The 55,870-nt window shown below is 68.1% G+C and carries 57 protein-coding genes, 1 tRNA gene, 2 pseudogenes and 1 riboswitch (1 of these 61 cut by a window edge); of the genes and pseudogenes, 39 read left to right on the top strand and 21 right to left on the bottom strand.

All coding sequences use genetic code 11. From position 1 onward, the window contains the following. Window positions 1-33: the beginning of an alpha/beta hydrolase gene (locus tag ACLML9_RS04465; RefSeq protein WP_411944263.1), read on the bottom strand. It extends 903 nt beyond the left edge of the window; 33 of the gene's 936 nt are visible here — the first part of the coding sequence; the start codon lies at window positions 31-33; the stop codon falls past the left edge of the window. Window positions 34-292: 259 nt separating this feature from the next. On the opposite strand from ACLML9_RS04465, the gene ACLML9_RS04460 reads away from it, so the two are divergent. The 7 genes from ACLML9_RS04460 to ACLML9_RS04430 all read left to right on the top strand — a co-directional run bounded on the left by ACLML9_RS04460 (window position 293) and on the right by ACLML9_RS04430 (window position 6,974). Then, window positions 293-1,792, top strand: coding sequence for an APC family permease (locus ACLML9_RS04460; protein WP_411944262.1), 1,500 nt, complete (start codon window positions 293-295; stop codon window positions 1,790-1,792). A gap of 106 nt (window positions 1,793-1,898) precedes the next feature. Continuing rightward, window positions 1,899-2,933, top strand: a complete 1,035-nt coding sequence (locus ACLML9_RS04455; RefSeq protein ID WP_411944261.1) for an alcohol dehydrogenase catalytic domain-containing protein — start codon at window positions 1,899-1,901, stop codon at window positions 2,931-2,933. Window positions 2,934-3,017: 84 nt separating this feature from the next. Continuing rightward, the gene (locus ACLML9_RS04450; RefSeq protein WP_411944260.1) at window positions 3,018-3,851 is read left to right on the top strand and encodes a phytanoyl-CoA dioxygenase family protein; all 834 of its coding nucleotides are present in this window, start codon (window positions 3,018-3,020) and stop codon (window positions 3,849-3,851) included. 29 nt (window positions 3,852-3,880) lie between these two features. Continuing rightward, window positions 3,881-4,282: a RidA family protein gene (locus tag ACLML9_RS04445; protein ID WP_411944259.1), complete on the top strand. Its 402-nt coding sequence runs from the start codon at window positions 3,881-3,883 to the stop codon at window positions 4,280-4,282. Between the two features lie 9 nt (window positions 4,283-4,291). Beyond that, window positions 4,292-5,275 (top strand): hypothetical protein, encoded by a 984-nt coding sequence (locus ACLML9_RS04440; RefSeq protein WP_411944258.1) that lies wholly within the window; start codon window positions 4,292-4,294, stop codon window positions 5,273-5,275. Window positions 5,276-5,322: 47 nt separating this feature from the next. Further along, complete coding sequence (locus ACLML9_RS04435; RefSeq protein WP_411944257.1) at window positions 5,323-6,645, top strand: NAD(P)/FAD-dependent oxidoreductase; 1,323 nt, start codon at window positions 5,323-5,325, stop codon at window positions 6,643-6,645. A gap of 221 nt (window positions 6,646-6,866) precedes the next feature. Next, window positions 6,867-6,974: a Scr1 family TA system antitoxin-like transcriptional regulator gene (locus tag ACLML9_RS04430; protein WP_411944271.1), complete on the top strand. Its 108-nt coding sequence runs from the start codon at window positions 6,867-6,869 to the stop codon at window positions 6,972-6,974. A gap of 147 nt (window positions 6,975-7,121) precedes the next feature. Here ACLML9_RS04430 and ACLML9_RS04425 read toward each other — a convergent pair. Beyond that, a pseudogene (locus tag ACLML9_RS04425) lies at window positions 7,122-7,238 on the bottom strand (SDR family oxidoreductase); the annotation flags it as partial. Next, a pseudogene (locus tag ACLML9_RS04420) lies at window positions 7,237-7,580 on the bottom strand (Tn3 family transposase); the annotation flags it as partial. The pseudogenes ACLML9_RS04425 and ACLML9_RS04420, both read right to left, overlap by 2 nt. Before the next feature lie 271 nt (window positions 7,581-7,851). On the opposite strand from ACLML9_RS04420, the gene ACLML9_RS04415 reads away from it, so the two are divergent. From ACLML9_RS04415 to ACLML9_RS04400, 4 genes are all read left to right on the top strand, one after another. Further along, a complete protein-coding gene (locus tag ACLML9_RS04415) occupies window positions 7,852-8,814 on the top strand; it encodes a ferritin-like domain-containing protein (RefSeq protein WP_411944256.1) in 963 nt (320 codons plus the stop codon). Between the two features lie 188 nt (window positions 8,815-9,002). Beyond that, on the top strand, window positions 9,003-9,377 hold the full coding sequence (locus tag ACLML9_RS04410) for a hypothetical protein (protein ID WP_411944255.1): 375 nt from the start codon (window positions 9,003-9,005) through the stop codon (window positions 9,375-9,377). Window positions 9,378-10,294: 917 nt separating this feature from the next. After that, window positions 10,295-10,435 (top strand): hypothetical protein, encoded by a 141-nt coding sequence (locus ACLML9_RS04405; RefSeq protein ID WP_411944254.1) that lies wholly within the window; start codon window positions 10,295-10,297, stop codon window positions 10,433-10,435. 95 nt (window positions 10,436-10,530) lie between these two features. Continuing rightward, a complete protein-coding gene (locus ACLML9_RS04400; protein WP_411944253.1) occupies window positions 10,531-11,397 on the top strand; it encodes a class II glutamine amidotransferase in 867 nt (288 codons plus the stop codon). A gap of 2,014 nt (window positions 11,398-13,411) precedes the next feature. Here the strand turns inward: ACLML9_RS04400 and ACLML9_RS04395 are convergent. Beyond that, a tRNA-Pro gene (locus tag ACLML9_RS04395) sits at window positions 13,412-13,485 on the bottom strand. Between the two features lie 710 nt (window positions 13,486-14,195). Beyond that, window positions 14,196-14,348: riboswitch (cobalamin riboswitch) on the top strand. Between the two features lie 225 nt (window positions 14,349-14,573). Between ACLML9_RS04395 and ACLML9_RS04390 the strand changes: the two genes are divergently transcribed. Beyond that, on the top strand, window positions 14,574-15,767 hold the full coding sequence (locus ACLML9_RS04390) for an IS110 family transposase (protein ID WP_411944252.1): 1,194 nt from the start codon (window positions 14,574-14,576) through the stop codon (window positions 15,765-15,767). Here the strand turns inward: ACLML9_RS04390 and ACLML9_RS04385 are convergent. Beyond that, on the bottom strand, window positions 15,721-17,109 hold the full coding sequence (locus ACLML9_RS04385; protein ID WP_411944251.1) for an MFS transporter: 1,389 nt from the start codon (window positions 17,107-17,109) through the stop codon (window positions 15,721-15,723). The genes ACLML9_RS04390 and ACLML9_RS04385 overlap by 47 nt on opposite strands. 87 nt (window positions 17,110-17,196) lie before the next feature. Between ACLML9_RS04385 and ACLML9_RS04380 the strand changes: the two genes are divergently transcribed. Further along, window positions 17,197-17,646: a winged helix-turn-helix transcriptional regulator gene (locus ACLML9_RS04380; RefSeq protein ID WP_411944250.1), complete on the top strand. Its 450-nt coding sequence runs from the start codon at window positions 17,197-17,199 to the stop codon at window positions 17,644-17,646. A 105-nt stretch (window positions 17,647-17,751) separates the two neighbouring features. On the opposite strand, the gene ACLML9_RS04375 is transcribed toward ACLML9_RS04380, so the two are convergent. Next, the gene (locus ACLML9_RS04375; RefSeq protein WP_411944249.1) at window positions 17,752-18,351 is read right to left on the bottom strand and encodes a TetR/AcrR family transcriptional regulator; all 600 of its coding nucleotides are present in this window, start codon (window positions 18,349-18,351) and stop codon (window positions 17,752-17,754) included. Window positions 18,352-18,414: 63 nt separating this feature from the next. Between ACLML9_RS04375 and ACLML9_RS04370 the strand changes: the two genes are divergently transcribed. Continuing rightward, window positions 18,415-18,663 (top strand): VOC family protein, encoded by a 249-nt coding sequence (locus tag ACLML9_RS04370; protein WP_411944248.1) that lies wholly within the window; start codon window positions 18,415-18,417, stop codon window positions 18,661-18,663. A gap of 44 nt (window positions 18,664-18,707) precedes the next feature. After that, complete coding sequence (locus ACLML9_RS04365) at window positions 18,708-18,872, top strand: hypothetical protein (protein ID WP_411944247.1); 165 nt, start codon at window positions 18,708-18,710, stop codon at window positions 18,870-18,872. Between the two features lie 94 nt (window positions 18,873-18,966). Here the strand turns inward: ACLML9_RS04365 and ACLML9_RS04360 are convergent, their stop codons facing one another. Then, on the bottom strand, window positions 18,967-19,095 hold the full coding sequence (locus tag ACLML9_RS04360; RefSeq protein ID WP_411944246.1) for a hypothetical protein: 129 nt from the start codon (window positions 19,093-19,095) through the stop codon (window positions 18,967-18,969). A 51-nt stretch (window positions 19,096-19,146) separates the two neighbouring features. On the opposite strand from ACLML9_RS04360, the gene ACLML9_RS04355 reads away from it, so the two are divergent. Further along, a complete protein-coding gene (locus ACLML9_RS04355) occupies window positions 19,147-19,800 on the top strand; it encodes a hypothetical protein (RefSeq protein ID WP_411944245.1) in 654 nt (217 codons plus the stop codon). Between the two features lie 14 nt (window positions 19,801-19,814). On the opposite strand, the gene ACLML9_RS04350 is transcribed toward ACLML9_RS04355, so the two are convergent. Further along, a complete protein-coding gene (locus tag ACLML9_RS04350; RefSeq protein ID WP_411944244.1) occupies window positions 19,815-20,381 on the bottom strand; it encodes a Uma2 family endonuclease in 567 nt (188 codons plus the stop codon). 231 nt (window positions 20,382-20,612) lie between these two features. On the opposite strand from ACLML9_RS04350, the gene cutA reads away from it, so the two are divergent. Then, entirely contained in the window at window positions 20,613-20,939 is a 327-nt protein-coding gene (cutA, locus tag ACLML9_RS04345; protein WP_411944243.1) for a divalent-cation tolerance protein CutA, read from the top strand. Between the two features lie 46 nt (window positions 20,940-20,985). On the opposite strand, the gene ACLML9_RS04340 is transcribed toward cutA, so the two are convergent. From ACLML9_RS04340 to ACLML9_RS04330, 3 genes are all read right to left on the bottom strand, one after another. Further along, the gene (locus ACLML9_RS04340; protein ID WP_411944242.1) at window positions 20,986-21,273 is read right to left on the bottom strand and encodes a GNAT family N-acetyltransferase; all 288 of its coding nucleotides are present in this window, start codon (window positions 21,271-21,273) and stop codon (window positions 20,986-20,988) included. A 41-nt stretch (window positions 21,274-21,314) separates the two neighbouring features. Next, a complete protein-coding gene (locus ACLML9_RS04335) occupies window positions 21,315-22,673 on the bottom strand; it encodes an FAD-binding oxidoreductase (RefSeq protein ID WP_411944241.1) in 1,359 nt (452 codons plus the stop codon). Window positions 22,674-22,736: 63 nt separating this feature from the next. Continuing rightward, complete coding sequence (locus tag ACLML9_RS04330) at window positions 22,737-23,756, bottom strand: NAD(P)/FAD-dependent oxidoreductase (RefSeq protein ID WP_411944240.1); 1,020 nt, start codon at window positions 23,754-23,756, stop codon at window positions 22,737-22,739. Between the two features lie 179 nt (window positions 23,757-23,935). On the opposite strand from ACLML9_RS04330, the gene ACLML9_RS04325 reads away from it, so the two are divergent. Further along, the gene (locus tag ACLML9_RS04325) at window positions 23,936-24,409 is read left to right on the top strand and encodes a GtrA family protein (RefSeq protein ID WP_411944239.1); all 474 of its coding nucleotides are present in this window, start codon (window positions 23,936-23,938) and stop codon (window positions 24,407-24,409) included. A gap of 7 nt (window positions 24,410-24,416) precedes the next feature. On the opposite strand, the gene ACLML9_RS04320 is transcribed toward ACLML9_RS04325, so the two are convergent. The 3 genes from ACLML9_RS04320 to ACLML9_RS04310 all read right to left on the bottom strand — a co-directional run bounded on the left by ACLML9_RS04320 (window position 24,417) and on the right by ACLML9_RS04310 (window position 26,500). Next, complete coding sequence (locus ACLML9_RS04320; RefSeq protein ID WP_411944238.1) at window positions 24,417-25,058, bottom strand: Type 1 glutamine amidotransferase-like domain-containing protein; 642 nt, start codon at window positions 25,056-25,058, stop codon at window positions 24,417-24,419. 1 nt (window position 25,059) lies between these two features. Further along, window positions 25,060-25,896: a maleylpyruvate isomerase family mycothiol-dependent enzyme gene (locus ACLML9_RS04315; protein WP_411944237.1), complete on the bottom strand. Its 837-nt coding sequence runs from the start codon at window positions 25,894-25,896 to the stop codon at window positions 25,060-25,062. A 148-nt stretch (window positions 25,897-26,044) separates the two neighbouring features. Next, window positions 26,045-26,500 carry an HIT family protein gene (locus tag ACLML9_RS04310; RefSeq protein ID WP_411944236.1) on the bottom strand — a complete coding sequence of 152 codons (456 nt, stop codon included), beginning with the start codon at window positions 26,498-26,500 and terminating at the stop codon, window positions 26,045-26,047. A gap of 297 nt (window positions 26,501-26,797) precedes the next feature. On the opposite strand from ACLML9_RS04310, the gene ACLML9_RS04305 reads away from it, so the two are divergent. The 6 genes from ACLML9_RS04305 (at window position 26,798) to ACLML9_RS04280 (ending at window position 32,488) form a co-directional block, all read left to right on the top strand. Further along, window positions 26,798-27,913 carry a Re/Si-specific NAD(P)(+) transhydrogenase subunit alpha gene (locus ACLML9_RS04305; RefSeq protein ID WP_411944235.1) on the top strand — a complete coding sequence of 372 codons (1,116 nt, stop codon included), beginning with the start codon at window positions 26,798-26,800 and terminating at the stop codon, window positions 27,911-27,913. Continuing rightward, complete coding sequence (locus tag ACLML9_RS04300) at window positions 27,913-28,233, top strand: NAD(P) transhydrogenase subunit alpha (RefSeq protein ID WP_030522455.1); 321 nt, start codon at window positions 27,913-27,915, stop codon at window positions 28,231-28,233. The genes ACLML9_RS04305 and ACLML9_RS04300 overlap by 1 nt, the downstream gene beginning before the upstream one ends. A gap of 3 nt (window positions 28,234-28,236) precedes the next feature. After that, a complete protein-coding gene (locus ACLML9_RS04295) occupies window positions 28,237-29,655 on the top strand; it encodes an NAD(P)(+) transhydrogenase (Re/Si-specific) subunit beta (protein ID WP_411944234.1) in 1,419 nt (472 codons plus the stop codon). A gap of 182 nt (window positions 29,656-29,837) precedes the next feature. Then, window positions 29,838-30,977, top strand: a complete 1,140-nt coding sequence (locus tag ACLML9_RS04290) for a DUF5925 domain-containing protein (RefSeq protein ID WP_411944233.1) — start codon at window positions 29,838-29,840, stop codon at window positions 30,975-30,977. A 112-nt stretch (window positions 30,978-31,089) separates the two neighbouring features. Then, window positions 31,090-32,037, top strand: coding sequence for an AraC family transcriptional regulator (locus ACLML9_RS04285; RefSeq protein ID WP_411944232.1), 948 nt, complete (start codon window positions 31,090-31,092; stop codon window positions 32,035-32,037). Window positions 32,038-32,056: 19 nt separating this feature from the next. Further along, on the top strand, window positions 32,057-32,488 hold the full coding sequence (locus tag ACLML9_RS04280; protein WP_411944231.1) for an acyl-CoA thioesterase: 432 nt from the start codon (window positions 32,057-32,059) through the stop codon (window positions 32,486-32,488). A gap of 108 nt (window positions 32,489-32,596) precedes the next feature. Here ACLML9_RS04280 and ACLML9_RS04275 read toward each other — a convergent pair whose 3' ends face one another. The 3 genes from ACLML9_RS04275 to ACLML9_RS04265 all read right to left on the bottom strand — a co-directional run bounded on the left by ACLML9_RS04275 (window position 32,597) and on the right by ACLML9_RS04265 (window position 34,587). Continuing rightward, window positions 32,597-33,019 carry a TetR/AcrR family transcriptional regulator gene (locus ACLML9_RS04275; protein ID WP_411944230.1) on the bottom strand — a complete coding sequence of 141 codons (423 nt, stop codon included), beginning with the start codon at window positions 33,017-33,019 and terminating at the stop codon, window positions 32,597-32,599. 154 nt (window positions 33,020-33,173) lie between these two features. After that, complete coding sequence (locus tag ACLML9_RS04270; protein WP_411944229.1) at window positions 33,174-34,019, bottom strand: SDR family oxidoreductase; 846 nt, start codon at window positions 34,017-34,019, stop codon at window positions 33,174-33,176. 46 nt (window positions 34,020-34,065) lie between these two features. Continuing rightward, complete coding sequence (locus ACLML9_RS04265; RefSeq protein WP_411944228.1) at window positions 34,066-34,587, bottom strand: Lrp/AsnC family transcriptional regulator; 522 nt, start codon at window positions 34,585-34,587, stop codon at window positions 34,066-34,068. A gap of 144 nt (window positions 34,588-34,731) precedes the next feature. Between ACLML9_RS04265 and pdhA the strand changes: the two genes are divergently transcribed. The 4 genes from pdhA (at window position 34,732) to ACLML9_RS04245 (ending at window position 39,236) form a co-directional block, all read left to right on the top strand. Continuing rightward, a complete protein-coding gene (pdhA, locus tag ACLML9_RS04260; protein ID WP_411944227.1) occupies window positions 34,732-35,862 on the top strand; it encodes a pyruvate dehydrogenase (acetyl-transferring) E1 component subunit alpha in 1,131 nt (376 codons plus the stop codon). Further along, a complete protein-coding gene (locus tag ACLML9_RS04255; protein ID WP_356959041.1) occupies window positions 35,859-36,833 on the top strand; it encodes an alpha-ketoacid dehydrogenase subunit beta in 975 nt (324 codons plus the stop codon). The genes pdhA and ACLML9_RS04255 overlap by 4 nt, the downstream gene beginning before the upstream one ends. A 93-nt stretch (window positions 36,834-36,926) precedes the next feature. Beyond that, window positions 36,927-38,318 carry a dihydrolipoamide acetyltransferase family protein gene (locus ACLML9_RS04250; RefSeq protein ID WP_411944270.1) on the top strand — a complete coding sequence of 464 codons (1,392 nt, stop codon included), beginning with the start codon at window positions 36,927-36,929 and terminating at the stop codon, window positions 38,316-38,318. Window positions 38,319-38,420: 102 nt separating this feature from the next. Beyond that, a complete protein-coding gene (locus tag ACLML9_RS04245; RefSeq protein ID WP_411944226.1) occupies window positions 38,421-39,236 on the top strand; it encodes a sulfurtransferase in 816 nt (271 codons plus the stop codon). A 9-nt stretch (window positions 39,237-39,245) separates the two neighbouring features. Here ACLML9_RS04245 and ACLML9_RS04240 read toward each other — a convergent pair whose 3' ends face one another. Next, complete coding sequence (locus ACLML9_RS04240; protein WP_411944269.1) at window positions 39,246-39,956, bottom strand: HNH endonuclease family protein; 711 nt, start codon at window positions 39,954-39,956, stop codon at window positions 39,246-39,248. Window positions 39,957-40,006: 50 nt separating this feature from the next. Further along, window positions 40,007-40,369: a hypothetical protein gene (locus ACLML9_RS04235; protein ID WP_411944225.1), complete on the bottom strand. Its 363-nt coding sequence runs from the start codon at window positions 40,367-40,369 to the stop codon at window positions 40,007-40,009. 319 nt (window positions 40,370-40,688) lie between these two features. Between ACLML9_RS04235 and ACLML9_RS04230 the strand changes: the two genes are divergently transcribed. The 3 genes from ACLML9_RS04230 to ACLML9_RS04220 all read left to right on the top strand — a co-directional run bounded on the left by ACLML9_RS04230 (window position 40,689) and on the right by ACLML9_RS04220 (window position 45,202). Further along, window positions 40,689-43,496 (top strand): DEAD/DEAH box helicase, encoded by a 2,808-nt coding sequence (locus tag ACLML9_RS04230; protein WP_411944224.1) that lies wholly within the window; start codon window positions 40,689-40,691, stop codon window positions 43,494-43,496. Beyond that, window positions 43,496-44,275 carry an SWIM zinc finger family protein gene (locus ACLML9_RS04225; RefSeq protein WP_411944223.1) on the top strand — a complete coding sequence of 260 codons (780 nt, stop codon included), beginning with the start codon at window positions 43,496-43,498 and terminating at the stop codon, window positions 44,273-44,275. The genes ACLML9_RS04230 and ACLML9_RS04225 overlap by 1 nt, the downstream gene beginning before the upstream one ends. A gap of 480 nt (window positions 44,276-44,755) precedes the next feature. Next, complete coding sequence (locus ACLML9_RS04220) at window positions 44,756-45,202, top strand: NUDIX hydrolase (protein ID WP_411944268.1); 447 nt, start codon at window positions 44,756-44,758, stop codon at window positions 45,200-45,202. A 66-nt stretch (window positions 45,203-45,268) separates the two neighbouring features. Here ACLML9_RS04220 and ACLML9_RS04215 read toward each other — a convergent pair whose 3' ends face one another. Then, the gene (locus ACLML9_RS04215) at window positions 45,269-45,523 is read right to left on the bottom strand and encodes a hypothetical protein (protein ID WP_411944222.1); all 255 of its coding nucleotides are present in this window, start codon (window positions 45,521-45,523) and stop codon (window positions 45,269-45,271) included. Between the two features lie 55 nt (window positions 45,524-45,578). Between ACLML9_RS04215 and ACLML9_RS04210 the strand changes: the two genes are divergently transcribed. After that, entirely contained in the window at window positions 45,579-46,970 is a 1,392-nt protein-coding gene (locus ACLML9_RS04210; RefSeq protein ID WP_411944221.1) for a helix-turn-helix domain-containing protein, read from the top strand. Continuing rightward, window positions 46,967-47,851: a phosphotransferase enzyme family protein gene (locus ACLML9_RS04205; protein ID WP_411944220.1), complete on the top strand. Its 885-nt coding sequence runs from the start codon at window positions 46,967-46,969 to the stop codon at window positions 47,849-47,851. The genes ACLML9_RS04210 and ACLML9_RS04205 overlap by 4 nt, the downstream gene beginning before the upstream one ends. 102 nt (window positions 47,852-47,953) lie before the next feature. Here the strand turns inward: ACLML9_RS04205 and ACLML9_RS04200 are convergent, their stop codons facing one another. Next, a complete protein-coding gene (locus tag ACLML9_RS04200; protein ID WP_411944219.1) occupies window positions 47,954-49,012 on the bottom strand; it encodes an amidohydrolase family protein in 1,059 nt (352 codons plus the stop codon). Window positions 49,013-49,250: 238 nt separating this feature from the next. Here ACLML9_RS04200 and ACLML9_RS04195 point away from each other — a divergent pair, with 238 nt between their 5' ends. The 6 genes from ACLML9_RS04195 to ACLML9_RS04170 form a co-directional block, all read left to right on the top strand. Further along, a complete protein-coding gene (locus ACLML9_RS04195) occupies window positions 49,251-50,456 on the top strand; it encodes an RNA-guided endonuclease InsQ/TnpB family protein (protein WP_411944218.1) in 1,206 nt (401 codons plus the stop codon). Between the two features lie 103 nt (window positions 50,457-50,559). Beyond that, window positions 50,560-51,576: a hypothetical protein gene (locus tag ACLML9_RS04190; RefSeq protein WP_411944217.1), complete on the top strand. Its 1,017-nt coding sequence runs from the start codon at window positions 50,560-50,562 to the stop codon at window positions 51,574-51,576. Window positions 51,577-51,759: 183 nt separating this feature from the next. Then, window positions 51,760-53,259, top strand: a complete 1,500-nt coding sequence (locus tag ACLML9_RS04185; RefSeq protein ID WP_411944216.1) for a CoA-acylating methylmalonate-semialdehyde dehydrogenase — start codon at window positions 51,760-51,762, stop codon at window positions 53,257-53,259. A gap of 5 nt (window positions 53,260-53,264) precedes the next feature. Then, window positions 53,265-54,416, top strand: a complete 1,152-nt coding sequence (locus tag ACLML9_RS04180; RefSeq protein WP_411944267.1) for an acyl-CoA dehydrogenase family protein — start codon at window positions 53,265-53,267, stop codon at window positions 54,414-54,416. A 37-nt stretch (window positions 54,417-54,453) separates the two neighbouring features. Next, entirely contained in the window at window positions 54,454-55,542 is a 1,089-nt protein-coding gene (locus tag ACLML9_RS04175) for an enoyl-CoA hydratase/isomerase family protein (RefSeq protein WP_411944215.1), read from the top strand. Continuing rightward, window positions 55,539-55,870: NAD(P)-binding domain-containing protein (locus tag ACLML9_RS04170; protein WP_411944214.1), on the top strand; the 332-nt coding region annotated here is incomplete at its 3' end. The genes ACLML9_RS04175 and ACLML9_RS04170, both read left to right, overlap by 4 nt.

Raw genomic sequence — 55,870 nt, 5'->3', positions numbered from 1 at the left:
GAGCAGATCCAATGATTGTGGTTCCGGTGGCATGGGGTGCCTCTCTCGAGCGCAATGTCTGCCCCGCAGGCAACGGGTACCCGAAATTTACACAATGAGTGTTGTGCATATCACGTAGAGTAGTTAATGTGGTGCAGCTCACTTTTCGGCCGTTCCGATCGGTGAGTCGACTCGGCGGCCCCTGCCGAGCCCACCGGGTCCCGCGCTCCTGCGTGCCCGCACCCTCCGCCCTGTGTCGATGCCGCGGGCAACGTCCATACCGCGGGATCACGCCAGAATCAGCGAGTTGTCAATGAAATCAACACCTCCCAGCAATGCCGACACGCCACCCGCGCTGCCCGGTCACGCAGCTCCCACGGCGACGATCCGGGGAAACCTCGGCGTCGGCGGCCTGATCCTCACGGCGTTGGCGCTCAACGCGCCCTTGGCGGCGATGACCGGTTACGTTCCGCTCGAGATCGGACTCGGCCTCGGGTCGAGGAGCCCGCTGGTCTACCTCGCCATCATGGTGCTCGTCCTGCTGTTCGCCGTCGGCCTGGTCGCGATGGCCAAACGCATGGAGAAGCCCGGCGCGTACTACACCTACATCTCCTGTGGGCTCGGACCCATTCCCGGGCTCGGTGCCGGCTTCGCGGCGGTGACTTCGGCGATTCTGCTGTCGGTGAGCGCCTACATCTTCTGCGGAATGCAGATCTCCACTCTGGTCGCCAATTTCGGCGGACCCGAAATACCTTGGTGGGCAGGAGGTCTGGCGACCTGGGTGATCGCCACCGGGGTGAGCATGTTCAATGTCGACGTCTCGACGAAGGTGCTCGGTGTATTCCTGTGCCTCGAAGTGGCCATTGTCGTCTTCTGGGACCTGCGCGTGCTCTTCGACGGCGGCCCGGCCGGTCGTGCCCTCGAGATGTCGGGCCCGGTCACCTCGGCGGCGATCGGCCCCGCGCTGCTGTTCGGCCTGGCCTGTCTGCTCGGTTTCGAGGCGCTGCAGGTCTTCCGGTCGGAGACGCGTGACCCCGAACGCACCATTCCGCGCGCCAGCTACCTGACCATCGTGCTACTCACCGTGTTCTACGCGATCGGGTCCTGGCTGTATCTGGTGGCTTTCGGCACCGACGCGGCCGTCGCCACCGCGGCCGACCCGTTCTCCGGCTACCTCGGCAGTCTGCGGCAGTACGCGGGCGCGCTCATCGCCGACCTCGCCAACGTCATCCTCGTGACCAGCGCGTTCGCGGCGATCCTCGCCCTGCAGAATATCGCCGCGCGCTACACCTTCTCGCTCGCGCGCGACGGGGCATTCCCGCGCGCACTTGGTCACGCGCATCCGCGCCACCACGCGCCCACCCGTGCCGCGGCTGTGGTCGGTGGCTCTATCCTGGTGTTCGTCTTGGTGTTGATCACCTTGTCGATCGACGCGGTCACGGCCTACGTGGCCACCGCCGGGCTCGGGTTGTGGGTGGTGATGGTCATGATGACGGCGACCTCGATGGCGGTGATCGGATTCTTCCGGCGCCGCCCGGACAGTGAGGCCACCGTGTGGGAGCGCGCCGTCGCCCCTGCTCTGGCCGCGGCCGGTTTCGGGTATGTGGTCTACACCGCGACGGTCGGCCGTGATCTGCTGTTTGCCGAGAACCGCACGATGGCCGACATCGCCTTGCTGGTGATGATTGCCATCGTGATCGCGGGGATGCTGTACGCGGTCTGGCTGAGGTCGGCCAAGCCCGAGGTGTACCGACGGATCGGGCAGCAGGAGGACAGCGGAGAGGCGCCGGTCGCCGAACTCGCGGCCGGCTGACCCGAACGGCTTGGGCGGGACAGCGGTCGCCGCACCCTCCCCCGGGTGGGCATCCTGTCTCCGCCGAGGCCTGCGCCGTGGGATTCCGAGTGGGACAGTCCGGTTCATGAGAGCGCTCAAACTGACCGGACCCCACACAGTGGAACTCGTCGGGACCCCGGTGCCCGAGCCGGGGCCCGGCGAGATCCGCATCAAGGTGGCCGGTGCAGGCCTGTGCCACTCGGATCTGCACGTCGTGCACTGGGAAGGTGAACTGCCCTACGGATTCACCCTCGGCCACGAAGGCGCCGGCTGGGTCGAGGCGATCGGCTCCGAGGTAACCGGCCACGTCCAGGGGCAAGCGGTGTTGGTGAACCTGGTGTGGGCGTGCGGGACGTGCCGCGCATGCCTGCTCGGCAGGGACAACGCGTGCATGACCGCCGGGCGCGGCGAGCATCCGGCCACGCCCGGCCTCGGCCCCGACGGCTCGATGGCCGAATACATGATCGTCCCCGCCCGTCATGCACTCCCGCTCGGTGGCCTCGACCCTGTCACCGCCGGGCCGCTGGCCGATGCGGCGCTGACGCCCTGGCACGCGATCGGTTCCGCGCGCGACTGGTTGACACCGTCTTCGACCGCGGTGGTGATCGGTGTCGGTGGCCTGGGCCACCTCGGCGTGCAGATCCTGGCCGCGACCACCGCGGCCAGGATCATCGCCGTCGACAAGGACTCGGGCAAGTTGGACCTCGCGCGCCGCCACGGTGCCCATCACACGGTGCCCGCCGACGACGCCGCCGCTGCGGCGATCCTGGCGCAGACCGAAAACTATGGCGCCGACGTGGTTTTCGACTTCGTCGGGGTGGATCCCACCATGGCGCTTGCCGCGGCTGTCGTGGCGCCGGAAGGGGCCATCCGGTTCGTCGGGATCGGCGGCGGATCGCTGACCTACCGTGCTGCGGGTGATGCGACACCGCTGCCGTGGGGTGTCGATATCCGCAATTCCTACGCCGGAACCCGCGCCGATCTGGTGGAGGTCATCGCCCTGGCTCAGCGTGGCCATCTGCACGTGGAGCACACGCTGTACCCGCTCGAGGAATACCAGCGTGCCTTCGACGATCTCGCCGCGGGCCGGGTGTCCGGACGTGCGATCTTCACCCCGTGAGTAATTTACAAAACTAGTGTTGTGCAAATCGCATTTCGCGGTTAACGTGGTCTACATCACCCACCCCGAAGTCAAGAGGCACCCATGATCGACGAATCCGTGAAGAAGGAATTCTGGGAAGACGGCGCGACTGTGGTCCGCAACTTCCTCAACCCCGAGCAGCTCGCGGAGCTGTACGAGGTGTTCAAGTGGAATGTGGCCAACCCGGGCCCGTTCGTCTTCCGCCGCCTCGACGGCACCAGCCTGCAAACCCACATCGACAACGCGAACCCGGCGGCCAAGGAACGGCTCGACGAGCTGATGACCCGGCTGCCCTTCGGTGAGTTCTTCGCCGAGCTGTGGGATTCCGAACATGTCTGGTATTACGCCGAAGAGGTGTTCGTCAAGGAGAACGGCGCGAGCGGTCGAGGCCCCTTCCATCAGGACACCTCGAACCTGCCGTGGGCGGGGCCCCACTGGGGCAACGCCTGGGTCTCGTTCCAGCACATTCCCAAGAAGAACTCGCTCGAGGTCGTCCGCGGCAGCTGGAAGGGCATCGAGTACGACGGCGCCAGCTTCTCCAACGCCGACGATCCCACCGATCCGCTCTACGGCGACGGATCGTTACCGCGACTGCCGTGGATCGACAAGGATCTGGAAAAGGACCCCAACTCGTGGGATCTCGTCTCGTTCGAGGTGAATCCGGGCGACGTGGTGTTCTTGCACCCGCGTTCGCTGCACGGCGGCGCGGCCGTCGATGCGGACTGCCCCGATCGCCACACCCTGGTGCTGCGGTTCTTCGGCGACCAGTCGTACTTCCGGGAACTGCCCAAAACGAACCCCCGCTACGTCCGCAACGGCGTGCTGTTCACCGAGGAGATGGCCAAGCTGAACGAGGGTGAACCGTTCCGCTCGCCGGTCTTCCAGCAGCTCGTCTGAATCCCCCCGAGACCAGGAGAACAAACCCGATGTCGAAGCGACAGTATTTCAACCCCGGACCTCGTGCCGAGCGCTACTACGACACCCTGCACTTCTCGACGGCCACCCGCGTCGGCGACCTGATCTGGGTCTCCGGTCAGGTCGGGATCGACCCGGCGACCTCCGCGCCCGCCGAGGGCATCGAAGCGCAGGCACGGTTCGCGTTCGAGGGCGTCAAGCAGGCGCTCGAAGCGGCCGGGTCCTCGATGGACAACATCATCGAACTGCTCACCTATCACACCGATATGGCGCGCGACGGTGCGGTCTTCGGGAAGGTCAAGGACGAGTACATCAAGGAGCCCTACCCGTGCTGGACCGGTATCGGCGTCACCGAGCTGGCCCGCCCGGAGCTGCTGTGTGAAGTCCGCGTCGTCGCCTACGCCAACGACTGAGCCGCAGCGATGAATTCGACACAGTCACGCCGGATCGGACTCTACGGAACCGGCCGCGCCGCCGGCGAGCTCGTCGGCGCCATCGCGGCGAGCCCGCACACGCTGACCACCGCCATCGTCTTCTTCGACGACCAGGCAGGCCAGGACATCGGCACGCTGACCGGCGGCCCGGCTACCGGGGTGCTCGCCACCACCGACCTCGAGGGCGCGATCCGTTCCGGCGACTTCGACGTCCTGGCCTACGCGGGCTTGAAGGGCGAGGTGCTGAATCGGGCGATGGAGCTGTGCGTCGACGCCGGTGTCGACCTCGTGCACGCCTGCTTCGTCCACCCGAGAGTCGGACTCGATCCCGACCTGTACGCGCGGCTGCACGAGCGCGCCGCCGAAACCGGCGCACGTATCGTCGGCACCGGCATGCTGCCCGGCTTCTGGCTCGACGTGCTGCCCGCACTACTGAGCAGCGCGCTGCCCGCACCGGTCTCGATCATCGGCGAGTCCCGCTCCGACATCACCTCGTGGGGGCGTGGCGTCCTGGCCGACGAGATGGGCCTCGGGACACCCGCCGACGGGCAGCCCGGCCCGATCGGCGGCGTGTTACACGAATCCGCGGAGATGATCGCCGACGTCCTCGGCCTTTCCGGATACGAGGCGAAAGTGGACGGCGGATTCGTCACCGCCGAGGTCGCTACCGACGTAGCAGGTATTCAGATCCGCCCGGGAGATCGGGTCGGTTTCGACCAGGCCGCGGTCGTGGTCCACGAGGGTCGCGAACGCGTCCGCATTGCCTGGAAAGGCTTGCCCAAGGGCTCGTTCGAGGGTTATGAGCGTGCCTTGACGGTCACCGCGGTCGGCGGCGACGGGTCACGATGCACCCTGAACATCACCCCCGCACCCGATCCCTATCCGGGTACCGCCGCGCGCATCGTGCACGCCGCCGGTGCGGTCGCCGCCCTACCCGGCGGTCTGCACACTCCCGTGCGACTCAGTATCTGAACCTGCGGAGTCGCGCGCCACCTGCCGAAAGACAATAGGAGCAAAACATGATTGGGACGCCACTACCGGCCGATGGTCCCCGGTACACCACCTTCACCGGGTGGGTTGACCGGCCGACCGACCTCACCTCGTCGCTGGACATGACGATCAGCTGCGACGTCGTCGTGGTCGGTGGTGGTCTCGGCGGCATGGCGACCGCGCTGCGGCTGGCCGAGGGCGGGGTCGACGTCGTCCTACTCGAAGCGGATTTCTGTGGCTACGGCGCCAGTTCGCGCAACGCCGGGCAGATCTCGGCCAAACCGACCGGAGAACCGCAGGTCCTGGCGAAGGTGAACCCGCGGCTGCTGCGCGACCTCGTCCGGTTCGCCGCGTCCTCGGTGCGGTTCGCCGAGGACCTGATCAAGCAGCTCGGCATCGACTGCGAATACGAGCCGGTCGGCAATGTGGGTGCGGCGGTCACCAAGGGGCAGATGCGCAAGGCCCAACGCGATGCGCAGGCACTGCGCGACGCGGGCGCCCAGCTCGAGGTCGGTGACCAGCGCGAACTCGGCTTGCCCGACACCTTCCTCGGCGGTTTGCTGACGCCCGCGGGCGGCACGATGAACCCCGGCCTGTTCACGCTCGGTCTGCGTGGGGCGCTGCTCGGTTCCGGAGTCCGGGTGTTCGAACAATCACCCGTGCAGTCGGTGGACGACCTGGGTTCGGGCGCGATGGTGATCACGCCGCAAGGCCGGGTACGCGCGAAAAAGGTGGTGCTGGCCAATAACGCGTGGGCGCCTGAGCTGGCGATCACACCGCACCGGTTGTCACGGCCGGTGTGGGTGAACATGATCGAGACTGCGCCGGTCGAGCGTGAGCGCATCGACGCCACCGGCTGGACCAGCCGGACGGGCTTGGCGACCAAGCACAATGTGATGGAGAGCTACCACCTCACCCCGACCAACACCATCGCCGTCGGCGTTCGCCAGCTGAAGATTGGGAAGAACCCTGTCGGGGAGCGTATTTCGGACCCCGAGGTGGTGGCCGATCTGACCGATGCCTTCCGTGCGCGGTTCCCGTCGCTGCGTGATGTGGCCGTCACCAAGACCTGGGGCGGCTGGATCGCGATGACGTCCTCACGCGCGCCCGTGGTGGGAAAGGCGTCGAAAAACGTCTACTACGCCATCGGCTGTAATGGTCACGGCCTCGGACAAGCGCCATACCTAGGAAGCCTGCTCGCCGATCACCTGACTACCGACCAGATCCACGAGGACATGATGCCGTGGTGGCAGTCGGAGAACCGTTTTCCCCGTTCGATGTACCTGCACAACCCGGTGCTGCGTGCGGCCTGGCTGGCTGACCGGATCGGTGACCGCCGCGCAGGTCGCTAATGCCCCGTCGAGATAGGTTGCGCCGGTGATCCGGGTGTCGGTTCGAGCCGCGGCTTGTCGTCGGTGATGCTGCTGGGGGCGGTGACCCCGACCGGCCGGCTCCAGACCGAGGGCTACGCCACCGCCCTGCTCAGCGGGGGCCTGCAGATCGCGCCACTGGACCTACCCCAAGCCATTCGAGCGCGGATGGCGGTCCAGCGGCTGACCAGCGAAGCCAACCCCTGCATCTGCAAGCCGTCATCGAGGAACACACCCTCGACCGGCTCGTCGGTGGCCCTGCCGTCATGGCAGAACAGCTCGGCCACCTCCTCGACCTGATGAAACTGTGACAATGTCGAACTACGCGTGACGCCGACGAGCACCCCGGTCCACGCCGGTCTCGACGGCGACTTCACCCTGCTCCACTTCGACACCGCGCTGAGCCTCGGCCCCCTTTCCGCGTCGTCTCCGAATATGGAGCCTATGAGCCCGCACAGCAGGAACGCTCCGCCGTCGACGGGCAGGGTCGCCCCGGTCACGAAGCGCGCGTCCTGGGAGGCCAGGAAGGTCACAGCGCAGGCGATATCGTCGGGTGTGGCGTGGCCGGGCAGGGTGCCGCGCCCGGATCATGCCCTTGTGGGCGTAGAGCAGGTCGCGCCGCAGCGCGTGGATCGACCCGCCCTTGTTCAGCTGGCGCGCGATCTTGCGCCGTCAGTCGGGATCGGCGAGGTATTCACGGCGTAGATCGTGCGCCGCAGCGCCCGTCTTCCTCGAGCGCGCGGCAGCCAGGGCGTTCTGACGGCCCGACGCCGAGAGCTTCCCGACCAGCAGCGAGGCGCTGGCGTGCGCGAACTTCAACGACCCGGCCAGGCGCAGCAGGTCGGCCCAGTGCTCGGCGATCAACTCCATGTTCAGCTTGGCGTCATCAACGGCCCCGTGCGCGGGAACCGCGTTTCTTTGCCGCCCGGCTTGCCTCTACCGATCCGAGACAGGCACGCCCATGCCCGCCGTGCCGTCCGCCGACTCGTCCCTGACTCGGATTCGGATGCAGACATCGACGCTGGTGTTCGCGGTCCAACAGCTGATCCTCCGATGACACGCCGGACCTGATTCTGCTGATCAAGGCATTCCAGGAGCCCAGTTAACCAACAGCGATGCGGGGTAGTCCCGGTCTCGGTGCGCCCCGGCACCGACTCGCTGCCACTGACGTCGAAAGGAAGAATTCGGATGAATTCGCACGACACTACGACCCTCGTGACGCAACTTCGCGCCATGCTCGACCTGACCAACGCAGAAATCCAGATCGCCGAAACCCGCATCGGGCAGGCGAGGACAGAGGCCGTGCGCCAGGAGCTGTCCGGCAACGCAGAGAACGCTCGTGCCCGCGCCGAGGCCATCGAGTCCGCCCTACGCGACCTGGGTGGTATCCCGGAGTTGATCGGTCCCTTCCTGGGACGGGCCGCAGCCGCGGTCAAGGCGATGGTCGAACAGGCTCAGCCGTTCGATGAGGCGCTGCTCGGCGACCTTGCCCTCGAACACCAGTTACTCGACCGCGCCCGGTATATCAAGGCCCTGGCGACCGCCGCTCAGCAATCCGGTGCGGTGGCCCTGGCAAACCGGTTGATCACCGCACATACGGCGACCGTGGAATGGTTGACAACGGTTCTGGCCGAGGACGCGCTCGGCGGGCCGGCCGCCCTGCGCCGCACACCGATGCAAGCAGCCACCGGTACCGCGGTGAAGCTGGTCAATTCGCCCGTCACCTGGTCCGCCCGCGGCCTCGATCGGGTTTTGGAGACCGTACGTGCCGCCTCGCCCGCATTCGGCGAGCTACTCGCTCAGGGTGCTCAAGCCGGTGAGGTCGCCGTAAAAACCCTCACTGCCTCTCGCGACGCCGCGCTCGAGACCGCTGAGCAGGTCACCCGTCGCGAAGGTGCCGACACTGCCGCGGACGCCTTTCGTTCGATCCGCACCGGCACCGGTGTCCTCGATCCCGGTGTACCGCCCATCGCCGACTACAACGAGCGCAACGTCACCGAAGCCGTCGCTGCGATCAAGGAACTGACGAAACCGGCCGACATACGAGCGGTCATCGCATACGAGGAGGCCAACAAGAATCGGCAGGGTGTTGTGTCGGCTTCTCGGGCCCGGCTCGCGGCGATCGCCCAGGAAGTCGCCGGAATCAGCTGAAACCCCGACTCGAGCAAGTCGTGTTCTCGGTGCGTGTCGGCGGGGCCTGTTCACGGCGATGTGACCCGTGCTCCGTCCATGTCCGCTCACCATGGCCGGCGACGGGCAGATGTCGATCTGCGGGCTCGTCGGGCAGTCGCGGCGGTCCATGGGTCGCCGGCGGACGCCAGGCCGAGTCTCCTGGCCGGGTGGAGTTCATGCTGTTCAACAGGCCGTTTGTTTTATCAAGAGCCGTTGTGTACTGGCTCGCAGGCGTGGGCTGCGCGCGCCGATCCGACCATCGCCGCATACCCGCACCGGCCTCCGTTCGTTCTGCGCACGTGCTGATCGGCGACGCGCAGACCGGGCAGCCGACGTTCTCGGCCGGCAAGCGCGATGATCGCGTTGAACCGGGGGAGGCCGCTGGGTGGCCGGTGGATGACACCGCTCTTCGCTCGCCATACTATTCGCCCGATTATCGGGATGAGGTCTTGACTGACGTGCCATCCGGAGGAGACTTGAAGGACACCGGAGAACCGGAGTATGTGACACGCTGGATGGAGACGTCCGGAGAGCGTTGGTGACATACTTCAGAGATCCGGCCAGGCCCCCGGCAAGCCGGTCGAACACGAGAGCTATCAGCGACGACTGAAGGCTCGAGGGTTCGGCAAGACTACCGGGGACTGCTCTGCAAGGGGTATCGTCGGCGTCCCAGTGTCACGGCGGCGTACTGGATGTGCGTTCTCAGCGATCGTCCGGCGTCAGCCCTTGGACGCTCGGGAGTTCCTGAGAAGGATCGGCGGGCGGACCCTTCCGTTGCGTGTGCGGGCCAGGCCATCGCGTCTCCATGAGGCCGGAGGCCCGCTTCTGTGCATGGGCACCCCGCGACACGGTCCAATTCCATTCTTCGGTCCCACCTGTGCGAGCTGAATCGACCGTATCCACCACTGCAGTGGGCCGACAATGGTTACGGTGGGCGACCGGGCTGAGACGGTGCGATCGAGTGGTGTCGACGAGTGCGATTGCTGTCCCGAATCGGGGGTGTGCGTGTGCCGCGGACCCATCGAAGTGCCAGCAACCGCGATATCTCGCGGGTCCGTTTCCTCCAACGGCGGGATACCGGCATGTCGGTGCAGTTGTATCGAACGAGGTGGTCGCGGCTTCTCTTCGCCAAGCGCGGCGGGGTTGGGACCAACGCCTTGTAGAAGCGGTGATGGCGAGTGAGGTGGGTCGCGGTGGCCGACACGCGGATGCGTGGCACTGCCCGGGTCGTCGGAACGCATACCTCAAAACCTGGTGACAGGTTTATTCTAGAGTCAAACCTTGAAATATGAACTCTAACGTATTATGTTTATCCGTGGATGGAGTTCCGATCCTTCGGCAGAAGTCTCCATCGAAGAAGGAGCCTTCTTATGTGCGAGAACCTCGCGTTGTGGCAATCGCCTGAAGTGGCGCATGTGGCGCAACGGCGGCTTGCCGGTCGAGACGCCGGAGGGTCGGCATGAGCGGCCGGAAGGCCGCGGTCTCGGAATGCGAATACTGGGAGAAGCTCATCTCACCGGGTGCGGGAGGTAACCCCGCGCCGTTCGGCAATGACGCCGAGCCTGGTCACAACGGTGTGAACCCGGGGATGAGCGCGTAGCTTTCCCGGCGATGCCGGAGCGGTGCCGGATACACTCGCGGCGTAAGCTGACCGGCGACCTGCCACACTCGTGCGACGCCCGATCAGGGAGTGCCATGTGTCGTTTGTTCGGATTGTCGGCCGCACCGCAGCGGGTACGGGCCACGTTCTGGCTGCTGGACGCGCCGGACAGCCTGTCGGAACAGAGTCGGCGCATGCCCGATGGTGTCGGGCTGGGCACCTTCACCGCGCACGGGTCCACGCGGGTGGAGAAGCAACCGATCGCCGCGTACGAGGATGCGCAGTTCGCCCGTGAGGCGCGGGAACGGGAATCGGCGACGTTCGTGGCGCATATCCGCTACGCGTCTACCGGCGGTCTAGAACTACGCAATACCCATCCCTTCGAACAACACGGCCGGCTGTTCGCCCACAACGGTGTGCTGCAGGGCCTGGATGAACTGGACGCAGAGCTCGGTGACTACGGCGGTCTTGTGCACGGCGACACCGACTCCGAACGGTTCTTCGCGCTCATCACACAGCGCACCGATCAGCACGACGGCGACGTCACGGCGGGCATCGCCGATGCCGTCCGCTGGCTCGCGGACCGGGTGCCGGTCTTTGCCCTGAATCTGGTATTGACCACCGACTCCGGTCTGTGGGCGCTGCGCTATCCGGACACTCACGACCTGTTCGTGCTGGAGCGCGCGGCAGGCGGACCCCACGGCGGACGCCACCTCGATCACGCGGGCCGAGCAGGAATCCGGACCCGCAGCGCCGAGCTGGCGGGTTTTCCCGCGGTGATCGTGGCCAGCGAACGCACGGACGAGGACCCCGGGTGGCAATCGTTGGCGCCCGGGGAGTTACTGCACGTCGACGGCCGCAACCGCGTCCAGGTGACGACGATTTCGGACAACCCGCCACGCCATCTGCTGACCCTCGCACAGCTCGATGGAACGGCGGCCGCTTCGCAAAGGGCACAGTGAACCATTTTGCCTGCCGCCCGCCAGGAGTAGGGATAACGCAGACGGGCGACGCGGGTACCGAAGCCCGTGTTCCGACGGCACTGACCGGCAACCTCGAACACAGGCAGCAGAATCTGCCGCCACTACAATAACTTCCGCGCTCAGTGGCGGCACTCCCATCCAGCGGATCGTCCGACTGGCCAGGTATGTCACTGCAGCAGCCAGTCGTCGGTGCTGAACAGTTCGGAGTGCACTCGGAGTGAGTGGAACTCCCGCCGCGGCCAGCCTCGGGCTCGCCGGGGATACCGAGGGCGCCGGCGGGCCATAGGACACCATGCGGAAGTGACTCGCCAGGGATGCCGTCCAATTCGGCGTTGGCATGAATTTGTGCGGCGCAGGCGGCATCGAAACAGACTCGCGAGATCGTGGACTCGCCCAGGTGATGGCGTTCCAGCAAAGCCTTGGCCTGCACCGCTGATCGCTTGGCTCCACCGGTCGACGGAGGCGGCGCGAACCCGGCGACCAGACCCCAGCGCTGGTGTTGCCAAGCCTGCAGGAAGCTGTCGCCTGCACCACGACATCCTGGTCGTCGAAACCGGGATCGCCGGGCAGCAGCTGCGAGGGTACGAACTCGTCGCGGAACCGGCGCTGGGCATAGTGCTGCTGGATCTGCGGCCTCAGCGTGTCCCAATTCGGTTCAGGTAACGCGGGTGCGGCGGCCTTGGGGGTGGCATGGGCCCAATCCGATACTGCGAACAGCATGCACCACGCCTTGGTCGCGACGACGAAGTTGACGATCGAGCCGTGCACCATGCCGTGCCGGTGGACCTCGAAGACCTCCTCGTCGACACGCTTCCCCGGAGATCCGGCACTTCGTCAAAGCGTTGAGCCTTCAGATGGATTCGGAGCAGCGGTCTTCCGGGGTTCGTGGTGTGTCCGGATCCCCGACAAACAACGCTGAGGTACGACGATCCAGCAAGATATGGGTCGTGATGAGAAATGAGTTCGAAGCCTCGTGCTCGGTGTGCGGCGCACCGCTCAGGCCTGGTGATGGCATCGTCCACACTCGCGCGCGAACCCGGCCGTTCCCGGTGCTGTGCGATCCGTGCATGGCCGAGTTCGACGAGATCGAGCGAGCGGCCAGCGAGTAGGAGCGCCGCAATGGGCTGAGGTCCAAAAGGTGTCGAAGGGCGCTCCCTCGCTGTCTGAAACGCATTCACCGCGATCCGTCGTGGCCCGAAAACTATTTACGCCTGGGTGGTCAGACCCGTGCGCCCCGGGTGTGGGTACCCGCATTGGCTCGGGTTTTGAACCAGGCCCTGCGCGATGAGGTGATCGACCGAAACAGGGTGGACGTCGTCGCCCGGCAGCGACAGCTGCAACGGACGGAAGGCGAACTGGACGACCTGCGGTTCGCGTCTGGATACCAGCCTGCTGGCGGAAGCTGAGCTGCGGGCGCCGTCATGACGACGGGCGGGGGCGTTTGTCGCCTGTGCGCATGAGGGCTCGCACGATGAGGATGATCGGTGCACCTACGAGGAGGACAGCGAGGAATGCCAGCGGGCCGCCTTCTCTCCCTGCTACGAAGGCAAGGATCACGAACGCAAGGAAGCCGCCGATCGTGGTCCCGTCGATCCGGGTGCGTTGATACTGCGCTGGCGGGGGCACGCCGGGTGGCATGGGCTGCTGTCCGGGTGTGGGCTGCTGCCATTGCCTGCTGGGTGGTTGGGTCACGGTGCCCTTGTTGCGTCGAGTGGTTGTTCCTCGATCGTGGTGTGTGTTTGTGGTGTTACACGCGGTAGTTGGAGTTTGGCTGTGTGGTGGGCAGGATGGGCGATCTGCCGCGTGGAGTGTGACCCAAATCGCAAACTTGTCTTAGCTGGTGCTTCGCTAGTTTGAGGGCTTCACGCCTACACGGTTGGTGGCTCGACCCAAGTGTTGGGAGCCCCACCCGCAATGTTTGGGGAAAGTTTGGAAATGACGCTCAGGGCCCTACCATGTTTGTGCTGGTAGAGCCCTGACCTGCGCCTATCTGTCGGGCTGACAGGATTTGAACCTGCGACCACTTGACCCCCAGTCAAGTGCGCTACCAAACTGCGCCACAGCCCGTCGCGCCGTGCGTTCCGGCGCTCGATGAGATTACCTCAGAGGTGTTCGAGACCGGAAATCGGCAGGTTGAGCGTGGTGTTGTCGGATTTCCGCCGCGCTCCGCGCTCGTCCTCCGAGCGCGTGAGGCGCGTGGGCTGCTTCTCGCTGCGGTCGCCGCTCCGGGACGAAGCTCCACGATTCGGGGCTCGGGTGGGTTCCGCACGGAGATCCGGGGCCTCGTCCTGTGCGCTGGAACCCGGGATGCTGTCCGCAACCGGACGACTGCCGCATCCGGCGGTCGACGACCGCCGCATCCGGCCGGGCGGTCGGTTCTCCGTGCGATGGGATGCCTGGTGAGAGGGGTCAGTGCCCTGTGGAATAGCTTCCTGGCTGTCTCTGTTGAACCCCCTCGTCGGCGTCCGGACAGCCCCGGGCCGCACCCTCTGTCGCTACGAGCGACCACTCGCCGTGAGGCGCTTGTTGGACGCCGGCTTCTCGACCGGACGCCGCTGGGCTCATCGCCCGGCGGCGTTCTGCTGTCTTTCCCGCGGCCTATCTCGTCCGATCGCTGGATCAGTGCGCGCCGTGGCCGGTTGCGCCCACCGCCCCACCGGAGTGCGAGCTCGGGCTGGGCACATTCTCCCGGGCGCAGCTGGTTCATCCCGCGCGGTTTTGCTGGGCGGGGGGTGCGAAGCGTGTCGTCCGGTGTCGGTGGCACCGTGGGGCGGATGAGAGGGAACCCGGTGGGAATCGGGGGCTGTCCCGCAGCGGTGAGCGGGAGCGACCGCCGTCACACGCACTGGGCCGGGGGGCGGGAAGCGACGGCGTGGACCGCCCACATCATCGAACAGGGCGAATCCAATGCGCTGATCCGCCCGTTACCTTTTTGGTGGGCCCGGAACCGGGCCCACGGTCGCCGGGCCCGGTATGACTTCTTGCCCCTGTCGAGTTCATGATCCGGGGGGTGGTGTCGCCGGGCGCCGGTGGCGTCGATGGACCGCTGATAGGGGCAGGGCCGAATACAGGTCTCTTCGTAACGTGGGTGCCGGGCGTCGACGCTGGATCGGCGACCGTCCGGAGGCGTTTTCGATGCGACGAGGACGAGCAGGGTGACACAGTGCTATGCCGTGTTCTGCGGCGTTGACGTGGGCAAAGGCGAACACCACGCGGTCGGGCTCGACCCGGCCGGTAAGCGATTGTTCGACAAGGCGCTGCCGAACGACGAGGCCCGGTTGCGGGCGGTGTTCGACCAGCTCGCGGCTCGGGGGCCGCTGCTGATCGTGGTCGACCAGCCGAACACGATCGGTGCCCTGCCGGTCACCGTGGCCCGCGACTGCGGCCACGACGTGGCCTATCTACCGGGCCTGGCGATGCGCCGCATCGCCGACCTCTACCCCGGTCAGGCCAAAACCGACGCCCGCGACGCCCACATCATCGCCGATGCCGCCCGCACCATGCCGCACGCGTTGCGCCGCGTCGACACCGGAGACGAAGCGCTGACCGAGCTCGGGGTCCTGGTCGGATTCGACGACGACCTGGCCGGGGAAGCGACCCGCACCAGCAACCGGATCCGAGGCCTGCTCACCGGCATCCACCCGGCCCTGGAACGGGTCCTGGGTCCTCGTGTCGCGCATCCGGCGGTGCTCGAGATCCTCTCGCGCTGCGGCGGCCCGGCCGGCATCCAGGCCGCGGGCCGACGCAAACTCACCAGCATCGCGGTCAAACATGCACCCCGCATGGGTGCTCGACTCGTCGAGGAAATCCTGGCCGCGCTGCCCGCGCAAACCGTCGTCGTCCCTGGCAGCAAGGCCGCCGAAGTCGTTCTGCCGAAACTCGCCGATCAACTCAAATCCGTTCTTCAGCAACGGAAAACGATCGCCACCGATATCGAGGAGATGCTCGATGCGCACCCTCTTTCCCGGGTCCTGACCTCGATGCCCGGCATCGGAGTCAGGACCGGAGCCCGCATCCTGCTCGAAGTCGGCGACGGCTCGTCCTTCGCCTCGGCCGGGCATCTGGCCGCCTACGCCGGCATCGCCCCGGTCACCCACCGATCCGGGTCCTCAATCCGCGGTGAACACCCCGCCCGATCAGGCAACCACAAACTCAAACGTGCCTTGTTCCTGTCGGCGTTCGCCGCACTGCACGACCCGACCAGCCGCGCCTACTACGACCGCAAGAGGTCCGAGGGCAAGAAACACAACGCCGCTCTCATCTGCCTCGCCCGCCGCCGCTGCGACGTCCTGTTCGCCATGCTCAAGACCAAACAGCCCTACCGAACCCCAGCAGCGGCCGCCGCTTGACAAGAACCATAGGGGCACCCCCCACGCCGCGATGGCACGGATGGAACAGGAACGCGACCGGTTGTCCGCGCATATCGACGAACTGATCCGGACCCGCGACGCGCTCGACCGGCTCATGGCCGTGAACAGGGAGCACCGCGCGAGTCTGCGGGGGGCGTAGCCGAATCAACTCCGGTCCGGGGGCGGCCGCCACCGACCGGGTGACTCCCCAGGTGACCAATCCGCCGAGCGCGTAGAGCGCACCGGTCAGGCAGGAAGCCTGCCATCCCCATGTCGTGTAGGCCCAGGTCGTCGTGATCGCGCCCAGGGCCGAGCCGAGGGAGTAGAACGCCATATAGGCGCCGATGACACTGCCGGTGCGGTCCGGATGCGCCGCGGTCAGCAGATGCTGGCTGCTGACATGTACGGCCTGAACGGCGAAGTCGAGCGCCACGATACCGATGACTAGCAGCCACAATGTGGGTTCGGTCCGGGCAATCAGAAGCCAGGACGCGGCCAGTAGGACGAGTGACCAGCCGGTAACCGATTGGGCGCGACCGGAATCGGCCCAGCGTCCGGCCCGGGCGGCTCCGGCGGCTCCGGCGAGCCCGGCCAGGCCGAAGAGCCCGATCTCGGTGGTGCCGAACGTCCAGGGTTGTGCGCCGAGCGGTAGGGCCAGGCCGCTCCACAGGGTTCCGAACGAGGCGAAGACGAAGAAAGTGATGACGCCTCGGCCGAGGAGTAGCGGGTCTTTCGCGGCCGATCGCCCCATGGATTTCAGAACCGGCGGGTATCGGCCGCCGGATGATCTGGGGTCGGGCCGGAGTCTCGTCCGGACCGTGACCGCGAGGGCGGCGCAGGCCGCGGCCAGCAGCACATAGACGGCGCGCCAGCCGATGGTGTCGCCCAGGAGCCCGGCCAGGACGCGGACTCCGAGGATGCCGATCACCACGCCCGACGTGACCGCGCCGATATTGCGTCCCCGCTCGTGTGGTGCGGAGATCGCCGCGACGTAGGCGACGGTGACCTGGACGACGACCGCGAACAGGCCGGCCATCGCCAGGCCCGCCACAGCGATGATTCCGTTCGGCGCGACCGCCACGGTCGCGGCTCCGGCGCCGGTGAGCAGCAGGTGGCCGGTGATGAGCCGCCGGCGATCCAGTATGTCGCCGAGTGGTACCAGCAGGACCAGGCCCGCGAAGTACCCGATCTGCCCGGCCGCGACCAGCCGGCCCAGTGATTCCGGCGCCAGTCCGAGTCCGGCACCGGCTCTTTCGAGAACCGGCTGGATCGCGTAGATCGTGGACACCGCCACGGCGCACACCATGGCCAGGACGAGCCGCGGTGACTTCGCGACAACCATAACCGCCTCCAATTGGTAGCAATATGAAACCGTCTGACGGTATGGCAAAATGGTTTCGAATTGCAACCGAAGGGGTGAAGTGGATCGATGGAACTCGGCGCCGGCCGCGAATGGACCGACCCCACCTGCCCGGTGGCCCGGACGGTCGACCTCGTCGGCGATCGGTGGAGCCTGCTCATCGTCCGGGACGCCATGGACGGCGCGGCGTCGTTCACCGAGTTCCGGCAGCGGCTCGGGATCGCCCGCAATATCCTCGCCGACCGGCTGCGCCGGCTCGTCGACCACGGGATCCTGGCCACCGGCACAGCCTCGGGCGGGAAGCGGCACGTCTACGAGCTGACCGCCGCGGGCAAGGATCTGTTCACGGCCATCGTGGCGTTGCGGCAGTGGGGTGAGCGCAATGCGTTCACCGCCGGTGAGGCCCGGTCGGCACTGACCGATCTCGCCGGGAACGAACTTGCCGAACTGAGCCCGCGCACCCGGGCCGGCCACGAAATCGGTGCGGACACTTCGCAGGTACGACGCCCGGTGACCTGAGCGGAATCGCGGCGCCATCCTGCGTAAGGATTTCCGCGCCGTCGCCCGCGTGCACGAGATCGAGGCGGTCCGCGGCCGGGACGGTTCACCGACCGGTGACGAGGTTCAGGGAACCGGTGCGGTGCGGAGGGCTTCGAGGATCCGGCGCAGGGAGGCCAGGGTGTCGGACAGGGCGCCGGGGGCGGGGGAGGTGGCGAGCCAGAGGGCGGCTTCGTTCATGGCGCCGGACAGCAGGTGGGTGAGCGGCGGTATGGGCTGGGGCGGGATGACTCCGGCGGTGACCAGTGTGGTGAGGGCGTCTTCGAGGTGGCGGGCGGAGGCGGATTCGTCCATGGCGCGCCATTCCTGCCAGCCGAGGACCGCGGGGCCGTCGATCAGCATGATGCGCTGGATATCGGGGGTGGTGCAGATGGTCAGGAAGGTTTCGCAGCCGGTGACGAGCTGGGTCCACGGGTCCGATTCGGTGTCCGCGGCGGCGGCGACGCGGTCGCCGACCTCGGATTGCACGTCCTCCAGGACCGCGCGGAACAGCGTGAGCTTGCTGTCGAAATTGTGGTAGAGCGCGCCCTTGGTGACACCCGCCGCGGTAACGATCTCCGAAAGGCCCACGGCGGCATAACCTTTGGTGGCAAAAAGCTTCCTGCTCTGGTGTAGCAGCGTTGCGCGGGTCTGTTCCCGCCGCTGGGCGCGCAGCGATCCGGCCATCGCGAACCTTCCGTTGACATACCGACGGTATGCGACCTAGCCTAGTTCGCATACCGTTGGTATGTGAAATTCGGCGCGAAAGAGGCAGGTATGGCACTCGGCAGCTTCTACCCGGTCATCGGCACCACTCGGATCGCGCAGGCACGCGATTTCTACACCCACTGGTTCGGCTTCGAGATCGTTTTCGAAGCGGACTGGTATGTCAGCCTGCGGCGGACCGAAGGCGAGCGGTACTACGAGCTGGCACTACTCGACCCCACACACCCGACCGCCCCGCCGGCTACCGCAAACCGGTCCAGGGCCTGCTGCTGAACTTCGAGGTCGACGATGTCGACGCGGAATGGGAACGGCTGATAGTGCGGGGCGGATTGCGGGCCGAACTCGATATCCGCTCGGCGGATTTCGGGCAGCGGCATTTCCTCCTCGCGGATCCGAGCGGCGTGCTGATCGATGTCATCACCGAGATACCGCCCACCGCCGAATACGCCGGACACTTCGCCGCCGGATCCACGGCGGTATGACCGCTCGGTCCCTGGCGCCACCGGGTGCGGCTGAGCCGGTTCTCCGGAAGAGCAGGGGCGGGGGGAAGCCCCTGGACCTGATCCGCGTACCGGATCACGGGCACACCGTGCGACTGTCGCGCAGATGTCCGCCGACGAGTCCCTCCACGATGGTGACATTGCGGACGATGGATCCAGGGCTCTCGATCCGGCAATCGCAGGCAGAATCGGCTGACTGTGGCATGCGGTGTGGTCCGGCCCGCCGGTGTTGCCGGATGGGCGCACAATGGATCGGATGACATCCGGTGCGCGTACGCAGTTCGACGACCCGGCCGAACTCCGGTCGCGACTACGGCACGTCTACTGGATCGGTGGGGGGAGCGGCGCCGGGAAGTCGGCCGTCGCGACCGCTGTCGCCGCCCGGCACGGTCTGCGGGTGTACTCGACCGATGACGCCATGGCCGAGCACGCGGGGCGCGGCACGCCCGGCGACGCGCCGTATCTGTCGGCGTTCCTGGGGATGAGCATGGACGAGCGCTGGGTGCACCGGACCCCGGAGACGATGTTCGAAACGTTCCACTGGTTCCGGGGCGAGGGCTTCGGTGCGATCGTCGACGACCTGCTGGGGATCCCCGAGCGGACCGTCGTCGAAGGGTTCCGCCTGCTGCCGCACCTGGTCGCGCCGCTGCTGGCCCGGCCTGCCCAGGGGATCTGGCTGCTGCCGTCACCGCAGTTCCGCCGCGACGTCTTCGCCGGCCGCGGCTGGGAGATCCCGCGCCGGACGAGCGACCCCGCCCGCGCCCGGCGCAACCTGCTGCGCCGCGACGAAATATTCACCGAGCACGTGCGCGCGGAAACGGCTCGGCTCGGGCTGCCCGTGCTCGAGGTCGACGGATCGATGACCGAGCACGACGCCGCGGACCATGTAGGACGTGCCTTCGGCCTGTGATCCGCCGCGGCGGATCAGATCCGGCCGAGATCGATCTTCACGGGGAACGGGGCGGAAGCCTCGACGACCCCGGTGAACATCTCGCCGGTCCGGTAGGACGCGGTCGCCGGATCGAGGATATAGGTGTAGATCAGCGGGACTCCGGTGGCGGCCTGTTCGATCCGCCAGTAGAACGCGATACCGGCCCGGGCGTACTGCTCCACTTTCACTATGCGATCGGTGGTTTCGGAGCCGGGCGAGACGACTTCGGCCACCAGGAGCACGTGCTCGGGGCGGGTCGGCGTGATATCGATCGTCTCCGCGCGATACACCACGACATCCGGGCGCCGATTGTTGAGCGGTACGTCCTGGAGCCGGACATCGAAATCGGTATCAGCGTTCCACTCGGGCCCGGCCGCGGCGTCCAGCGCGTTCGCCAGGATCCGGGCCAGGCGGTTGTGCCGCTTGGGCGCGCTCGGACTGACGGCGACAATCCCGTCCACGATCTCGATCCCCGCACACTGCTCCTCGGTCCAGGAGTCGTACTCCTCGGGTGTGATCTGCTCGTGCATCCACGCGGGGGCTATCGTCTCGGTGGTCATGACGCTCCTCCCGGACACCTGTCGAGCGGGTCCGATCCCGCTGCATGGAGTCTACTTCGTCGACCCATGCCGTGGCCTGCTCGTTCCGGCGGTGTGCCCGGTGGGAAAGTCTCGCCGCCACTCGGTCGCGCGTCGTGCCGGCGGAGGGACGCCGGGACGGGATCCCCGGCTCGGCAATGCGGTCGCGGGTCGGCTCGGTGTGATCCGCCGGTCTGATGGATCATGTACGCCGTGAGCGATACCGATCTTGTGGACGTGACCATCAGTGGACCCGACGAGGAATGGCTGGTGGAGTTCACCCACCGGCTCGTCACGGATCGGTTGGCGGCGTGCGGGAACATCATCCCGGACGTGCGCTCGATCTACCGGTGGGAGGGTGCGGTGGAGGACGCCTCCGAGGCCGTGGTCGTACTGCACACGCGGGCGTCGCTGGTGCCCGCGATCGTCGAACGCGCCAACTCCGACCACCCCGACGAGGTTCCCCAGGTCGTCGCGGTACCGGTGGCGGGCGTGAACCCCGCCTACGGTCAGTGGATCCTGGACGAGACCGCGAGCTGATCAACGGCGGATACCGCGCCCGGTCCGTCCGGCGCGGTATCCGGGCTCAGCGGTGGACCAGGTCGGCGTACTCGGGATGGGCGCCGATGTAATCGTCGACGTACCAGCAGGTGGCCACGACCTCGAAGCCCGCGGCCCGGGTCTCGTCCAGCGCGTACCCGACCACCTGGCCCGCCACCCCTCGCCCCCGGAACTCGGGGAAGGTGATGGTGTGGTGGAAATTGCGGACCTTCGGCGTTTCCGTCTCCGCGTAGTCGGCATACCCCGCGAGGGTCCCGTCCAGGTAGATCTCGAAGCGGGTGTCGTCGGCATTGTGTCGCAGTTCGGTACTCACCTTCGGTGGAACGGCGGGCCCGGTGCGGTTTGTTCCGGTGTTCAGAGGACAGCGCCGGGGTTGAGGATGCCGTGGGGGTCGAGGGCCGTCTTGATCCGCCTGGTCAGGTCCATCACCTCGGGGCCCAGCTGATCCGGGAGCCAGGCCTTCTTGAGGCGGCCCACACCGTGTTCGCCGGTGATGGTGCCGCCGAGGGTGATGGCCAGTGCCATGATCTCGCCGAAGGCACGGTGCGCACGTTCGGTCTCGTCCGGATCGGACGGGTCGTGCACGATCAGCGGATGGGTGTTGCCGTCGCCGGCGTGCGCGATCACCGACACCGTGACGTCGTTGCGCCCGGCGATCTCGGCGATACCGGTCACCAGATCGCCGAGCCGGGGAAGCGGTACCCCGACATCCTCGAGCAGCAGCGGGCCGAGCCGTTCGACCGCGGGGATCGCGTAGCGGCGGGCCGCGGTGAAGGCTTCGCCCTCCTCCGGGTCGGCGGTGTGGAACGCCTCGGTGGCCCCGGCGGCCCGGCAGGCCTCGAGCATGATCCGGGCCTCCTGCGCGGCGTGGTCGCCCGGCGCGTCGGAGCGGGCCACCAGCAGAGCGGCGGCGTCGCGGTCCAGGCCCATCCGCAGTTCGTCCTCCACCGCGTTGATGGCGACGGAGTCCATGAACTCCAGCATGGCGGGGCGCAGCGCGCCGGTGACGGCGAGAATCGCCTCGGTGGCCGCGGTGAGAGTGGCGAAGGAGGCGACCACGGTGCTCTGCGCCGGCTGCGCGGGCAACAGCCGCAGGGTGAGTTCGGTGATGACCCCGAGGGTGCCCTCGCTGCCGACGAACATCTTGGTCAGCGACAGCCCGGCCGAATCCTTCAGCCGCGGGCCGCCCAGCCGGACCGCGGTGCCGTCGGCGAGCACGACCTCCATACCCAGGACGTAGTCGGTGGTCACGCCGTATTTGACACAGCACAGGCCGCCCGCGTTGGTGGCGGCGTTACCGCCGATCGAACACATCTCGAACGACGAGGGGTCGGGGGGATACCAGAGGTCGTGTTCGGCGACCGCCCGTTTGACCTCGGCGTTGAGCAGCCCGGGGCCGACGACCGCGGTCCGGGTGACCGGGTCGATGGTGATACCGCGCATCCGCTCGGTGCTCAGTACGATTCCGCCGTCCACCGCGGTCGCCCCGCCGGAGAGGCCGGAGCCGGCGCCGCGCGGGACGACCGGGACCCGATGCTCGTCGGCCCAGCGCAGCGTCGCGCACACATCGGCGGTTCCGGTGGCGCGGACCACGGCAAGCGGAGTCCCCGCCGCCGGGTCCTTCGCCCAGTCCTGCCGGTATCCGGCGAGGACGTCGGGATCGGTGAGTACCGTGTCGGCGGGCAGGAGATCGATCAGTTCACGCAGGTCCACGCCCCAACGCTAACCGCTCGCGGCCCGGATGGGGTCCCGTCCGGGCAGACGGGACCCCGGTGATCACAATCCGTGGCCGCGAGCGCCGTTCACCGACTGCGCGAGCTCGGCCTCGGCGGCCGCCGCGAACCCGTCGCGCGCGGCGGCGACCGCGGTATCGAATTCCTGTTCCACGAGATCGGCGTTGATCTGGGCACCGGCCGTCGCCCCGGCCGCGGCGGCCGCCCCGACCTGTGCGGACAGATCGGTGACATTGCCGGCGGCCCAGACCCCCGGCGCCTCGGTGCGGCCGGTGGCGTCGCACGGGATGTACTGGCCGAAGCCTGCCGGATGCTCGATGGTCGTCAAGCCCAGCCCGGTCAGGAACCCGGCGCGGGCGACCATCCGCGAGCCCACGGCGACGGCCTCCCGGGCGACGACGGTGCCGTCGGCGAGCCGGACGCCGGTGATCCGGTCGTCGGTGATCTCGATTCCGGCCACCTCGCCCGGCACCACGCGGACGCCGCGCGCGGCGAGCCGCTCCGCGACCTCCGGTGTGGGATCGGGCTGATCGTGGGTGAAGTAGACGACGTCATCGCTGAGCTGGCGGAACAGCTGTACCTGGTGCACGGAGATCGGCCCGCGGCTCAGCACGGCGATCGCCCGGTCGCGCACCTCCCAGCCGTGGCAGTACGGGCAGTGCAGCACATCGCGGCCCCAGCGTTCCCGCAGGCCGGGGATCCCGGGCAGTTCATCGGTCAGCCCGGTGGTCACCAGCAGCCGCCGCGCCCGGACCGCCCGGCCGTCGGCGAGCGTGATCGTGAAACGGTCACCGTCGCGGACCGCGCCGGTGATCTCCCCGGACACCACCCGGCCGCCGTAGCGGCGGACCTCGGCGCGGCCGGTCTCGAGTAGTTCCGCCGGGGGCATACCGTCGCGCGCCAGCAGTCCGCGCACGCCGTCGGCGGGGGCGTTGCGCGGGTGTCCCGCATCGATCACCACCACGCTGCGCCGCGACCGGGCCAGCATGAGCGCCCCGTTCAGACCGGCCGCCCCGCCGCCGGCCACCACCACGTCGTAGTCGTTGTCCAATTCTTCGGTCACCGTGACCACCTCCTCGGCGCCGACTATCCGTACCTTCGAACCAATTGGCAAATATTTTTGCTGTAATGGCAACACCGCGGAGCTGGCGGGACTGCGGCATTCCTCGGGAAAATCGCGCCCGAACTGTGGGTTTGCCGCGCGCTCACCTCCCGGACACCTGGTCCTGCGAGGCTGACCAGGTGCAGGACCTGGCGACGAACGCTGATACGTGGGAGATCCGATTCGCCCGCTGGTGCGGCGCGGTGGTCGCGCGCCTGCCATGGGGCCTGGATCGCCTCGTCGCACCCACATTCCTCGGTTTCGCGCTGATCAACAGCTTCACCTTCGGGGTCGACCTGCTGATCCTCACCGGGCTGCGCAGCGGACTCGGGTTGCCGGGATGGTTGTCGGTATCGGTCGGCTACGTCTGTGCCTTCGCGCCGGCGTTCTATCTCAACCGCCGGTTGAACTTCCGCTCCCACGCTCCGGCGGGGCGCCAGGCGGCGGTCTACACGGTCGTCGTGCTGATCAACTACCTCGCGTTCATCCTGGGCGTCGGCGCCGGACTGGCCGCGCTCGGTGTGCAGTACCACCTGTCGCGGATGCTGGCCGGGGTGTGCGAGGCGGTGTACATGTACTCGGCCATGCGGTCGGTGGTCTTCCGGCGCCGCTGACCACCGATCAGCCCGTGTACACCCGGGTTTCGTCTCCGTCGCGGACCACGACATCGGCATCGGTGAGCGCCCAGTGCGGGGTACCCACCGCCCGGAGGCGGTCGGCGAGGGCGTTACCCGTCCGCTCGGGGTCGGTGGGTGAGTCCAGATGCGGCACGATCGGACGATCGACCACCCCCAGACCCGTCCAGATCGGTTCGATACCGCAGGCCGGCCGCACCTCGGCGGGGTCGTCGGCGGTCTCCAGACCGTGCAGGTCCGGGCTCAGTACACAGGCGCCCGCGCTGTAACCCGCGTAGACGACCGAATCCGACGCCAGCAATTCCGGGATCACCCGGTCCGCGCCGCTCCGTGCAAACTGGGCGCGCAGGACGAAGGTGTTGCCCCCGCGGACCCAGAGGACGGGGAACCGGGCCAGCCGCCGCCCCAATTCCGCCGGGCGCCCGGCGTATTCGCGGAGATCCACCTCCTCGGGCCGGAACCCGAGTGCGCGCAACGGTGTCAGTTCGCTGGTCAGTGCGGCGGCCCGGCCCCGCGGCCAGGAGTCGAAGGCATTGGCGATCACCGCGATCGGGCCCGGTTCGCCGACCATCGAAGCGAATACGTCGTAGTGAGCGCCGAATCGGTAGCTCGCCAGGAACAGCCGCATCTCAGAGGGTGAACGCCAGATTCCGGACCACCTGCCGGCCCAGATCCGCGTCCCCGTGGAAGGTGATCCGGTCCAGTGCCGAGTCGGCGTCCACCCGGCCGCCGCCGAGCCGCACCAGCAGGCCGGAGTCCAGTTCCAGTGTGACGGTGGGTTCGGTGGCGGGCGCGTCCACATAGTGGGCCCGGTCACCGACCTCTATATGCAGGGTCCGCGCGAGCGGACCCGTGAGTGCCAGGGTGATCAGCGAACCGGCCGGTGCCTTACCGCGTTTCGCGACCACCCGGGGCAGCGACGGCGCGAACTCGGCGAAGGCGAGTTCGCCGCGCGGACCACCCTCGTCGACCCGTTTCCCGAGCGCGTCGGCGATATCGAGTTCGTGCATCCAGCAGTCGAACAACCGCACCCGCATGAACCGCGCGTAGGGCACCTCGCCGATGGGGGACGGTGACGGTGCCGACCACGCCGCATCGTCCATGGCGGCGAGCGCGGCCCGGCGGCGGCCGATCACTTCGCGGTACAGGTCGAGCAGTTCGGTTCCCGCGCGCAGCCGCAGCCGCTGCACCCAGATCTCGTTGAGGGCGCCGATCTCGTTGCGCACGTGCGGCAGAGTCTTCACATCGACATCCGGCGCCTGCGGATCACGCGCCGGGGGCCTGTCCCCGAGCAGCAGCGATTCGGTGCCGATCACATGGCTCAGCACATCGAACACGGTCCACCCCGGGAGCGGTGAGGGTGTCCGCCACTGCTCCTCGCCGAGACCGGCGACCAGTTCGGCGAGGGCGTCGAACTGGTCGGACAATCGCGCGGTGAGTTCGGGACGGTCGAGGGAGTCGGTCATTCGGTCCTCCTTGGAAGCCGGTACCCGCGCACCGCGGAAGCCGCGGCGCAGGCGGGTACATGAGATCCGCGGAAGCCGCGGCGAAGGCGGAGATATCGCATCGGCAGTGCCTTCCGTGGGTTGATCGGAATTCGTATGGGCCCGGGGCTCAGGCCGGTTCGCCGTCGGCGCCGGGCCGCCCGTCGAGGGCGGCCAGGTCCGCGCGGAGCGTGGCGGCGACGCGGTCCGGCTCGTGGGCGCGGCGCAGCACGAGTCCGGTCGCGAACCGGAACTTGTCGCCGTGGCTGCGGGGGATCACGTGCAGATGGACGTGCGCGACCGTCTGGAACGCGGCCTTGCCATCGTTGATCAGCAGATTCGCGCCGTCGGCGGCGAACCCGGGGCCCTGTACCGCCCGGGCGATGCGATGGCCGACCCGGAACAGGTCCACCCCGGTCTCGGCATCGAGTTCGGACAGGTCGGTGGCATGACGCTTCGGGATCACCAGCGTGTGCCCGCGGGTGATCGGCCGGATATCCAGGAACGCGGTCACCGTATCGTCCTCGTACACCCGATGGGCCGGTGCGGTACCGGCCACGATCCCGCAGAAAACGCAGTCGCTCACACGGCGCACTCTACGGCGTAAGGGTGCGGCGGGTCCCGGACTGGGCGTCGACTTGGCAAACTTTTCAAACTCCTGGGCATGCTTCGGCGGATATATCCCGCTATCAGGCTTTACCGATGCGAAGACATCCGGCTGTCGACTCGGAATGTGACGGGCATCTCAGCTAATCTCACTGCGGCCGATGTACGGTTGCCAGGATTTCGGGCGGTGGTGTCCCAGGACACCCCCGCCCGGCGCCGTTGATCGGCGGCCGAAACACCAGGAGAGGGAAGCAGACAAGTGGAGACAACGCAGGCCGTGAGCGATTCGTCGCCGCGCGGGGCGCGTGTCGGTGTCGTTCGCGAATCCGCCGCGGGCGAGCGGCGGGTCGCCTTGGTTCCGAAGATCATTCCCACCCTGGTGAAGCAGGGCGTGGAGGTTGTGGTCGAGGCCGGAGCCGGAGCGGGCGCGCTCATTCCCGATACCGCCTACGTGGAAGCCGGTGCGAGGATCGGCGACCCCTGGTCGGCCGATGTGGTCGTCAAGGTGGCCCCGCCCAGCGATGCCGAGGTGGGCAAACTGTCCGCGGGACAGACGCTCATCGGATTCCTCGCCCCGCGCAACGCCGACAACCAGATCGCCACGCTGAAGAAGGCCGGGGTGCAGGCGTTCGCGGTGGAGGCGATCCCGCGGATCTCGCGCGCCCAGGTGATGGACGCGCTGTCGTCGCAGGCGAATGTGGCCGGGTACAAGGCGGTACTGCTGGCGGCGTCGGAATCGACCCGCTTCTTCCCGATGCTCACCACCGCCGCCGGCACCGTGAAACCGGCGACCGTGCTGGTGCTGGGCGTCGGCGTGGCCGGTCTACAGGCGCTGGCCACCGCGAAACGCCTGGGCGGCCGGACCACCGGCTACGACGTGCGCCCCGAGGTCGCCGACCAGGTGCGTTCGGTGGGCGCCCAGTGGCTCGATCTCGGTATCGACGCCGCCGGTGAGGGCGGCTACGCCCGCGAACTCACCGACGAGGAGAAGGACAAACAGCAGCAGGCGCTCGAGGACGCGATCAAGGGTTTCGACGTGGTGATCACCACCGCGCTCGTACCCGGTCGTCCGGCGCCGCGGCTGGTGACCGCGGGCGCGGTGGCCGGGATGAAGCCGGGCAGCGTCATCGTGGATCTCGCCGGGGAGACCGGCGGCAACTGCGAACTCACCGAACCCGGCGAGACCGTGGTGACCCACGATGTGACGATCTGCTCGCCGCTGAACCTGCCCGCCACGATGCCCGAGCACGCCAGCGAGCTGTACTCGAAGAATGTCGCCGCGCTGCTGGAACTGATGCTCGCCGAGGGCGAACTGAAACCAGATTTCTCCGATCAGGTACTGGCCGATTCCTGCGTCACCCGTGACGCCGAACCGACAACGAAGGCCGAATGATGTACACCGAACTGCTGGCGAATATCGCGATTCTGGTGCTGTCCGGTTTCGTGGGTTTCGCGGTGATCTCCAAGGTCCCCAACACCCTGCACACGCCGCTGATGTCGGGTACCAACGCCATTCACGGCATCGTGGTGCTGGGCGCGCTGGTCACCCTCGGGCGGATGGAGGACCCGTCCCTCGGGGTGCAGGTCATCCTGTTCGTGGCCGTGGTGTTCGGAACGCTCAATGTGATCGGCGGTTTCGTGGTCACCGACCGGATGCTGGGCATGTTCAAAGGCAAGAAGCCCGCCGCGGGTGCCGAGAAGGCAGGTAAGTGACCCATGGACAATCTGGTCGATATCCTCTACATCCTGTCCTTCGCCCTGTTCATCTACGGTCTGATGGGGCTGACCGGCCCGAAGACCGCGGTCCGCGGCAACTGGATCGCGGCGGCCGGTATGGCGATCGCGGTGATCGCCACCCTGATCGCCGTCCGTGACACCACCAACTGGATCCTGATCGTCGCGGGCCTCGTCGTGGGTGTCGTGCTGGGCGTGCCGCCCGCGCGCTACACCAAGATGACCGCGATGCCCCAGCTGGTGGCGGCGTTCAACGGCGTCGGCGGCGGCACGGTCGCCCTCATCGCCTGGGCCGAATTCATCGACACCACCGGCTTCTCGGTCTTCCATCACGGCGAGGAACCGACGGTGCACATCATCGTGGGCTCGCTGTTCGCCGCGATCATCGGCTCGATCTCGTTCTGGGGTTCGCTGATCGCGTTCGGGAAGCTGCAGGAGATCCTGCCCGGCCGCCCGATCGGTCTCGGCACACTGCAGCAGGTGGTGAATCTGCTGCTGCTGGTGGCCGCGGTCGCGGCGGCGGTCGTCATCGGGCTCGGTGCGTCCGACGGCGGCGTCTCGCAGTGGTGGATGGTCGGCCTGCTGCTGGCCGCCGGGGTGCTGGGCCTGATGGTGGTGCTGCCGATCGGCGGCGCCGATATGCCCGTGGTGATCTCGCTGCTCAACGCGCTCACCGGCCTGTCCGCGGCGGCGGCCGGTCTGGCGCTGAACAACACCGCGATGATCGTGGCCGGCATGATCGTCGGCGCGTCCGGCACCATCCTGACCAATCTGATGGCCAAGGCGATGAACCGGTCCATCCCGGCCATCGTGGCGGGCGGTTTCGGTGGCGGCGGCGCGGTCGCCGCCTCCGGTAGCGGCGAGCAGAAACAGGCCAAGGCCACCTCGGCGGCCGACGCGGCGATCCAGATGGCCTACGCCAACCAGGTGATCGTGGTGCCGGGCTACGGTATGGCCGTCGCGCAGGCCCAGCACGCGGTCAAGGAGATGGCGGGACTGCTCGAAGCCAAGGGCGTCGAGGTCAAATACGCCATCCATCCGGTCGCGGGCCGGATGCCCGGGCATATGAACGTGCTGCTGGCCGAGGCCGAGGTGTCCTACGACGCCATGAAGGAAATGGACGATATCAACGGCGAATTCGGCCGCACCGATGTCGCTCTGGTCATCGGCGCCAACGATGTCACCAACCCGGCCGCCCGCGAGGATTCGGCCAGCCCGATCTACGGTATGCCGGTCCTCAATGTCGACCAGGCCAAATCGGTGATCGTGCTGAAGCGCTCGATGAACAGCGGTTTCGCCGGTATCGACAACCCGCTCTTCTACTCCGACCACACCTCGATGCTCTTCGGAGACGCGAAGAAGTCGGTCGGCGCGGTCACCGAGGAGCTGAAGGCCCTGTAGCCGCACAGCAGTCACCACGGCCCCGGGCAGGTTCACCACCGCGCCCGGGGCCGTTGTCGTGCCGCTGATCGAGTTGTCGCTGCGCTCCCGAGCCCTCCGGCGCGGCCGCGGATCACGGTTCACCGGCGATGTGCGGAAAACGGGTGGACGCCGTCGTGACGGTGGGCAGATCATGGTCGGCGATGCCAGAACGCAACGAACCCCTGCGCTTGATCGAGTTCGACAGCACCGCCGCCGAACCCGCCGACGCCCTCCCGTGGTCGGCCGTCCTCGATTCCTATTCCACCCCGCGTAACTTGCTGGACATGCTGGCGCTCAGCCTCTTCGGCCGGGGCGTGCAGCCCTTCTACCGGAAGTGTCAGCTGGAGCGCGTGCGGGCCGACGCGCCCTTGCGCCCGCCGGGTTCGGCGATCGCGCGACAGGTGGTCGAAGCCGACGCGCTGTCCATCCTCGTGCTCGGGGACGGCTGGGCATTGCGCGCCGATCGGTGGGCGGACAAATCGGCCACTGTGGAAGTGACCGCGATCAGCGACGAACTGGCCCAACGCATAGTCGCGGAAGCGACGCGCGGCGCCGAGGAGGCGGCCCCTGCCGACCTGGCCTCGGTGAAGATGGGGTTCTGGCACCAGAGCGACCGCGGGGCCACCCGCCGGGTTCTCACCGTCACCACGCCGGAGTGGCCGGAGATCCGCGGGAACTACAGCAGAAACGTGGCCGACGCCCTGGACCGCCTGATGACATTGCGTCCGGGCGATATTCGTGGTCGGCTGCTCCTGCTGCACGGTCCGCCCGGAACCGGCAAGACCACCGCGCTGCGGGCGCTGGCCAGATCATGGTCCGAGTGGTGCCAGGCCGATTGTGTACTCGATCCCGAGATGCTGTTCGCCAAGCCCGGCTATCTGATGCGCGCGGCGATGGGAGCCGAACGCGAGGACGAACAGGCCGACCGCTGGCGGCTGCTGATCCTGGAGGACTGCGACGAGCTCATCCACGCGGAGGCGAAAAGCTCTTCGGGACAGGGCCTTTCCCGGTTGCTCAACCTCACCGACGGGATGCTGGGGCAGAGCCGCGAGGTGCTGGTGGCGATCAGCACCAACGAGGATCTGTCGCGACTGCACCCCGCGGTCACCCGGCCCGGGCGCTGTCTGGCCCAGCTGGAGATCGGGAAGCTGTCGGCCGCCGAAGCCCGGACCTGGTTGGGGGATCACCCCGCCGCCGGGTCCGCCACGGAGTCGACGCTCGCGGAGCTGGTCGCGCTCCGCGACGGCCGGGGGGATATCGCGGTCACCGCGGCTGCTCCCGATTCCGGCATGTACCTGTAGTGTCGCGAACCGCGGAGTCGAGAGCAGGGACGAGCCGGGCCGTATCCATCTTTCCCGCCACCGGGCGGCCCGGAGCCGTCAGGGGCCCGGCGCCACGGCTATCGTTGGGCGAATGGATGCGTTGGCCGGGCTGCTGGAGGGTCCGCGGGCGCGGGGCGCGTTCCTGCTGCGTTCACTGCTGAGCCCGCCGTGGTCGCTACGCATCCAGGACGAATCGCCGTTGACGCTGGCCGCGGTGATCCGGGGGCATGCGTGGGTTCTCACCGAGGACGGCGGCCGGTATCGCATGGGCGCCGGGGATGTGGCGGTGTTCCGGGGACCGCAGCCCTATACCGTCGCCGACGACCCCGCCACCGAGCCGCAGATCCTGATCAACCCGGGCCAGATCACCACCACGGTGGACGGTGAGGTGCTCTGCGAGACGATGAGCCTGGGTGTGCGGCAGTGGGGTAACGACCCCGCCGGGGAAACCGTGCTGGTCACGGGGTCCTACGAGCAGGCGGGTGCGGTGAGCCGGCGCCTGCTGCGCGCGCTGCCGCAGACCCTGGTGGTGCCGCGTGGACGTTCCGACGAGCGGGTGCTGAGCCTGCTGGTGGAGGAGACCGTGAAGGATCGGCCGGCGCAGAGCGCGGTGCTGGACCGGTTGCTGGACCTGCTGCTCATCGCGACCCTGCGCACCTGGTTCGCCGGGAACGAGGCACCGCCCTGGTATCACGCCTACAGCGATCCACTGGTCGGCAAGGCGTTGCGGCTGCTGCAGCACAACCCCGCCCACGGCTGGACGGTGGCCGATCTGGCCCGGGAAGTGGGGTCCTCGCGGGCGGCCCTGGCCCGGCGGTTCACCGAATTGGTCGGCGAGCCGCCGATGGCCTTCCTCACCGAGTGGCGGCTGGACCTGGCCGCCGATCTGCTGCAGGGCACCGACGAGACGGTGGAGACCGTCGCCCGCCGGGTCGGGTACGGCAGCGCCTTCGCGTTGAGTACCGCGTTCAAACGGCAGTTCGGGGTGAGCCCGCGCGATCACCGGCTCGGGGCGGCCTCGGTGCCCACGGCCGGCTGAACCCGGTATCGTCGGCCGGGTGACGCCCCAGTATCCGGTGCTCTGGCCGGTGCCCACCCGCTGGGCCGACAACGACCACTACGGGCACGTGAACAACGTGACCTACTACGCCTACTTCGATACCGCGGTCAATGCCTGGCTGATCGACGCGACGGGTACCGATATCCGGGAACTGCCCGCCATCGGGATCGTGGCCGAGACGTCGTGCCGCTTCCATGCCTCGCTGAGTTTCCCCGACCTGTTGCGAGTGGGTCTGCGGATCGCCCGCCTCGGCCGGTCCAGCATCACCTACGATCTCGCGATCTTCCGGGAGGCGGGCGACGATCTCGAGCTCGCTGCCACCGGGACTTTCGTCCACGTCTACGTGGACGAGGAAACGCGCAAACCGGTCGAGATCCCCGAGGTGATCCGCAAGGCCGCCGCGGGCCTGGTCACCGACGCCACCGAGTAGTAGCCGGAAACGGCTCTCCGGAAGCTTCCCGGAGAGCACCCGGTTTCCGGGCGCCCGGCGCCGGTCGCTGTGTCGCGAGTCGGGTGTTGTCGCTGGTCAAACGGTGCATCACCCGGTACAGCGAGGACAGGATCGTGGGCACGCCGGCCGTCCCGTCGACCAGTCGGCCGACCATCGCGTAGCAGAGATTGACCATGACCAGTGCGATATCGGTGACGTAATCGCGGTCCAGCCCGGCCAGTAGGTGCGCGGCGGCGGGCAGGACGGCCTCGAACCCCTGGCGGTCCAGCCGGTGCCCGCCCGCGGATGCAGAGCCAGTTCGTCATAGGAGTGCGCGGCCATCCACGCCGCCACCGCGGCCACGATCAGCTCGTCGCGACTGCTGTAGAGGCTGTAGACCGTGGTGAGTGATACCCGGGCCCGTTTGGCGACCGTGCGCAGCTGTACCGCGTCGTAACCGTCGGCTTCGATGATCTCGACCACGGAATCGAGGATGCGCGCCGCCGTATCCACCTCACCGGGCCCATTCACCGAGTTATGGTCACCCGGCATTTCGGTGCGTCCCGCGCGTGACCACCGCCTCCGGTGGCCGTATCGGCAGAGGCCGCCGCGACTCCGCCGGCCGGGCGTGGGTGAGTGCGACGGCGGCGGGAGCGTCACCGCGGAGCCCGGCGCACGGCGGGAGTCACTGCGAGGAGTCGGGACTCTCCAGCGCGTGCTGGAATCGGCGCATACCGCGGATCCAGCGGTCGTAGTCCGACCCCTTGTGCTGGTACATCGTCAGCACTTCCGGGTGCGGCAGGATCAAGAACTGTCCGGCCGCCATCCCGGCCAGCACCGTATCGGCGACTTCCTCCGGAGTGAGCACCGCGCCCGCGGATTTCACGGCGTTGATGGCCAGCCGCCCGGCGGCCTCGTTGTCCGGCGGGATCATCCCCTCACGCAGCAGCGCCGTATCCACGCCCATCGGGCAGACACAGCTGACCCGGATACCTTTGTCGCCGTAGGTGATCGACAGCCATTCCGCGAAACCCACCGCGGCGTGCTTGGACACCGAGTACGGTGCGGAACCCAGTTGGGTGAGCAGTCCGGCCGCCGACGCGGTGCTCACGAAGTAGCCCGTACCGCGCGCCAGCCAGCCGGGGACGAGCAGGCGGGCGGCGCGGATATGGGCCATGGTGTTGATCTCCAGGGCGGCCGCCCACTGCGCGTCGGTGCTGTCCAGTCCGGCTCCGCCGCCGATCCCGGCATTGGCGAAGTACAGGTCCACCGGGCCGAAGGCGGATTCCGCGGTATCGATCAGCCGCTGGATCACCGCGGGATCGGCGGCGTCCCCGCCGGCGGCGACGGCGTTTTCGCCGATCTCGCCGGCCACCTGCTCCGCGGTGGCCGGATCGAGGTCCGCCACGACGACCTGCGCCCCGTGGTCGGCCAGCCGTCGTGCCAGCGCCGCGCCGATACCGGACCCACCGCCGGTGACGATGGCGGTCCGGCCCGAGAAAGTGTCCGCTACTGTGCCTGAGAGCTCCATGTCGGCACTCTAACGCTTACATGCGACATATGCCCCTATGTGTCGCTTAATCGGATCGGCGCCCGTCTGCGGAGCGCGCCTGCTCGGCGAGCCGGCGCAGCAGCGGGGCGGTGCGCGGTCCCACCGATTCCTGCATCACCAGGGCCATATTCGTGCGGACCACCCCGGGAATCTTCAGGATCTGCCCGGTGATGCGGTAGAGATCGTCGGCGTCGCGGGCCACCACCCGGACCGTGAGGTCGGTGGGGCCGGTCATACCGCACACCTCGGTCACCTCCGCGATCTCGGCCAATTCGCCGACCACCGCTTCCAGCCGGTGCTGGTCCACGACCACCGCGACGAAGGCCGACAGCCGGTAGCCCAGCGCCCGCAACTCGACCCGGCGTTCGAAACTGCCCAGTACGCCGGTGGCTTCCCAGCGGGTGAGCCGCGCCTGCACGGTATTGCGGGACAGTCCGAGCCGGGCGGCCAGTTCCACACCGGTGGCCCGGGGGTTGGCGATCAGTTCCAGCAGCAGGCGCGCATCGGTGGCGTCGACCGCCGCATCGGAAGGCTCTGGATTGGTCATGTAACGCAGTATGACAGGGGAAGGGGCCGCAAAACCGTGCAACCTGCTCAGTTGTCGGATCAAGACTTGCGCAGAACGCTTAAGCGTGGATGCTATGTGGTACAGGCCACATCGACGCGTGACCCGCGTGAGGAGGCGAGGCCGATGCCCGGCACAACCGAGTATCCGGTGCAGTTGATCCAGCCCGACGGCGCTCGGGTGCACCACCCCGACTATCAGGCCCTGGTCGCCGATATCGGGCCCGGTGAACTGCGTGGACTCTACGAAGACCTGGTGGTCACCCGGCGGATCGATAACGAGGCCGTCGCACTGGCCCGGCAGGGGCAACTCGGCCTCTGGGCTCCCTGCCAGGGGCAGGAGGCGGCCCAGGTGGGATCGGCCCACGCACTCCACCCCGACGACTATGTGTTCGGCAGCTACCGGGAGAGCGCCGTCGCCTACTGCCGCGGTGTGCGGCCGAGCGCCATCACCAGGATGTGGCGGGGCGTCTCGCATTCCGCGGGGGATCCGGCGGTGGCCAATATGGCCAACCCGGCGATCGTGGTCGGCGCCCAGGGGTTGCACGCCACCGGTTATGCCTATGCCGCCCACCTCGACGGCGCCGAGATCGCGACCGTCGCGTATTTCGGGGACGGCGCCACCAGCCAGGGCGATATCGCCGAAGCGCTGACCTTCGCCGCGAGCTGGAGCGCCCCGGTCGTGTTCTTCTGCCAGAACAATCACTGGGCGATCAGCGAGCCGGTGCAGTTGCAGAGCGCCACCCCGATCGCCCAGCGCGCGATCGGTTACGGGATCCCCGCGATCCGGGTCGACGGCAACGATGTGCTTGCGGTACTGGCTGTCACCAGGCAGGCGGTCGCGCGCGCCCGCAGCGGGGGTGGGCCCTCGTTCATCGAGGCCATCACCTACCGCATGGGTCCGCATACGACCGCCGACGATCCCACCCGCTACCGCGCCGCGGCCGAGACCGAGGAATGGGCGCGGCGGGACCCGATCCTGCGGATGCGGCGGCTACTGGAGCGTGAGGGCCTGCTCGACGCCGAGACCCGGCGGCGAGTGGAAGACCGCGCCGACGAGGTCGCCCACCGGATGCGCAGCGAGACCCTCGCCATGGCCGACCCCGAACCCGGGGAACTCTTCGAGCACGTCTACGCGACCGCGCACCGGGGCCTCGACGAGCAGCGCCGGGACTATCTCGCCTACCTGGCCGACGACCCGGCCGGGCCGCTCGCCACCGTCGCGCCCACCCCGCGCGAGGAAGGAGTCCGCTCATGATCACCACCTTCGCCGCGGCGCTCAACGCCGGGCTGCGCAGTGCGCTCGAGGAGGATCCGAAAGTGGTGCTGATGGGTGAGGACATCGGCCGGCTCGGCGGCGTCTTCCGGGTCACCGACGCGCTGCAGAAGGATTTCGGCGACCGCCGCGTGATCGATACTCCGCTGGCGGAGTCGGGGATCATCGGCACCGCGTTCGGGATGGCGCTGCGGGGCTACCGCCCGGTGTGCGAGATCCAGTTCGACGGGTTTGTGTATCCGGCGTTCGACCAGATCGTCTCCCAGGTCGCCAAGATCCACTACCGGACCCGTGGCGCGGTGCGGGCGCCGCTGACCATCCGCATCCCGTTCGGGGGCGGCATCGGCTCGGTCGAGCATCATTCCGAGTCACCGGAGGCGTATTTCGCACACACCGCGGGGCTGCGGGTGGTGGCGCCGAGCAATCCGGCCGACGCCTTCACCATGATCCGGCAGGCCATCGCCCTGGACGACCCGGTGATCTTCTTCGAACCCAAGCGCCGGTACTGGGACAAGGCCGAGTTCGACCCGGCCGCCGAACCCGACCTGCCGTTGGACCGGGCCCGGGTGTGCGTGCGCGGGACCGATGCCACCGTGGTCGCCTACGGGGGCACGGTCGCCACCGCGCTGGCCGCCGCGAAGACGGGCGCCGAGGAGGGGATCTCGCTGGAGGTCGTGGATCTCCGGAGCCTGGCGCCGCTGGACGTGGACACCGTCGCCGAATCGGTGGACCGGACGGGCCGGCTCATCGTGGTGCACGAAGCGTCGCGCACCGGCGGTATCGGCGCCGAGATCGCCGCCCGGATCACCGAGCGGTGCTTCTACCGGCTCGAGGCACCGGTACTGCGGGTCGCCGGGTTCGATATCCCCTACCCTCCGGCTAAGCTCGAGAAGCATCATCTGCCCGACCCGGATCGGATCCTGGAGGCGGTCGATCGAACGCTTGCCGCCTGACGTGTGATCCCGCCCTGATGCCAGCCGGAGGTGCCCGAAACCGTGGACGACGACGCCCGCGCCGACGAAGGTCGTGCCGCAGATACCGGCGAGATCCTGGAGTTCCGTCTCCCCGATCTCGGCGAAGGACTCACCGATGCCGAATTCCAGAACTGGACGGTGGCGGTGGGCGACGAGATCGCGTTGAACCAGACCATTGCCGAGGTCGAGACCGCCAAAGCGGTGGTCGCGCTACCGTCCCCGTTCGCGGGGACCGTGGTGGAACTGCTCGCCGAGCCCGGCGAGACCATCGACGTCGGTGCGCCGCTACTCCGGATACGCACGACCGCAACGGAAACGGGCGCCGAGGGGCGGCCCTCGGTGCTGGTCGGTTACGGGCCGTCGGAGGAGCAGGTCTCGCGGCGGCGGCGCGGTGGGCAGCGCTCCGGCGGCGCGGCGGCACCGCCGGCGGAGCCGTCTGCGAGTAACGGGATGTCCTACGACAGCGGTGTGATCGGCGGACCACCCGGCGCGACGGCCCGGACGGTGCCGGAGCCAGCGGAACACGGGGGTGACTCCGCGCGTGGAGCCACGGCCGAATCGCAACGGGTGGCCGCGACGCCGGGAGCCCGCAAACTGGCCCGGGAGCTGGGCATAGACCTGTGGTATGTGGCCGGTTCCGGACCGGAGGGGGCGGTCACCGTCGCGGATGTCCGTGGCGCGGTGCCGGTTTCGGTACCCGATACCCGCGATCGCGATCCGGGCGCCGAGGGCGCGCCGGCCGGGGAACGGGCCGCCGGGTCGGTCCGGGAGGAGCGCACGCCGATCGCCGGGGTCCGTAAGCGGATCGCGGCGGCCATGGTGACCAGTGCGCGCACGATCCCACAGGCCGATACCTCGATCACGGTGGATGTCACGGCCTCGCTGGAGCTGCTGGAACATCTGCGCGCCACCCGATCCTTCGAAGGAATCACCCCGACCCTGCTCGCGCTGGTGGCGAAATCGGTACTTGCCGCGCTGGCCGAATTTCCCGTGATCAATACCTTCTGGGACGAGGCCAACGGGGAGATCGTCACCCGGCACTACGTCAACCTGGGTATCGCGGTGGCCGCCCCGCGCGGGCTGCTGGTGCCCAATATCAAGGACGCCCAGACCCTCGGCCTGCGGGAACTGTGCCGCGAGATCGGGTGGCTGGCCCACACCGCGCGGGGCGGCCGGGCGGGCCCGGCCGATCTGCGCGGGGGCACGTTCACCATTTCCAATGTCGGCGTCTTCGGTGTGGAATCCGGTACGCCGCTGGTCAATCCGGGCGAGGCCGCGATCCTGTGCCTGGGTGCGGTGGTGAAACGGCCGTGGGTCTTCCGGGACGAATTGGCGATCCGCTCGGTGGCGACGCTGACGTTGAGTTTCGATCACCGGATGATCGACGGTGAGGCGGCGGCCCGTTTCCTGGCGACCGTCGCCGGCCTGCTGGAGGACCCGCTGACGCTGCTCGCCCGGATCTGACGCCAGAATTCACCCGCGGATATCCGTGTACGCATGGACTTCGCGGACCGCCCGCGCGTACGGTGGCGAAATCTGTTCCAGACCCTTGGACGAGGAGCTGCGTTGAACGCGGTATTGATCTCGGCTGAAGAACTCCGGGAATCAACAGAGAAAGATCTGCGCCTGCTGGATGTGCGCTGGCAACTCGGCGATCCCGACGGGCCGCAGCATTACCAGAACGGTCATATACCCGGAGCGGTGTTCGTCGACCTGGATACCGAACTCGCCGCCCTGCCCTCACCCGCCCGCGGCCGGCATCCGCTGCCGGACCCGAGCCGGCTCCAGAAATGCGCGCGCAGCTGGGGTTTGTGCACGGGCGATCCGGTGGTGGTCTACGACGCGATCGGCGGAATGTCGGCGGCGCGGGCGTGGTGGCTGCTGCGCTGGGCGGGTATCGCCGATGTCCGGATCCTGGACGGCGGGCTCCCGGCGTGGACCCGGTCCGGCGGCGAACTGGCCACCGGGGTGGAACCCGATCCGGCGCCCGGCGATATCGAATTCCGGCCGGGCCGGCTGCCGGTGATCGACGCCGACGCGGTCGCCCGCTGGGAGGGGGTCCTGCTGGACGCCCGCGCGGCCGAGCGCTACCGCGGCGAACAGGAACACCTGGATCCCCGCGCCGGGCACATACCCGGCGCGATCAGCGCGCCGAGCAGCGAGAACCTCGATCAGGACGGCTGCTTCCTGCCCGAAAACCTGCTGCGCGAGCGGTTCGGTGAGATCGGCGAGGCCCCGGTCGCGGTGTACTGCGGTTCGGGTGTCACGGCCGCGCACGCGATCGCGGCGCTCGCCGTGGTGGGTGTTCAGGCGGCGCTCTATCCGGGCTCCTGGTCGCAGTGGGCCCACGATCCGAAGCGGCCGGTCGCCACGGGGGTGTAGGCCGGGTGATCATCCGCAGGTCGCGGCCACCCGGCGCAGCGCCGCGTGATCGGCGGCGGTGACAGGGAGCCCGTAGCGCAACGCGACCGTGAGGTAGCGGCCCGCGTAGTAGCAGTGCCCGGGCCGGGACGGCGGTAGCCAGTCCGCGGGTGTGCCGTCGCTCTTGTCGGTATTGGCCGCGTCGTCGGTGGCCTGCAGGTTGTAGTCGATATCGTTGGCGAACCGGACCCGCTGCGCGGCCGGCCACCGGGCCGCCCCGAGATCCCAGGCCGCGGCCAGCGGAAAGATGTGGTCGATCGGTATCCGCCGGGCGTTCTCCTTGCTGAACACGATGACGGCGCCGGTGTAGGGGTCGGCCAAGGTGCCCGACTGTACGACGCACCGGTGGCTGCCGGGCCGGTAGCCGACTCCGGTGAGCTGGCGCGCGAGCACATTGTTCCGGGTATCGCAGCCGTCCCGGCCGCCGGGGCCGTCGTGGTCGTCGGACCAGGCAGGGCCGAAAACACACCCCTGCCCGGCCCCGCAGCCGCGTTCGTATCCGCCCGGATGCGGGCGTTGGGACACCACCCGGACCGCGCCGAGCAACTGTTCGAGCTGCGCCCGCCCCGGACTACCCGGTGCGGGCCGCTGCCCGGTGACCGCCGCGCATCCGGCCCCCGAAATCAGTAGCAGAAAGGCGGCACACAGAGCGGTGACCGCGTGAATCGTCCCCCGTGTCATCACGGATACCGGTATACCGGACCCCTCCGACAGCTACCGCGATTTCGGAGTCAGAGCCAGGCGCGGGCCAGTAGTTCGTCGTTGTCGACCCGGTTGCTGCGGGGCGGGAAGCGCGTGGCGACCAAAGATTCGATATGTACTCCGTCGTGACCGATCACCCAGGACCCACCGCTGTCGGTACATTCGGCGATCTTGGCGAACGCGGTGAGGAGGAAGGTGACCGCCTCTTCGGGCACGGTGGTGTGGGCCAGACGCTGTGACTCGCCGGGCCGGGACAGGTCCAGCCATACTCCACACTGCCCGTCGAGCCGCATGCCGACGATCTTGTCGGCATTCACGAAGGTGAACTTGCGCCGTTCCCACGGGGTCGTCGGCGTGTAGCTCTGCTCGAGAACCTGGAGCAGAATCGTCATACTGCTGCCCTCCGCTTTTCGATGGCACCGCGGTGCCGGGATGCCGCTGTGTGATGGGACCGCTGTTCGCGGGCCGGGCTGCGCCGGGCGCCGCGCGTGGCCGCCGGAGGCAGCCCGAGCCGCCCGGCGGGGCTGCGCTCGGCGGGTATGGATATCAGTGGTGACCAGCGGATATTTCCCAGTATGTGCCGTCGCGGGGGATAAATCCAGAGACAGCCCGGGTGCGCCGGGCCGGTATCGCGTCCCCCGGCCCGCGCCGCGGGATGCCGAGGTGGGGGACGGTGCGCGGGCTGTCGCACCCGGCTGATTTGATGGGGCAATGTTGCACGGACTGTGGTCGCCCGGTTCCGGGCTGCTGCTGTGGCATGCCCCCGGCGGCGCGGACGGACCGCCCGTGCCGGGGCTGCTCGGGTCGGTACTGGCCGAATCGCGCTTCCGGCACCGGGCCGAGGTGCTCGTGGTGGACGACGCGGGCACCCGGCGGGAGACGGTGCGGGCGCACGCGCTCGCCCCGGGGCCGGCCGCCGCCGCGCTGCGACAGCGGTTGCCGGCCGGCGCCGTGGCCGGGGATCTGCGCTTCCTGGGCCATATCGCCCAGGGGATCGAACGCTGGGTGCGGGCCGGCGCGGTGGTTCCCGAACTCCGGCGCGACGACGGTGAATGGTGGGCGCGCTGGCGGTTGTCCGGCGGGTCCGGCCGGCGGGCCTGGCTCGCCGAACTCGCCGCCCTGCTGCCGCCGGCGCTGCGGGTCGCCGGGCCGCCCGGCGATGTGCTCGACGATATGGTCACCGAGCTCACCGATCCGATGGTGCGGGAACTGATCGCGGCGGATCCGCACCCGCATCCGCTGATACACGGTCTGCGCACGGATGTTCCCGTGGAGACCGGCAGTCATCAGGTGGCCGAGGTGCTGCGGCAGTGGCGGGAGAGCCGCGTCTCCGACGAGACCGGGCTGGTGTTGCGGCTGCGCGAACCCGACGGGGAGTTCGCCGATACCGCGGACACGTCCGCGCTGTGGCGCCTCGAGGTCTGCCTGCGGGCCGACGGGACGGCGCCGCGGCCGATCCCGGTTCCCGGTGCGGCCGACGAGGTGCGATTGGGCCTGGAATGGCTGGGCCGGGCGCAGCGCGCCTATCCCCGGCTGCGCGATGTCCCGGGCGACCCGCACAGCCTCGATCTGCTGCTACCGACCGAGGTGGTGGCCGATCTGGTCGCGCACGGGTCGCAGGCGCTGTCGGCCGCGGGTATTCCGCTGCTGCTGCCCAGAGCCTGGAACATCACCGAGCCGAGCCTGCGGCTGCGGGTCGAGGGCGCCGCGGTACCCGCCGCCGAGAGCACGGTGGGGCTGGACAGGCTGGTCGGCTACCGGTGGGAACTGGCACTCGGCGACACCGTGCTGTCCCAGGACGAGATGCAGCGGTTGATCTCGGCCCAGTCCGATCTGGTGCGCCTGCGCGGCGAATGGGTGCAGGCCGATCACACCGTGCTCGCGGCCGCCGCGAAGTTCGTGGCCCTGCACCACGGTGACAACGAGATCACCCTCTCCGATCTGATCGGTGAGATCAGCGAGAACCGGGCCGGAGGCGTGCCGCTGACCGAGGTCACCGCGAGCGGCTGGCCCGCCGCGCTCTTCGACCCCGATCGCCCGGTGGATCCGGTACCCGTGCCCGGACGGTTGAAGGCCCAGTTGCGCCCCTATCAGGAACGTGGCCTGGCCTGGCTGGCGACCATGAACCGGCTCGGGTGCGGCGCGGTCCTCGCCGACGATATGGGTCTGGGTAAGACGGTCCAGGTGCTGGCCCTGCTGCTGCACGAACGCGAGGGTGACCGCGCACCCGGGCCGACCGTGCTGGTGTGCCCGATGTCGGTGGTCGGCAACTGGCAGCGCGAAGCCGAACGGTTCGCGCCCGACCTGCGGGTCCTGGTGCACCACGGCCCCGGGCGCGCACAGGGCCGTGACCTCGACGCGGCGGTGGCCGCAGCGGATCTGGTGGTCACCACCTACGCGCTGCTCGCCCGTGATATCGCCGAGCTGTCCCGGCAGCAGTGGGAACGGGTGGTGCTCGACGAAGCCCAGCACATCAAGAACGCGGCGACCCGGCAGGCGCGGTCCGCCCGGGCGCTGCCCGCCCGGCACCGGCTGGCGCTCACCGGTACGCCGGTGGAGAACCGGCTCGAAGAACTCCGCTCGATCTTCGATTTCGCGGTACCGAAACTACTGGGCAGCCCGCAGACCTTCCGGGCCCGCTTCGCCGTACCCATCGAGCGGGAGAACGACGAGAACGCGGTGGCCCGGCTGCGCACCGTGACCTCCCCCTTCCTGTTGCGCCGGGTGAAAACCGATCCCGCCGTGATCAGCGATCTGCCGGACAAACTCGAGATGACCGTCCGGGCCAACCTCACCGTCGAACAGGCCGCGCTGTATCAGGCGGTGGTCGAGGATATGCTCGAGAAACTGCGCGATGCCAAGGGAATGGCCCGTAAGGGGGCGGTGCTCGGCGCGCTCACCCGGTTGAAGCAGGTCTGCAATCACCCCGCGCATTTCCTCGGCGACTCCTCCGCGGTGCTGCGGCGCGGCGCCCACCGATCCGGCAAGCTGGCGCTGGTCGAGGATGTGCTCGACGCCGTCCTGGCCGAGGGGGAGAAGGCGCTGCTGTTCACCCAGTTCCGCGAGTTCGGCGAGCTCATCGTCCCGTACCTCGCCGAACGGTTCGGTGGCGAGATCCCGTTCCTGCACGGCGGAGTCGCCAAGAAACGACGGGACGGGATGGTCGCGGCGTTCCAGGGTGCGGGGGGCCCGCCGATCATGCTGCTCTCGCTCAAGGCCGGGGGTACCGGACTGAATCTGACCGCCGCCAATCATGTCGTGCATCTGGATCGCTGGTGGAATCCGGCCGTGGAGAACCAGGCGACCGACCGCGCGTTCCGCATCGGGCAGCGCCGGGCGGTGCAGGTGCGCAAACTGGTCTGCGTCGACACCATCGAGGAACGTATCGACGAGATGATCACGGGTAAGAGCGAACTCGCCGATCTGGCGGTCGGGGTCGGGGAGAACTGGATCACCGAACTCGGCAACGACGATCTGGCCCGGCTGTTCACCCTCGGCGCCGAGGCGGTGGGTGAGTAATGGCCGACTTCGGCGAGTACGGCAGGCGCCGAGCCGTTTCCGGTGGCGTCGGCGCGCGCAGCCGGCGCGGCGCCTTCGCCCGCACCTTCTGGGGCAAAGCCTTCGTGGAGGTGGTCGAGCGGCTCGCCGAACCCGGTCGGCTCGCCCGGGGCCGCACCTATGCCCGGGCGGGGCAGGTGGTGAGTTACCGGATCGAGCCCGGTGTCGTGGCCGCCGAGGTGCAGGGCAGCCAGCCGCGCCCGTTCGCCACGACCTGCGATTTCCGGCGCCTGCGCGACGAGGAGGTGGAGCTGCTGGTCGAGCTGATCCGGGGCTCGCCCGGCATGCTCGCCCGCGTGGTCTCCGGGGATCTGCCCCGCGAACTCGCACCGCACCTGCTCCCGGAGACCGCGGCCGATATCGATTTCGGTTGCACCTGCCCGGATCCCGGGTGGCCGTGTAAACACGCGGTCGCGGTCGCCTGCCTGCTCGCCGAACGCCTCGACGACCATCCGCGGGACCTGCTGATCCTGCGCGGGCTGAGCCTGGACACCCTGATCAGCGGGGTCGAGGCGGCGGTGCCGGAGGGCGAAGAGTTCGCCGACCCCTACGGCGAGAGTCTGGAACTGCCCGCCCTGCCGGCACCGGAGATCCGCCCGGCCCCCGACGATCTGGATCCGGCGCTGCTGCGGCGGGCACTGCGCATGCTGTCCGCGGACGAGTCGACGGCGGCGGAGGCGGGGCGGGCTCTGGTGGGCATGTATTCGACCATGACCAGTTCTGGTCGGTCTCCGGGATAAACTCGCCTGCTCCCTCGATGATCGGGGTGTCTGTTAGCGAGAGGTCGGCGGCGTCTGTCCACGGCGATTCAGCGTATGAACGAGATCGTGGGCAAGGCCGAAGTACGAAAGTTCCCATGCCCATATCGAATCCGAGTGTGCTCATTCGAGAAGAACGGATGGTGGTCGGGCCTTCCCGGTGTTGAGATCGGGCGGGGCCCGGCACTCATCCAGCATTATCGCGGAGTTCCGGCCATGCCGCGCGCATCGCCTTGACCGCATGATGCAGGTCTTCCTCGGATATGGGCTCGATCGGCTTCCGCGGCGGCGGGTAGCAGATCCGGTCCTCGTTCAGCCTATGAGGTAGGTCTTGCATGAGCTCTCCAGAATCGATGGCTTGTCCGGGCGATATGCGTCAGACGCATATGCGCGGAACTGCGTCGGAATACGGTGTTGGTCGCGACGCTCGAGCGGGCGCGCGTACGAGAGAGTGGGTTGGTGATGACGGTTGCCGGCGGGCAACGCCACAAGGTGATCGGGGATGTCCACTTGCTGCTCAGCGATGGGCATGGGCGCGTGCTGTTCGGCCGCCGGGCGAGCACCGGCTACGAGGATGGCGCCTACCATCTACCGTCCGGGCACTTGGAAGCGGGCGAGTCGGTCGTGGCCGCATTGGTGAGAGAGGCGAAAGAGGAGATCGGGGTAACGATCGACCCCGGTGCAGTCGGCTTCGCCCACATCATGCACAACTCGTCTTCCGGCGGCCGGGCAGCGTTCTTCTTCGAGGTCGGGCTGTGGGAGGGCGAACCGTCGAACATGGAGCCGGACAAATGCGATGATCTGGCCTGGTTTGCTCTCGATGCCCTGCCGGAGCGGATGATCCCGTACTGCCGGGAGGCGCTGCACCATATCTCGGCCCGGCGCCGCTTCTCCCTGTACGGCTGGTAACGGACCCGCCGCGGGGTGCCCGTCGCCTCTCTCGATGGCACCCCGCGGTGGTGTACCTCGCTCAACTCAAGTGACGTTCCAGTCGGTGAGCGAGGTGACCAGCTCCTCGAACCGCTCCCTGGTCATGCGCTTACGGCAAGCGTCTTCGGGCGTTTCCCCGGCCGCGCCGTACTGCCACCACGTATCTCCGGTTTTGTTATCCATCACCAGGAATCGTTCCGCCTGCGCCGGGCCGCGTACGACGATCGACACTGTGCCGGGCTCGGCGACGACTGAGGTGTATTCGGCGTATGCGTGAGACGCATATCCGCTGCGCCGCACAGTGATACCGTCAGCGGAAATGGGAAGGCTTGCGACATCTTTGGAGTGGGGGAAGATGACGGGTATCGAGGAGCGCTATTGCGTCGACTGCGGCGGCCTGCTCAGCCGCTACAACCCAGGTGAGTGGTGCGGTTCATGCACTCCGACCACCGCTGACACGCCGCTGGAGATGCCAGCGCAGTTCTGGTGGAGCGAACACATGCTCGCCGCGCTGTCGAGTTGGCATATGGGGCGAGTCATCTACGCCTACCGCACCCATCCCCTCCACGGCCCACAGCCGATAGCGCAGAAAAAGGTCGCGAACTGGCTCGATCTCACCCAGGCACAGCTCAGTCGCATCGAGACGGGTCCCGCCCCTGAGCACCTGACGAAGCTCATCCGATGGGCGCAGGTCCTTCGCATCCCTGCTGAGCTGTTGTGGTTCGGTTTGCCCCCCGCGTCTACGCTCGGCGAAGTGAACCGCAACGAATTCCTGCGGGCCGCGGCAGCGGTCACGGCGACAGCAGCCGCCTCGCCTCACGGCCTCATGCAACTCCTCAACGACACCCGATCCACTGCGATACCCGCCCGCGTCGGCGCCGCGGAGATCGAGCAGTTACGGGCCGCCTCCGACCTCTTCGCCGGCTGGGATGCCCTGTATGGCGGCGGTCTGGTCCGCGAGGTCGTTGCCGCCCAGCTGCGCGTCGCCGTGTCCTACCTGCACGCAGGCTGCGCACCGGGACTCCGTAGCGATTTGTACTCCGCTGTGGGATATCTCAGCCACACAGCAGGGTTCATGGCGTTCGACGCCTGCGCGCACAGGGATGCCACCGAAATGTTCGGACTGGCCCTGAAATGCGCAGAACAGGCAGATGCCTGGCAACTCCGGGCCAAGATCCTCTCGTCCATGGCGCGTCACGCGATCTGGACCGGTAAGCCGAAAGACGGGCTCCGCCTTGCCACCAGCGCATTCCTGCACTCGGACCGGCTGACCGCCACCGAACGCGCCATGCTGTTCACGACACAGGCCCGCGCCTACGGGAAACTCGGAGACGTGGACGCGGTCGCCACCGCGATCGGCCGCGCAGACGAGCAGTTCAGCCACTCCGAGCCAGCTGAAGGTCCCTCCTGGATGGCCTATTACGATGGTGCCCAGCACGCCGGCGACACCGGGCACGCACTGTTCGACATCGCGGTCCGCGGCAGGTTCCGCAGCGAGGCCCGCGGACGGCTGGAAGCCGCAGTCGCCGGTCACACCTCCGACGCGGAACGGTCGCGTACGATCTCGATGATCAAACTGGCATCACTGACGATGTCGACCGGGGATCCCGACGAAGCCGCCGAGATCGGCACCGTCGCGGTTGGCCGCGCATCCGGTCTCAAATCCATGCGCGCTGCCGAGGACGTCCACGAACTACGTTCCTACGCACGTCGCGCGGGGGTTGACCTTGCGCCGGCCACTGGATGACCGACCAGGTGCTCGAGGCCGTAGCTCGCGCTGCTTGCGCGGCGGTCGGGCTGACAGTTACCGACCTGACGGTGATCAAGGTGTCGGAGAACGCCATCTACCGGCTTCCGCGGCAGCGGGTCGTCGTCCGGGTCGCCCAACCCGGCCAGCGTGCCGCTGCGGAACGCGAACTGCTGATCGCTGATTGGCTTCGCCGCGTCGATGTGCCCGCCGTCGAACCAGCCGCCATGTCGACAAACTTCGTCATGGTCGACGACCGGCCGGTGACCTTCTGGAAAGAGCTACCCGAGCACCGTGGAGGTACCGCCACCGAAATCGCCACAGCCCTGCGCGGGCTCCACGCGCTCGACCCGCCACCATTCCTCGCCGAAGTGGACCCCTTCGTTCGGCTCGAACAACGGATCGAGGCCGCGGTCACCCTGCCCGCCGACGACCGCCGGTGGCTCCAGCAGCGCCTGGCCCATCTACGAGAAGCCTGGCCGGCCCGGCCCGAAGGGCTGCCGTGGGGGCCGATCCACGGCGATGCCTGGGAGGGCAACGTCGTCACGACCGAGGGCGGTTCAACTCTGTTCCTCGACCTGGAACGCGCTTCCATCGGCCCGCCTGAGTGGGATCTGACTTCGACCGCCATCAAGTACAGCTCGTTCGGCTGGATCACCTCGCAGCGGTACGCCGAATTCGTGGCGGCGTACGGCTACGACGTCACCGAATGGTCGGGCTTCCGACTGCTTCGAGAGATACGCGAAATGCGGATGACCTGCATGGCGGCACAAGCCGCTGCGAAGGAACCCGCCCGTCTCGGGCAAGCCCGACTACGCGTCGACTCCCTCCGTGGCCGCCGCGGTCCGCGCCCCTGGGGTGGCTGGGAAGCAATTCCCTAGACCGGGCAGATCCACCCGGGAGTGCCGAGGGCCTGCTCGAGCTGTGATGCGCAATGGAGTCCGGACCGCCCCGCGTAAGGGCCGTCCAGTCCGGTAGCTCGGTCATTCCAGCCGGTATACCCCCTGGGCATTGGTGCGGAACACCTTCGCCAAAAACTCCGTGCCGCCGAGATGTTCGGCCAGCACCGTCGCCACCGCCTCGGCGCTGCCGGTCATCGAGGTGATCGGCCGGTCGACCGGGAAATTCGATCCCCAGACGAGTCGTTCGGCGCCGAAGACATCGGCCGCGTGCCGCAGCAGCGGGCCGATCCGGTCGGTGAGGCGGGCCACCGGCGTCGGATGGCCGGGTCTGGGGACCGGGTGGCCCAGGATCGGCATCATCAGCCCGCTGACCTTGGCCACCACATTCGGGAACTCGGCCAGTGCGGTGATATCGGCGCGCCAGCGTTCGAATATCGCGGCGCGTTGCCGGGCGTCGTTCCCGGTGTACTTGCCGATCGGCCCGAAGATCCCCGCCGGCGTACCCAGGTGGTTCAGCACGATCTTCGCCTCGGGGTAGCGCCGGGCCAGCGCGATCAGTTCCGGCAGCTGGTTCGAGTAGACCCAGGCCTCGAAGATCAGATCGCGGTCGACCAGTGCGGCGAAGCCGTCCAGGAACGCGTTGCTGTGCAGGGCGCCCGGGTCGGTGGTGAAACTGCGGATGCCGGTGTCCGGATGGTGGGCGACCATACTGCGCACCCCGCGTACCAGGGGCGAGGCGGAGAGATGTGCGTCGAGCAGTTCGGCGAATCCCGGGGCGCCGGGGAATCCGCTCGCGCTCACGGCGGCGAGCGCGGGGGTGTCCACCCCGAACGGCAGGGCGGTGACCCAGCGGGTCTCCTCGACCTTGGGGCCGGTCCACTCGACCTCGATGTGCACCACCGATTCGACCGGCAGGTCGCCGGCGTCGGTCCGGTAGTCGGCGGGCAGGTACGGCGCCAGGTAGGCCGAGGGCTCGCCGATGAACTCCCGGTCCCTACGCGGCGCGAGACGTACCGCGAGCGGGAGCGGGACCGGGACGGCACGCAACAGTTTCGCCGTACGGCTGAACTCGCGCGCGGTGGTGAACGGGTCCCACTGGTGGATGTGGGCGTCGATGATCCGGATCTCGCCGATGTCCATTGCGCTCCGGCACCTCCTGCGATCGTCTGTGGTCTGGTCGCCGAGGGTAGCGCGTGCCCAGGGCCCGGGGGAGCCGTTCGGCTCGCGTCGGACGAGTCGGCGGATCCGGCGCTCATCGGATCTCGTAGCGGGGGGAACCCGGGTTCTTCAGGGCCGGGAGGAGCGCGTCAAGTTCATGCTCGACGCTGCCGCGCCACTCTCTTCGGTGTTCACAAATTAACGTGTTAGGGTGTGAAACGTGAGCGGGCAGGTGAAGCGGGCCTTTAAATACCGCTTCTTTCCGACCGACGCCCAGGCTGTGGAGTTGGGGCGGACGTTCGGGTGTGTCCGCAAGGTGTACAACCTTGCGTTGGATGCTCGGACCGTCGCGTGGGTCCGTGGAGAGCGTGTCAACTATGCGGCGACCTCGGCGATGCTCACCGAGTGGAAACGCCGGGACGAATTCGCCTACCTCAACGAGGTGTCGTCGGTGCCGCTGCAGCAAGCGTTGCGGCACTTGCAGGCCGCGTTCGCCAACTTCTGGGGCAAACGTGCCCGATATCCGCGTTTCAAGTCCCGCAAGAAGTCCCGCGTATCGGCCGAGTACACGCGGTCGGCGTTCCGCTGGCGCGACGGGAAACTCACCCTCGCGAAGATGAGCGAACCGCTGGACATTGTGTGGTCGCGTCCGCTGCCCGAGGCTGGTGAGCCGTCCACGGTCACCGTCTCCCGGGATGCGGCCGACCGCTGGTTCGTGTCGATACTGTGCGACGATCCGGCTGTGGAGCCCCTCCCGGCAACGACTGCGGCCGTGGGGATCGACGCGGGACTGACGCATCTTCTCACCCTGTCCACGGGTGAGAAGATCACCAACCCGCGCCACGAACGACGGGATCGGGAACGGTTGGCGAAAGCCAATCGCGGGTTGTCTCGGAAACAGAAGGGCTCCAACAATCGTGCCAAGGCCCGGTTGAAGGTCGCCCGCGTGCATGCCCGCATCGCCGACCGGCGGCGCGATCACTTGCACAAGATCACTACTCGGCTCGTGCGTGAGAACCAAACGCTCGTGATCGAAGACCTGACCGTGCGGAATATGCTCGGCAACAGTTCGCTGGCCCGCGCTATCAGCGATGCGTCGTGGAGTGAGTTCCGGACCATGTTGGAGTACAAAGCCTGCTGGTATGGTCGCGAGGTGATCGCGGTGGACCGGTGGTTCCCGTCGTCGAAATTGTGCTCGGACTGCGGCGCTGTCCGGGACAGATTGCCGCTGAACGTGCGCGAGTGGACGTGTGGTTGCGGTGTCACCCATGATCGGGATGTCAATGCAGCCAAGAATATTGTGGCCGCCGGGCCGGCGGTGTCTGTCTGTGGAGATGGTGTAAGACCTCAACGGAGTACTCCGGGCGGGCGGTCGTCGGTGAAGCAGAAAACTCAACCCGCGAGGGTTGCAATCCCTGCCCTCTAGGGCTGGGAGGATGCCAAACTGGGTCTGTGGCCGCAAAAAACAACACCGCGTCGTGACGGGAAAATCCACGCCCTCCCCCCCGCCCCGCCCGGTCGGTGGCCCGGTGGTGGAACCGAAGAGTCCCGGTGCGGCGGCGCCGGAACCGGGTCGTGCGCCCGCCGCGCTGCGCGATCTGGTCGAGCAGGGGGTGCTCGACGAAACCCAGCTGACCGCGGTGGTCACCGCGCTGCGGCACGAACGGCCGCGGCCCACGCCGGCCCGGCTGCTGGCCGAGATCGCGGCCTACGCCGGGGCGGGCCTGCTGTTGAGCGGACTGGTGCTGATCCTGGTGGAGTCCTGGGACGATATGGCCGAACTCGGCCGGTTCGTCCTGTTCGCGCTGGTCGCTCTCGGCTTGATCGTGGCCGGTGTGGCGACGGCGGGCGGTCGCTCGGTGTTGTTGCGCGCGGCGTGGCGGTCGATACCCGATACCGGGCACACCGCGCGGACCCGGCTGGCGGTGGTCCTGTTCGTACTCGCGTCGGCGAGTGTGGCCGCGGCCGCGGGGTCGGCTTTCGACAACGGGGATGTCGGCAGCGACACCACCTGGGTCTATGCGGCGGGGGCGGGTCTGCTGGCGGCGGCCGCCGGGTATGCCGCGTTGCCGTCGCTGCTCGGTCTGCTGGTGTGTACCGCATTCAGCGTGGCACTGGTGGTCGGCGTACTGGACGAGGTCTTCGACCTCGACGACAGCTGGGTCGGCGGCGGGGTGCTGGTGCTGGGTATCGGCTGGCTCGGTCTCACCCGGGCCCGGGTGGTGCTCGAGGTGTGGGCCGGGTATCTGGCGGGCGTGGTCCTGGCGGTGGCGGGGGCGCAGACCGTCGACGCGTTCGACGGGAGGTGGCCGGCCTACGTGCTCACCGCCGTGGTCGCAGTGATGTGCTTCGGGGTCTACGCCACCGATCGGTCCTGGGTGCTGGTTCTCGGTGGCGCCGCCGCGCTGACAATGGCGGCGGTGGAGGCGGTCGCGGAGTGGACCGGTGAGTCGGCCGGTGCGTCCGGGGCGATCCTGGTGATCGGCGCGGTGGTCCTGGGGATCGGCAGCTATCTGCTGGCCCGGTCCACGAAAACCATCGGTTAGCTGGGTAGATTCCGAGCCACGCGGACGCGGTCGGCGTGTTTGCGGACAAGTCTGGTTTCGGCCCGGGGCCGGGTGTATCGTTTTGCTTGGACGTCCAACTATTGGAAGCCCGCAAAACGATCTTCGTGTGACGGACGGCCGCAGCGCCGCGCCCGCCACCCCCGACACGAGGCAGGGAATCGCATGGTTCGAGAACTCACACATTTCATCGGCGGGCAGCACGTCCCCGGCACCTCCGGCCGGTTCGGCGATGTCTACGACCCGAATATCGGCGAGGTGCAGGCCCGGGTGCCGCTGGCGAGCCGGGCCGAGGTCGAAGCCGTTATCGCGAATGCCGAAGCCGCGCAGCCGGCCTGGGCCGCGACCAACCCGCAGCGCCGGGCCCGGGTGCTGATGAAGTTCTTGACCCTGGTCAACGATGAGATCGACTCGCTGGCCGCACTGCTGTCCAGTGAGCACGGCAAGACCATCCCCGACGCCAAGGGCGATATCCAGCGCGGCCTCGAGGTCATCGAGTTCGCGGTCGGTATCCCGCACCTGCTCAAGGGTGAGTACACCGAGAGCGCAGGTACCGGGATCGATGTCTACTCGATGCGCCAGCCGTTGGGTGTGGTCGCCGGGATCACCCCGTTCAACTTCCCGGCCATGATTCCGCTGTGGAAGGCCGGTCCCGCGCTGGCCACCGGTAACGCTTTCGTGCTCAAGCCCTCCGAACGCGACCCGTCGGTGCCGCTGCGGCTGGCCGAACTGTTCCTCGAAGCCGGTCTGCCCGAGGGCGTGTTCAACGTGGTCAACGGCGACAAGGAGGCCGTGGACACGATCCTGCACGATCCTCGGATCAAAGCGGTCGGCTTCGTCGGCTCCACTCCGATCGCGCAGTACATCTACGAGACCGCCACCGCGAACGGTAAACGCGCCCAGTGCTTCGGCGGCGCCAAGAACCACGCCATCGTCATGCCCGACGCCGATCTCGACGATGTCGCCGATCAGCTCATCGGCGCGGGCTACGGTTCCGCCGGTGAACGCTGCATGGCGATCTCGGTGGCCGTGCCGGTAGGCGAGGAGACCGCGGACCGGCTGGTCGAGAAGCTCACCGAGCGGGTGCACAAGCTCAATATCGGCAAATCCGATGATCCGGGCGCGGACTACGGGCCGCTGGTCGGCCTCGACGGTGTGGACCGGGTGAAGAAGTACATCCAGCAGGGCATCGACGAGGGCGCCGAACTGGTTGTCGACGGCCGCGGGCTCACCGTCGACGGCGCGGAGAACGGGTACTTCGTCGGCGCGACCCTGTTCGACCGGGTCGGCAAGGAGATGTCCATCTACAAGGAGGAGATCTTCGGTCCGGTGCTCAGCGTCGTGCGCGCCGCCGACTACGAGGAAGGCCTGCGCCTGGCCAACGACCACGAATACGGCAACGGCGTGGCGATCTTCACCCGCGACGGTGACACCGCCCGCGATTTCGCGGCCCGCGTACAGGTCGGCATGGTCGGTATCAATGTCCCGATCCCGGTGCCGATCGCGTACTACACCTTCGGCGGCTGGAAGCGGTCCGGGTTCGGTGACCTGAACCAGCACGGCCCGGATTCGATCCGCTTCTACACCAAGACCAAGACCGTGACCCAGCGCTGGCCGGCGGGATTGAAGGAGAGCAACAGCTTCGTCATCCCCACGATGGAATGACGGCCGTGTTCACGCTCGACGAAGACGAGCGGGCCATCCGCGACACCGCCCGGGAATTCGCCGACGAGTACCTGGCGCCGCACGCCGTGGAATGGGACCAGAACAAACACTTCCCGGTGGATATGCTGCGGAAATCGGGTGCGGTCGGGCTCGGCGGCATCTACGTGGGTGAGGAGTTCGGTGGATCCGGCCTGCGCCGGTTGGACGCGGTGCGGATCTTCGAACAGCTCGCCACCGGATGCCCCACCGTGGCGGCCTATATCTCGATCCACAATATGGCGGCCTGGATGATCGACGCCTACGGCGACGACGACCAGCGCCGGCAGTGGCTGCCCGGGTTGACGGCGATGGACCAGCTGGCCAGTTACGCGCTCACCGAACCCGGTGTGGGTTCCGATGCCGCCGCCCTCACCACCCGCGCGGTGCGTGACGGTGACGACTACCTGGTCAACGGCTCCAAGCAGTTCATCTCGGGCGCGGGTAGCAACGACCTGTACGTGATGATGGTCCGCACCCAGGACACCGGGGCACGGGGTATCTCGACGCTGGTCATCCCCGCCGACACGCCCGGTCTCGAGGTAGGGCCCAACGAGAAGAAGATGGGCTGGAACGCCCAGCCCACCCGCCAGGTGATCCTCACCGACGCGCGGGTGCCGGTGGCCAACCGGCTCGGCGCCGAGGGTGACGGGTTCCGGATCGCCATGAACGGGCTCAACGGCGGGCGGCTCAATATCGCCGCGTGCTCGATGGGCGGGGCGCAGGCCGCGCTCGAGAAAACCGTGCCCTACCTGGCCCAGCGCAATGCGTTCGGCGCTCCGCTGCTCAACAATCAGGCACTGCAGTTCGAACTGGCCGATATGCGGACCGAACTCGAAGCCGCCCGGACCCTGTTGTGGCGGGCCGCGGCGGCGCTGGACGCGGACGCCCCGGACAAGGTCGAACTCTGCGCCATGGCCAAACGGTTCGCCACCGACGCCGGTTTCGAGGTCGCCAACGCCGCGCTGCAACTGCACGGCGGATACGGTTACCTGGCCGAATACGGCCTGGAGAAGATCGTCCGTGACCTGCGGGTGCACCAGATCCTGGAGGGCACCAACGAGGTCATGCGGATGGTCGTCGCCCGGTCGATGACAGCGTCCGTGGCGGGTGTGTCGTGATCGGCGGACGCCCGGCGGCGAGCGCGAAAGGAAATGAATGAGCGACGATCCCGAAGTCCTGGTCGAACAGCACGGCGGCCTGGGCCTGATCACCCTGAACCGGCCCAAGGCCATCAACGCCCTCAACCACGCGATGACGCTCACCATCACCGAGCGGTTGCGCGCTTGGGCCACCGACGATTCGGTGCGGACGGTGGCCATCACCGGCGCCGGTGAGCGGGGCCTGTGCGCGGGCGGCGATATCGTCGCCATCCATCACGACGCCAAGGAACAGCAGGCGGCGGGGCATGTGGGCGCGGCGGCGGATTCGGCGACCGGGAAGTTCTGGCGCGACGAGTACATTCTCAACGCGCTCATCGGCCGCTATCCGAAGCCGTATGTCGCGGTGATGGACGGGATCGTGATGGGCGGCGGGGTCGGCCTGTCGGCGCACGGCAGCCATCGCATCGTCACCGAACGGTCCAAGGTCGGCATGCCGGAGGTCGGTATCGGATTCATCCCCGATGTCGGCGGCACCTACCTGCTGTCCCGGGCACCGGGTGAACTGGGCACGCATATCGCGCTCACCACCGCGCGGCTCGGGGCCGGCGATGCCGTCGCGACCGGTTTCGCGGACTACTACGTTCCGGCCGACCGGATTCCGGCGCTGCTGGCCACTGTGGAGACCGAGGCCGCGGATGTCGCCATCGCGAAATTCGCCGCCGAGGCACCGGAATCGACCCTGGTCGCGCAACGCGACTGGATCGATACCTGCTACAGCGCGGATACCGTCGCCGAGATCGTGGCCCGCCTGCAGGCCCACGAATCGCCGGAGGCGAACAAGGCCGCCACCGACGTACTGGGCAAATCGCCGGTCGCGCTGCAGGTGACCCTGCGGTCGCTGCGTTCGGCGAAGGGTGCCGGCAGCCTGGAGGCCGTGCTGAACGAGGAGTACCGGGTGTCGATCTCCTCGCTGGCCTCGCACGACCTGGTCGAGGGTATCCGCGCCCAGGTGGTCGACAAGGACCGCAACCCGCAGTGGTCGCCCGCCACTCTGTCCGATGTGACCACCGCGCAGGTCGACGGATATTTCGCCGAACTCGGTGCGCGGGAACTGGGTTTGACGATTCCGGAGGACAAACAATGAGCAAGACGATCGGCTTCCTCGGCCTCGGCCATATGGGCGGCCCCATGGCGGCCAACCTGGTCAAGGCCGGGTACGACGTCCACGCGTTCGACCCCTCGCCCGCGGCGCAGGAACAGGCCCGCGCCGACGGGGTCGCGCTGGTGGATTCCGGTGTGGCCGCGGCTACCGGTCGTGACATCGTGATCACCATGCTCACCAATGGCAAGCTGGTGCGCACCGTGTACGACGAACTGCTGCCGGCCGCCAACCCGGGCACGCTGTTCATCGACTGTTCGACCATCGATGTGGCCGACGCCCGGGCCGCAGCCGTTGCCGCGGCGGCGGCCGG

Origin of the sequence: Nocardia sp. NPDC002869 (genome assembly GCF_046764065.1) — a bacterium.
GTDB lineage: Bacteria > Actinomycetota > Actinomycetes > Mycobacteriales > Mycobacteriaceae > Nocardia > Nocardia rhamnosiphila.
Note: the sequence above shows the minus strand (reverse complement) of the source record. Positions and strands in the feature narration are given on the sequence as shown.

Bases quoted from the DNA above. Each gene is read 5' to 3' on its own strand.
- ACLML9_RS04315 (WP_411944237.1), bottom strand. From the start codon at position 25,896: ATGACCGACTCCCTCGACCGTCCCGAACTCACCGCGCGATTGTCCGAC.
- ACLML9_RS04355 (WP_411944245.1), top strand. From the start codon at position 19,147: ATGACATCCGGTGCGCGTACGCAGTTCGACGACCCGGCCGAACTCCGG.
- ACLML9_RS04360 (WP_411944246.1), bottom strand. From the start codon at position 19,095: ATGCCACAGTCAGCCGATTCTGCCTGCGATTGCCGGATCGAGAGCCCT.
- ACLML9_RS04235 (WP_411944225.1), bottom strand. From the start codon at position 40,369: ATGACGATTCTGCTCCAGGTTCTCGAGCAGAGCTACACGCCGACGACC.
- pdhA (WP_411944227.1), top strand. From the start codon at position 34,732: ATGCCCGGCACAACCGAGTATCCGGTGCAGTTGATCCAGCCCGACGGC.
- ACLML9_RS04405 (WP_411944254.1), top strand. From the start codon at position 10,295: ATGAGCGGCCGGAAGGCCGCGGTCTCGGAATGCGAATACTGGGAGAAG.
- ACLML9_RS04230 (WP_411944224.1), top strand. From the start codon at position 40,689: ATGTTGCACGGACTGTGGTCGCCCGGTTCCGGGCTGCTGCTGTGGCAT.
- ACLML9_RS04270 (WP_411944229.1), bottom strand. From the start codon at position 34,019: ATGGAGCTCTCAGGCACAGTAGCGGACACTTTCTCGGGCCGGACCGCC.
- ACLML9_RS04385 (WP_411944251.1), bottom strand. From the start codon at position 17,109: ATGGTTGTCGCGAAGTCACCGCGGCTCGTCCTGGCCATGGTGTGCGCC.
- ACLML9_RS04440 (WP_411944258.1), top strand. From the start codon at position 4,292: ATGAATTCGACACAGTCACGCCGGATCGGACTCTACGGAACCGGCCGC.
- ACLML9_RS04300 (WP_030522455.1), top strand. From the start codon at position 27,913: ATGTACACCGAACTGCTGGCGAATATCGCGATTCTGGTGCTGTCCGGT.
- ACLML9_RS04415 (WP_411944256.1), top strand. From the start codon at position 7,852: ATGAATTCGCACGACACTACGACCCTCGTGACGCAACTTCGCGCCATG.
- ACLML9_RS04320 (WP_411944238.1), bottom strand. From the start codon at position 25,058: ATGCGGCTGTTCCTGGCGAGCTACCGATTCGGCGCTCACTACGACGTA.
- ACLML9_RS04295 (WP_411944234.1), top strand. From the start codon at position 28,237: ATGGACAATCTGGTCGATATCCTCTACATCCTGTCCTTCGCCCTGTTC.
- ACLML9_RS04210 (WP_411944221.1), top strand. From the start codon at position 45,579: ATGACGGGTATCGAGGAGCGCTATTGCGTCGACTGCGGCGGCCTGCTC.
- ACLML9_RS04200 (WP_411944219.1), bottom strand. From the start codon at position 49,012: ATGGACATCGGCGAGATCCGGATCATCGACGCCCACATCCACCAGTGG.
- ACLML9_RS04255 (WP_356959041.1), top strand. From the start codon at position 35,859: ATGATCACCACCTTCGCCGCGGCGCTCAACGCCGGGCTGCGCAGTGCG.
- ACLML9_RS04185 (WP_411944216.1), top strand. From the start codon at position 51,760: ATGGTTCGAGAACTCACACATTTCATCGGCGGGCAGCACGTCCCCGGC.
- ACLML9_RS04400 (WP_411944253.1), top strand. From the start codon at position 10,531: ATGTGTCGTTTGTTCGGATTGTCGGCCGCACCGCAGCGGGTACGGGCC.
- ACLML9_RS04350 (WP_411944244.1), bottom strand. From the start codon at position 20,381: ATGACCACCGAGACGATAGCCCCCGCGTGGATGCACGAGCAGATCACA.
- ACLML9_RS04175 (WP_411944215.1), top strand. From the start codon at position 54,454: ATGAGCGACGATCCCGAAGTCCTGGTCGAACAGCACGGCGGCCTGGGC.
- ACLML9_RS04445 (WP_411944259.1), top strand. From the start codon at position 3,881: ATGTCGAAGCGACAGTATTTCAACCCCGGACCTCGTGCCGAGCGCTAC.
- ACLML9_RS04375 (WP_411944249.1), bottom strand. From the start codon at position 18,351: ATGGCCGGATCGCTGCGCGCCCAGCGGCGGGAACAGACCCGCGCAACG.
- ACLML9_RS04225 (WP_411944223.1), top strand. From the start codon at position 43,496: ATGGCCGACTTCGGCGAGTACGGCAGGCGCCGAGCCGTTTCCGGTGGC.
- ACLML9_RS04435 (WP_411944257.1), top strand. From the start codon at position 5,323: ATGATTGGGACGCCACTACCGGCCGATGGTCCCCGGTACACCACCTTC.
- ACLML9_RS04285 (WP_411944232.1), top strand. From the start codon at position 31,090: ATGGATGCGTTGGCCGGGCTGCTGGAGGGTCCGCGGGCGCGGGGCGCG.
- ACLML9_RS04290 (WP_411944233.1), top strand. From the start codon at position 29,838: ATGCCAGAACGCAACGAACCCCTGCGCTTGATCGAGTTCGACAGCACC.
- ACLML9_RS04220 (WP_411944268.1), top strand. From the start codon at position 44,756: ATGACGGTTGCCGGCGGGCAACGCCACAAGGTGATCGGGGATGTCCAC.
- ACLML9_RS04460 (WP_411944262.1), top strand. From the start codon at position 293: ATGAAATCAACACCTCCCAGCAATGCCGACACGCCACCCGCGCTGCCC.
- ACLML9_RS04205 (WP_411944220.1), top strand. From the start codon at position 46,967: ATGACCGACCAGGTGCTCGAGGCCGTAGCTCGCGCTGCTTGCGCGGCG.
- ACLML9_RS04380 (WP_411944250.1), top strand. From the start codon at position 17,197: ATGGAACTCGGCGCCGGCCGCGAATGGACCGACCCCACCTGCCCGGTG.
- ACLML9_RS04455 (WP_411944261.1), top strand. From the start codon at position 1,899: ATGAGAGCGCTCAAACTGACCGGACCCCACACAGTGGAACTCGTCGGG.
- ACLML9_RS04265 (WP_411944228.1), bottom strand. From the start codon at position 34,587: ATGACCAATCCAGAGCCTTCCGATGCGGCGGTCGACGCCACCGATGCG.
- ACLML9_RS04240 (WP_411944269.1), bottom strand. From the start codon at position 39,956: ATGACACGGGGGACGATTCACGCGGTCACCGCTCTGTGTGCCGCCTTT.
- ACLML9_RS04450 (WP_411944260.1), top strand. From the start codon at position 3,018: ATGATCGACGAATCCGTGAAGAAGGAATTCTGGGAAGACGGCGCGACT.